The organism is Rhodococcus yananensis (genome assembly GCF_020515525.1).
Classification (GTDB): Bacteria; Actinomycetota; Actinomycetes; order Mycobacteriales; family Mycobacteriaceae; genus Rhodococcus; species Rhodococcus yananensis.
Genome location: NZ_JAIYEP010000012.1, coordinates 1 through 57,671 on the forward strand (window position 1 = coordinate 1; position 57,671 = coordinate 57,671).

49 protein-coding genes and 1 pseudogene (1 of these 50 running past the window's edge) are annotated in these 57,671 nt (G+C 68.9%); 17 read left to right on the forward strand and 33 right to left on the reverse strand.

The annotated features are described in order from the left end of the window. Window positions 1–1,706, reverse strand: a 1,706-nt coding sequence (locus LDQ05_RS04980; protein WP_226435789.1) for an ABC-F family ATP-binding cassette domain-containing protein, incomplete at its 3' end; no start/stop codon positions are given. Between the two features lie 215 nt (window positions 1,707–1,921). Next, window positions 1,922–2,668 carry an oxygen-binding di-iron domain-containing protein gene (locus LDQ05_RS04985; RefSeq protein ID WP_226435790.1) on the reverse strand — a complete coding sequence of 249 codons (747 nt, stop codon included), beginning with the start codon at window positions 2,666–2,668 and terminating at the stop codon, window positions 1,922–1,924. Between the two features lie 127 nt (window positions 2,669–2,795). Here LDQ05_RS04985 and LDQ05_RS04990 point away from each other — a divergent pair, with 127 nt between their 5' ends. Together LDQ05_RS04990 and ygiD are read left to right on the forward strand one after the other, a co-directional pair. Further along, window positions 2,796–3,635, forward strand: coding sequence for an alpha/beta hydrolase (locus LDQ05_RS04990; protein ID WP_226435791.1), 840 nt, complete (start codon window positions 2,796–2,798; stop codon window positions 3,633–3,635). Window positions 3,636–3,660: 25 nt separating this feature from the next. Then, a complete protein-coding gene (ygiD, locus tag LDQ05_RS04995; protein WP_226435850.1) occupies window positions 3,661–4,506 on the forward strand; it encodes a 4,5-DOPA-extradiol-dioxygenase in 846 nt (281 codons plus the stop codon). A gap of 1 nt (window position 4,507) precedes the next feature. On the opposite strand, the gene LDQ05_RS05000 is transcribed toward ygiD, so the two are convergent. Both LDQ05_RS05000 and LDQ05_RS05005 read right to left on the reverse strand, forming a co-directional pair. Then, entirely contained in the window at window positions 4,508–5,485 is a 978-nt protein-coding gene (locus LDQ05_RS05000) for an alpha/beta hydrolase (RefSeq protein WP_226435792.1), read from the reverse strand. A 51-nt stretch (window positions 5,486–5,536) separates the two neighbouring features. Next, on the reverse strand, window positions 5,537–6,673 hold the full coding sequence (locus tag LDQ05_RS05005) for an alkaline phosphatase family protein (RefSeq protein ID WP_226435793.1): 1,137 nt from the start codon (window positions 6,671–6,673) through the stop codon (window positions 5,537–5,539). 246 nt (window positions 6,674–6,919) lie between these two features. Between LDQ05_RS05005 and LDQ05_RS05010 the strand changes: the two genes are divergently transcribed. Further along, window positions 6,920–8,299 (forward strand): FAD-binding oxidoreductase, encoded by a 1,380-nt coding sequence (locus LDQ05_RS05010; protein WP_226435794.1) that lies wholly within the window; start codon window positions 6,920–6,922, stop codon window positions 8,297–8,299. Window positions 8,300–8,420: 121 nt separating this feature from the next. Here the strand turns inward: LDQ05_RS05010 and LDQ05_RS05015 are convergent, their stop codons facing one another. Next, the gene (locus tag LDQ05_RS05015) at window positions 8,421–9,032 is read right to left on the reverse strand and encodes a DUF305 domain-containing protein (protein ID WP_226435795.1); all 612 of its coding nucleotides are present in this window, start codon (window positions 9,030–9,032) and stop codon (window positions 8,421–8,423) included. 245 nt (window positions 9,033–9,277) lie between these two features. Here LDQ05_RS05015 and LDQ05_RS05020 point away from each other — a divergent pair, with 245 nt between their 5' ends. Beyond that, window positions 9,278–9,967 (forward strand): winged helix-turn-helix domain-containing protein, encoded by a 690-nt coding sequence (locus tag LDQ05_RS05020; protein ID WP_226435851.1) that lies wholly within the window; start codon window positions 9,278–9,280, stop codon window positions 9,965–9,967. Next, window positions 9,964–11,109, forward strand: a complete 1,146-nt coding sequence (locus LDQ05_RS05025) for a sensor histidine kinase (protein ID WP_226435796.1) — start codon at window positions 9,964–9,966, stop codon at window positions 11,107–11,109. The genes LDQ05_RS05020 and LDQ05_RS05025 overlap by 4 nt, the downstream gene beginning before the upstream one ends. A gap of 21 nt (window positions 11,110–11,130) precedes the next feature. On the opposite strand, the pseudogene LDQ05_RS05030 reads toward LDQ05_RS05025, so the two are convergent. Continuing rightward, window positions 11,131–11,421 (reverse strand): annotated as a pseudogene (locus LDQ05_RS05030) (2-oxo acid dehydrogenase subunit E2); the annotation flags it as partial. Between the two features lie 58 nt (window positions 11,422–11,479). Here LDQ05_RS05030 and LDQ05_RS05035 point away from each other — a divergent pair. Next, entirely contained in the window at window positions 11,480–11,776 is a 297-nt protein-coding gene (locus LDQ05_RS05035; RefSeq protein WP_226435797.1) for a hypothetical protein, read from the forward strand. Here the strand turns inward: LDQ05_RS05035 and catC are convergent. From catC to catA, 3 genes are all read right to left on the reverse strand, one after another. After that, complete coding sequence (catC, locus tag LDQ05_RS05040) at window positions 11,769–12,050, reverse strand: muconolactone Delta-isomerase (RefSeq protein ID WP_226435798.1); 282 nt, start codon at window positions 12,048–12,050, stop codon at window positions 11,769–11,771. The genes LDQ05_RS05035 and catC overlap by 8 nt on opposite strands. Before the next feature lie 24 nt (window positions 12,051–12,074). Then, window positions 12,075–13,202, reverse strand: coding sequence for a muconate/chloromuconate family cycloisomerase (locus LDQ05_RS05045; RefSeq protein WP_226435799.1), 1,128 nt, complete (start codon window positions 13,200–13,202; stop codon window positions 12,075–12,077). Between the two features lie 127 nt (window positions 13,203–13,329). Beyond that, on the reverse strand, window positions 13,330–14,181 hold the full coding sequence (gene catA, locus LDQ05_RS05050; protein WP_226435800.1) for a catechol 1,2-dioxygenase: 852 nt from the start codon (window positions 14,179–14,181) through the stop codon (window positions 13,330–13,332). Window positions 14,182–14,373: 192 nt separating this feature from the next. On the opposite strand from catA, the gene LDQ05_RS05055 reads away from it, so the two are divergent. Further along, window positions 14,374–15,171 (forward strand): IclR family transcriptional regulator domain-containing protein, encoded by a 798-nt coding sequence (locus LDQ05_RS05055; RefSeq protein ID WP_226435801.1) that lies wholly within the window; start codon window positions 14,374–14,376, stop codon window positions 15,169–15,171. A gap of 100 nt (window positions 15,172–15,271) precedes the next feature. Here the strand turns inward: LDQ05_RS05055 and LDQ05_RS05060 are convergent, their stop codons facing one another. The 14 genes from LDQ05_RS05060 to LDQ05_RS05125 form a co-directional block, all read right to left on the reverse strand. Further along, a complete protein-coding gene (locus tag LDQ05_RS05060; protein WP_226435802.1) occupies window positions 15,272–16,813 on the reverse strand; it encodes an acyl-CoA carboxylase subunit beta in 1,542 nt (513 codons plus the stop codon). 9 nt (window positions 16,814–16,822) lie between these two features. Next, a complete protein-coding gene (gene pks13, locus LDQ05_RS05065; RefSeq protein WP_308013163.1) occupies window positions 16,823–21,739 on the reverse strand; it encodes a polyketide synthase Pks13 in 4,917 nt (1,638 codons plus the stop codon). A gap of 50 nt (window positions 21,740–21,789) precedes the next feature. Continuing rightward, window positions 21,790–23,682: a long-chain-fatty-acid--AMP ligase FadD32 gene (gene fadD32 / locus LDQ05_RS05070; protein WP_226435804.1), complete on the reverse strand. Its 1,893-nt coding sequence runs from the start codon at window positions 23,680–23,682 to the stop codon at window positions 21,790–21,792. Window positions 23,683–24,310: 628 nt separating this feature from the next. Further along, a complete protein-coding gene (locus LDQ05_RS05075) occupies window positions 24,311–25,273 on the reverse strand; it encodes a cutinase family protein (protein ID WP_226435805.1) in 963 nt (320 codons plus the stop codon). A 45-nt stretch (window positions 25,274–25,318) separates the two neighbouring features. Next, window positions 25,319–25,879 carry a DUF732 domain-containing protein gene (locus tag LDQ05_RS05080; protein ID WP_226435806.1) on the reverse strand — a complete coding sequence of 187 codons (561 nt, stop codon included), beginning with the start codon at window positions 25,877–25,879 and terminating at the stop codon, window positions 25,319–25,321. Between the two features lie 118 nt (window positions 25,880–25,997). Further along, a complete protein-coding gene (locus LDQ05_RS05085; RefSeq protein WP_226435807.1) occupies window positions 25,998–27,905 on the reverse strand; it encodes an alpha/beta hydrolase-fold protein in 1,908 nt (635 codons plus the stop codon). Window positions 27,906–28,125: 220 nt separating this feature from the next. After that, on the reverse strand, window positions 28,126–29,136 hold the full coding sequence (locus LDQ05_RS05090; RefSeq protein ID WP_226435808.1) for an alpha/beta hydrolase: 1,011 nt from the start codon (window positions 29,134–29,136) through the stop codon (window positions 28,126–28,128). A 346-nt stretch (window positions 29,137–29,482) separates the two neighbouring features. Beyond that, window positions 29,483–31,456, reverse strand: a complete 1,974-nt coding sequence (locus LDQ05_RS05095; RefSeq protein WP_372461036.1) for an arabinofuranosyltransferase AftB family protein — start codon at window positions 31,454–31,456, stop codon at window positions 29,483–29,485. Between the two features lie 4 nt (window positions 31,457–31,460). After that, window positions 31,461–32,366, reverse strand: a complete 906-nt coding sequence (locus LDQ05_RS05100; protein ID WP_226435809.1) for a decaprenyl-phosphate phosphoribosyltransferase — start codon at window positions 32,364–32,366, stop codon at window positions 31,461–31,463. Continuing rightward, entirely contained in the window at window positions 32,363–32,854 is a 492-nt protein-coding gene (locus tag LDQ05_RS05105) for a phosphatase PAP2 family protein (RefSeq protein WP_226435853.1), read from the reverse strand. Before LDQ05_RS05105 ends, LDQ05_RS05100 begins: the two co-directional genes overlap by 4 nt. A gap of 64 nt (window positions 32,855–32,918) precedes the next feature. Continuing rightward, a complete protein-coding gene (locus LDQ05_RS05110) occupies window positions 32,919–34,832 on the reverse strand; it encodes a glycosyltransferase (protein WP_226435854.1) in 1,914 nt (637 codons plus the stop codon). A gap of 2 nt (window positions 34,833–34,834) precedes the next feature. Next, window positions 34,835–36,055, reverse strand: coding sequence for a UDP-galactopyranose mutase (gene glf, locus LDQ05_RS05115; protein ID WP_226435810.1), 1,221 nt, complete (start codon window positions 36,053–36,055; stop codon window positions 34,835–34,837). A 72-nt stretch (window positions 36,056–36,127) separates the two neighbouring features. Then, window positions 36,128–36,886: a MerR family transcriptional regulator gene (locus LDQ05_RS05120; protein ID WP_226435811.1), complete on the reverse strand. Its 759-nt coding sequence runs from the start codon at window positions 36,884–36,886 to the stop codon at window positions 36,128–36,130. A 121-nt stretch (window positions 36,887–37,007) separates the two neighbouring features. Next, window positions 37,008–38,669 carry a SpoIID/LytB domain-containing protein gene (locus tag LDQ05_RS05125; RefSeq protein ID WP_226435812.1) on the reverse strand — a complete coding sequence of 554 codons (1,662 nt, stop codon included), beginning with the start codon at window positions 38,667–38,669 and terminating at the stop codon, window positions 37,008–37,010. A gap of 295 nt (window positions 38,670–38,964) precedes the next feature. Between LDQ05_RS05125 and LDQ05_RS05130 the strand changes: the two genes are divergently transcribed. Then, on the forward strand, window positions 38,965–41,100 hold the full coding sequence (locus LDQ05_RS05130; protein ID WP_226435813.1) for an N-acetylmuramoyl-L-alanine amidase: 2,136 nt from the start codon (window positions 38,965–38,967) through the stop codon (window positions 41,098–41,100). A gap of 21 nt (window positions 41,101–41,121) precedes the next feature. Here LDQ05_RS05130 and LDQ05_RS05135 read toward each other — a convergent pair whose 3' ends face one another. Further along, a complete protein-coding gene (locus LDQ05_RS05135) occupies window positions 41,122–41,943 on the reverse strand; it encodes an HAD family hydrolase (protein ID WP_226435814.1) in 822 nt (273 codons plus the stop codon). 4 nt (window positions 41,944–41,947) lie between these two features. Next, the gene (locus LDQ05_RS05140) at window positions 41,948–42,760 is read right to left on the reverse strand and encodes a lysophospholipid acyltransferase family protein (RefSeq protein ID WP_226435815.1); all 813 of its coding nucleotides are present in this window, start codon (window positions 42,758–42,760) and stop codon (window positions 41,948–41,950) included. Between the two features lie 78 nt (window positions 42,761–42,838). On the opposite strand from LDQ05_RS05140, the gene LDQ05_RS05145 reads away from it, so the two are divergent. The 4 genes from LDQ05_RS05145 to LDQ05_RS05160 all read left to right on the forward strand — a co-directional run bounded on the left by LDQ05_RS05145 (window position 42,839) and on the right by LDQ05_RS05160 (window position 47,548). Further along, window positions 42,839–43,669 carry a hypothetical protein gene (locus LDQ05_RS05145; protein WP_226435816.1) on the forward strand — a complete coding sequence of 277 codons (831 nt, stop codon included), beginning with the start codon at window positions 42,839–42,841 and terminating at the stop codon, window positions 43,667–43,669. Between the two features lie 55 nt (window positions 43,670–43,724). Continuing rightward, window positions 43,725–45,308, forward strand: a complete 1,584-nt coding sequence (locus tag LDQ05_RS05150; RefSeq protein ID WP_226435817.1) for a Rieske 2Fe-2S domain-containing protein — start codon at window positions 43,725–43,727, stop codon at window positions 45,306–45,308. A 75-nt stretch (window positions 45,309–45,383) separates the two neighbouring features. Next, window positions 45,384–46,379, forward strand: coding sequence for an ABC transporter substrate-binding protein (locus LDQ05_RS05155; RefSeq protein WP_226435818.1), 996 nt, complete (start codon window positions 45,384–45,386; stop codon window positions 46,377–46,379). A gap of 116 nt (window positions 46,380–46,495) precedes the next feature. Beyond that, entirely contained in the window at window positions 46,496–47,548 is a 1,053-nt protein-coding gene (locus LDQ05_RS05160; RefSeq protein WP_226435819.1) for an alpha/beta hydrolase-fold protein, read from the forward strand. Here LDQ05_RS05160 and LDQ05_RS05165 read toward each other — a convergent pair. After that, on the reverse strand, window positions 47,520–48,467 hold the full coding sequence (locus tag LDQ05_RS05165) for a hypothetical protein (protein ID WP_226435820.1): 948 nt from the start codon (window positions 48,465–48,467) through the stop codon (window positions 47,520–47,522). The two genes, LDQ05_RS05160 and LDQ05_RS05165, sit on opposite strands and share 29 nt — an antisense overlap. A 15-nt stretch (window positions 48,468–48,482) precedes the next feature. Continuing rightward, window positions 48,483–49,712 (reverse strand): MFS transporter, encoded by a 1,230-nt coding sequence (locus LDQ05_RS05170; protein ID WP_226435855.1) that lies wholly within the window; start codon window positions 49,710–49,712, stop codon window positions 48,483–48,485. 183 nt (window positions 49,713–49,895) lie between these two features. Here LDQ05_RS05170 and LDQ05_RS05175 point away from each other — a divergent pair, with 183 nt between their 5' ends. Next, complete coding sequence (locus tag LDQ05_RS05175) at window positions 49,896–50,312, forward strand: PaaI family thioesterase (RefSeq protein WP_264184471.1); 417 nt, start codon at window positions 49,896–49,898, stop codon at window positions 50,310–50,312. Between the two features lie 106 nt (window positions 50,313–50,418). Here LDQ05_RS05175 and serS read toward each other — a convergent pair whose 3' ends face one another. Both serS and LDQ05_RS05185 read right to left on the reverse strand, forming a co-directional pair. Further along, the gene (serS, locus tag LDQ05_RS05180) at window positions 50,419–51,681 is read right to left on the reverse strand and encodes a serine--tRNA ligase (RefSeq protein WP_226435822.1); all 1,263 of its coding nucleotides are present in this window, start codon (window positions 51,679–51,681) and stop codon (window positions 50,419–50,421) included. A gap of 11 nt (window positions 51,682–51,692) precedes the next feature. Then, window positions 51,693–52,103 carry an ankyrin repeat domain-containing protein gene (locus tag LDQ05_RS05185; protein ID WP_226435823.1) on the reverse strand — a complete coding sequence of 137 codons (411 nt, stop codon included), beginning with the start codon at window positions 52,101–52,103 and terminating at the stop codon, window positions 51,693–51,695. Between the two features lie 47 nt (window positions 52,104–52,150). Between LDQ05_RS05185 and LDQ05_RS05190 the strand changes: the two genes are divergently transcribed. Together LDQ05_RS05190 and LDQ05_RS05195 are read left to right on the forward strand one after the other, a co-directional pair. Continuing rightward, window positions 52,151–53,194, forward strand: a complete 1,044-nt coding sequence (locus tag LDQ05_RS05190) for a septum formation family protein (protein WP_226435824.1) — start codon at window positions 52,151–52,153, stop codon at window positions 53,192–53,194. Between the two features lie 13 nt (window positions 53,195–53,207). Next, window positions 53,208–53,546, forward strand: coding sequence for a metallopeptidase family protein (locus LDQ05_RS05195; RefSeq protein ID WP_264184472.1), 339 nt, complete (start codon window positions 53,208–53,210; stop codon window positions 53,544–53,546). A 58-nt stretch (window positions 53,547–53,604) separates the two neighbouring features. Here LDQ05_RS05195 and LDQ05_RS05200 read toward each other — a convergent pair whose 3' ends face one another. Further along, on the reverse strand, window positions 53,605–53,766 hold the full coding sequence (locus LDQ05_RS05200; protein ID WP_226435826.1) for a hypothetical protein: 162 nt from the start codon (window positions 53,764–53,766) through the stop codon (window positions 53,605–53,607). A gap of 176 nt (window positions 53,767–53,942) precedes the next feature. Here LDQ05_RS05200 and LDQ05_RS05205 point away from each other — a divergent pair, with 176 nt between their 5' ends. Further along, window positions 53,943–54,905 carry an NAD(P)H-dependent flavin oxidoreductase gene (locus LDQ05_RS05205; protein ID WP_226435827.1) on the forward strand — a complete coding sequence of 321 codons (963 nt, stop codon included), beginning with the start codon at window positions 53,943–53,945 and terminating at the stop codon, window positions 54,903–54,905. Window positions 54,906–54,948: 43 nt separating this feature from the next. Here the strand turns inward: LDQ05_RS05205 and LDQ05_RS05210 are convergent, their stop codons facing one another. The 3 genes from LDQ05_RS05210 to LDQ05_RS05220 all read right to left on the reverse strand — a co-directional run bounded on the left by LDQ05_RS05210 (window position 54,949) and on the right by LDQ05_RS05220 (window position 57,260). Beyond that, window positions 54,949–55,602: a TetR/AcrR family transcriptional regulator gene (locus LDQ05_RS05210; protein ID WP_226435828.1), complete on the reverse strand. Its 654-nt coding sequence runs from the start codon at window positions 55,600–55,602 to the stop codon at window positions 54,949–54,951. A 29-nt stretch (window positions 55,603–55,631) separates the two neighbouring features. Next, a complete protein-coding gene (locus tag LDQ05_RS05215; RefSeq protein WP_226435829.1) occupies window positions 55,632–56,393 on the reverse strand; it encodes a 3-hydroxyacyl-CoA dehydrogenase in 762 nt (253 codons plus the stop codon). A gap of 69 nt (window positions 56,394–56,462) precedes the next feature. Next, window positions 56,463–57,260 (reverse strand): crotonase/enoyl-CoA hydratase family protein, encoded by a 798-nt coding sequence (locus LDQ05_RS05220; RefSeq protein ID WP_226435856.1) that lies wholly within the window; start codon window positions 57,258–57,260, stop codon window positions 56,463–56,465. Window positions 57,261–57,422: 162 nt separating this feature from the next. On the opposite strand from LDQ05_RS05220, the gene LDQ05_RS05225 reads away from it, so the two are divergent. Then, window positions 57,423–57,671, forward strand: partial view of an NADPH:quinone oxidoreductase family protein gene (locus tag LDQ05_RS05225; RefSeq protein ID WP_226435830.1) — the 5' end (the start) only. 723 nt of this gene lie beyond the right edge of the window; 249 of the gene's 972 nt are visible here — the first part of the coding sequence; it begins with the start codon at window positions 57,423–57,425; its stop codon lies off the right edge, out of view.

Below are 57,671 nucleotides of genomic sequence, written 5' to 3' on the forward strand. Positions count from 1 at the left end.
CGTCTCCCTCGTCTCACCGACCCTGGTCCTGGAGTCGTTCGCGCTCGAGATGTGGCTCGGATGGCGACGCTACCTCGCAGGTGCGGCCATTCCGCGACATCGCGTCGCAGCTGCCGGTCGTGGGTGGCGAGCACCACCACGGCGTCGGTGGTGGCGAACGCATCGGTCAGCTCGTCCACCAGCGTGATCGACAGGTGGTTGGTGGGCTCGTCCAGCAGCAACACGTGCGGGCGTGCGGCCAGCACCATCGCCAGGTCCAGTCGCCGCTGCTGCCCCATCGACAGTTCGCTCACCCGCTGCTCGAGGTCGTATCCGGTGAACAGTCCGAGTTCGTCGAGGTCGACCGATTCGTCGTCGGGCACCGTCCCGGAGGCGGCCAGTTCCCCGACGTGCGTGTCGTACACCTCCCGCACCCGCCGCGACGACGGCGCCGGAGACTCCTGCGCGAGCCACCCGACCCGCACCGGCGGTGCGACGTACAGCGTTCCGGACGTCGGTGTCGCGCGACCACCGAGTACGGCAAGGAAGGTGGACTTGCCGGCCCCGTTCGGCCCGGTCACCGCGAGCCGGGCACCCGCCCCCAACGACAACGACACCCGGGTGACGAGCCGTCCCGCGACCGCCACGTCGTCGGCACGGACGAGTGGTTCGTCGGGTTCGATGTCGTCGAGCACCGCACCGAGCGCGGGCATCGAGAACCGCAGGGGCGGTGGTGGTGTGGTGACCGCATGCTCGTCGAGAGCCTCCTGCCGACGACGCACCGACCGCACCAGCGCGGGCGCGCGGGTGGCCCGCTGGTGTTTCCCGGTGCCCTTGTCGGGCCGCCATCCGGTGACGAGGCGTTCCCGTGCGGCATCGAGATCGGATTCGAGGCGGGCGAGTTCGGCCTGTTGCCGGTCGTATTCGTCGACCCAGCGACCGTATTCGGCGGCGCGTCCCTCCCGGTATCCGGTGTAGCCGCCGCCGTGGAGGCGCGGTCGCCCGTCGCGACTGGGATCGAGGTCGAGGATCGACGTGACGACGTCAGCGAGCAGCGCGCGGTCGTGACTGACCAGCACGACCCCGCTGCGGGTGGCCCGCAGCTGTTCGGTGAGGTAGTCGAGACCGGCCGCATCGAGGTGGTTGGTGGGCTCGTCGAGGAGCAGGAAGTCATGCTCGGCGCCCAGCAGACACGCGAGCCGCACCCGGTAGCGTTGACCGACGGACATCTCGGCGAGCGGACGCGACCGGTCGGTTTCGGCGCCGAGCGCGGCGAGCGCGGTGTCGACGCGCCGGTCGGCGTCCCACGCGTCGAGTCGTTCGGCGACGTCGAGGGCGTGCGCGTAGGCGTCGGCGGCACCGGGATGCTCGTCGGTGAGCGCCTCGAGCGCGTCGTCGAATGCGCGGAGCGCGGCCCGCACGTGCGCGAGTTCGAGGTCGACGAGATCGCCGACGGTGCGGCCTTCGGCGACGGTCATCTCCTGCTCGGCGAGGCCGAGGGTGCCGTGACGACGCACCTGCCCGCTGTCGGGTGCGAGGGTTCCGGCGAGCACGTGCAGCAGGGTGGATTTGCCGCGGCCGTTCTCGCCGACGACACCGAGCCGCGCGCCGGGTGTGACGGTGACGTCGACTCCCTGCAGGACGGCGCGACCGCCGCGGGCGAGGTGGACATCGGTGACGCCGAGTTGGGCGCCGGCACGTCGAGGTTCGGTGAGGGTGGTGGTCATGGTTCCTCCGGACGGAGGCACACGGATCCCGTGGATCCTCTACGAGGGGTGTTCTCCGGGATGGGTGTGCGCTTCTTGCGTACGGCCGCAGAGTCGGCCGTCGGACACGAGTCGGGACGCCCCGTCGGCGGTGGCCGACGGAAGCGGATCGGTGTCGTCAGTGGAAGAGAAGCGCTTGGATCACGTCGTCCAGGGTACCGGTCCGGGCGACGGCGTCAATCGGATTGTGTGCGGCCGCCGGCCGCTTCCTCGACCGCGGCCGCGAAACGTGTGGCGTAGGCGTCGGCGAGATCGTCCAGCGCGGTGCCGCAGTCACCGTCGTACGCCGACGCGTGCATCGGTGCGAGCGTGCGCGGTTTCAGGTCCGCGAGCGCCCGGATGGTCGGGGCCAGTACGGGTGTCAGCCCGGTCGGGTGGCCGAGGTCCTCGGCGGCCAGCGCCGGGCCCACGAGGTCGTCGCTCGTGGTCGCGGGCATCTTCCCGAACGCGGTGAACAGGTCGCCGCACAGCAACGTCGACGTGGTCTCCTCGAACATCAGGCAGGCATCCCACGCGTGCGGGACGTGGGGCGTGTCGATGTGCCGCAGCCGCCTGCTGCCCGTCTCCAGCACCTCACCGTCCTGCAGGGGCCGCGGTGGCCGGTCGGCGAGGTCGGCGACCTGCACGAAGCACGCGATCGCACCGTGCGCGACCTCGGCCGACGGCGCCACTTCCAGCCACGAGTTCATCGATCCGCATTCGTCGGCCTCGACGTGACCGAACGTGATCCACCGCAGACGATCCAGCGGGATGACTCGCGCGAGTGCGTCCGACACGGACGGGAACAGTGCGCGGTACCCGGTGTGGAACAACAGGGGTTCGTCGCCGTCGACGAGGAACTGGTTCATCGTCAGATTCGCCTCGTCGACGAAGGTGGAGAGTCGGTAGATGTCCGGGGCGATCTCGGTGACCACGGTGTCCATCGCGAATCCTCTCGTCGATGACCCCCTCCTCGACGCTCCTCCGGTCGGCGCCCGTCCACAAGACCCGGACGGATACTCGTGCAAGGATGCGTAGACACCCGTCGACCCACCCGGCAGGAGACGCTCGATGCAGCACACCGACTCATCGTTCACCGGCACCCACGGCACCCGGATCGTGTACGACAGGTGGTCGCCCGACGGCGATCCCACGGCCGTGGTGCTGCTCGCCCACGGTTTCGGCGAGCATGCCCGCCGCTACGACCACGTGGTCGAGAAACTGACCGGCGAGGGTTTCGTGGTGTACACACCGGATCACCGCGGCCACGGCCGGTCGGGCGGCAAACGGGTGCATCTGCGGGAACTCTCGGAGTTCACCGACGACATCGACACGCTGATGGACATCGCACAATCGGAGAATCCGGATCTGCCGACGGTGCTGATCGGCCATTCGATGGGTGGCGCGATCTCCCTCGCGTACGCCCTCGACCACCAGGATCGTCTGTCGGCGCTGGTGCTGTCGGGGACGGCCGTGGTGGTCAGCAGCGGCACACCGAAGGTGGTGGTGGAACTCGGGAAGCTGATCGGCCGCTACCTTCCGGACGTACCCGTTCAGAAACTCGACAGCAAATCCGTCTCCCGCGATCCCTCGGTGGTCGCGGCGTACGACCACGACCCGCTCGTGCACCACGGTCTGGTTCCGGCGGGCATCGCGCGGGTACTCGTCCTCAACGAGGAGTCGGTGCCGAACCGGCTGCCCGGGCTGATGCTGCCGGTGTTGATCCTGCACGGCAGCGACGACGCGCTCGCCGACCCGTCGGGGGCCCGCATCATCGCCGATCGGGCGGGCTCCGACGACGTGACGTTGAAACTGTACGACGGGTTGTTCCACGAGGTGTTCAACGAACCGGAGAAGGATCAGGTCCTCGACGATCTCGTCGCGTGGTTGCGGCCCCGCGTCGGGTCGTGAGGTCGGGGTCGTCGTGCCGGCACGGATGCCCGTCGCGTTCATCGGGCACGGCAGCCCACTCAACGCACTCGCATCGAACCGATACACGAGGGAGTGGGCCGGGTTCGGGCAGTGCATACCGAAACCCCGTGCAATCCTGTCGATCTCGGCGCACTGGTTCATCAATGCGACCGCATTGACGGCGATGACGGCGCCGCGCACCATCCACGATTTCTACGGGTTCCCGCAGGAACTGTTCGACGTCGAGTACCCGGCGGCGGGGTCACCCGAACTCACCTGTGAGGTCGCGGATCTGGTCCACCCCACGTGGGTCGGCAGCGACATCGATTCGTGGGGCATCGACCACGGCACGTGGTCGGTGCTCACCCACATGTTCCCCGCCGCGGACATCCCCGTCGTGCAACTGAGCCTGAACGCGTACAAGCCGCCGGCCTACCACGTCGAGTTGGGCGCGAAGCTCGCCGCGCTGCGGGAATCGGGTGTGCTGATCATCGGGAGCGGCAACGTCGTCCACAACCTGCGGGCGATGGATCCGCGCCGCCCCGGGGAGGGGTTCGCCTGGGCGCGACGGTTCGACGACGCGGCAGCCGACATCCTGCGCGACCGCCCCGGCGACATCGCCGCGCTGAGCGAACACCCGGACTACGAGGCGGCGGTACCGACCCCGGATCATTTCCTGCCGCTGCTGTACGTCGCGGGGTTGCTCGCCGAATCCGGCGAACACCCGGACGTGCTCGTCGACGGGGTGGAGTACGGGTCGCTGTCGATGACCGCGCACATCGCGGGCGCACCGCGTCCTCCCGTGCGTCCCTGCGACGAGCACAGCGCCGACCTGCCGATGTCGACGGACCTGCCCGACACGAACCTCTGATTCAGGCGGTCCGATCGTCGTCCGCTGCGACGACGGCCCGCCGCGCGAACCTCGTGCTCAGCCCGATCAGTTCCATCGCCTCGGGCAGGGTGCGTGCCAGAACCGGCCAGGCGTGGATCTGTCCACGCCACAGGTGGGTCTCCACGTGGCGGCCGGCCTCGGCGAGGCGATCCGTCATGATCTCGACGTCCGGCCTGGTCAGCTCGTATTCGGCGGCGCACAGGAAGGTCGGGGGGAACAGGTCGGGATCGGCGTCGACCGGATTCGGCTCTCCCTCGATCGCCTCCTGTCCGGCGAACCAGCGGGGCCGCAGCTTGTCGAGGGCCTTGATCGGCAGGTACGCGTCCTTCGCCATGTACGCCGGGTCGTGTTCGTCGAGATCCAGGTTGAGCAGCGGCGAGTATCCGATGACGGCGGCCGGTCGCTGGATGCCGCGGCGCGCCGCCAGTTCGGCGACCTTCGCCGCCAGATATCCGCCCGCGGAATCACCCGCGACGATGATGCGGGTGGGGTCGTCGGCGACGTCGAGCAGCGCGGTGTAGGCGCGCATCGCGTCCTGCACCGACCCGGCGATGGGCACGGCGGGTACCTGCTGGTAGTCCATCGAGTACACGGGCGCACCCGAGTCGAGGGCCAGCTGGGTGCACAGCTGACGGTGGGTGGGTGGCCCGCAGAAGATGAATCCCCCGCCGTGGAAGTACAGGATCGTGGCGTCGTCGAGGGGGTCGTCGACGGGTTTCGGCGAGATGATCCGTTCGCCCGGCACGCCGCCGAGTTCGGTGGGCGTCACGTGCACGGTGCGCGGCGTGGGGGTGATCAGGTCGACCAGCCACGACAGGCGACCGAGCACGGCGATGCCGAAGTCGTTGCTCGGCCACAGGCTCAGGATGGGTTTGAACAGGATCCGCACGACCCACAGGAGGATCAGCGCGACCGTGCTGGTGCGTTCGTGCCACGTGGTGGAAGACCCGGAAGCCATGTGCACACATTATGCGACAAATCGGTGCGGCGGCACAGGATCCTGATCACCTCACCGCACCTGCAGTAACGGAACCAACAGTTCGTCGTCGGTGAGTGCACCGTGCTGACCGGGGAGCCGCGCCATCACCCATTCTCCGTCGGTGCGGACCACCGTCGACTCCCCCCGACCGATCGCGACGACGTCCCCGATTCGGCTCGCGTGCGCCGTCGGCGGCATCGGACCGAACAGTCCGGCGGCGAGCACGTCGTCGCGGGTACCCACCCACGCGTCGTCGCCGAGCTCGTTGCGCCACCGCTCCAGCACCCGATCCGGGTGGTCGGTGTGGATGTGTCGGCAGCGTGGTTCACCGGCGATGACGGCGACGTCCTCCCCGAGCCCCGGGGTGTGATCGAAGTCGATACGGCGCCCGCGGGACGCATCGACCATGCCGTGATCGGCCGTGACCAGCATCCGCGCATCGGACGGCAACGCCGCCGCGAGCTGTTCGACGAACCGGTCGACGATCGTGAGCTGCGCGAGCCACGCCGTCGACTCCGGGCCGTACACGTGCCCGAGGGTGTCGACCTCGCCGAGATAGCAGTACACGAGGCTTCGCTCGTCGGCGTGGATCGCGTCCACGACCTGCGCGAACAGGTCGCCGTACGCCGACACCCCCGCGAACCGGCCGCCGCGCAGAACAGCACGGGTCAGGCCGCTGCCGTCGAACTGTCGCGGCACCACGGTGGTCACCGCCAGGCCCGCGTCGACGCCGCGTTCGAACACGGTCGGGGTGGGCTGCACCTCCTCGGGAACCAGCTCGTCGCGCCGGTCGAGCGCCGTGCCCGCCAACGTCCACCGCAGCCAGTTGACGGGCCCTTCGATCTCCTCGACGTACGACTGGTAGCCGGTGATGCCGTGGGCACCCGACGGCAGCCCCGTCCCCAACGACGCGATGCTGACCGCCGTGGTGGTGGGAAACCCCGCGCGGATCGGGCGGCCCTGCGACTGCGTGAGGAAAGGTGCCGCGGCACTGTTGCGTTGCAGCAGATTCCATCCCATCCCGTCGACGAGCAACACGACGGTGCGCGTGCAGTCGGCGAGGCCGAGACGGTTGTTCTCCCCCACCACCCCCGCGGAGGCCAGCACCGACGGCAACAGATCGGCGAGGGTCGGCTCGGCGTAGACGTCGCGCAGCGGCACACTCATACCCCGAGTATGCCTTCTCCCCGACCCCCTCCGTCCCCGGTTCCCCCTCCGCCCGCGGCCGGGGTTCCGCCTCCGGCCGGGGTTCCGCCTCCGGCGGGGCGAGCGAACGTATCGTCGGCTCGATCGATTCGATCGAACGGTACACTCGCTCACCGGGGAGGGGCAGTTCTAGGCTGGGGCGGCAAGGTCGGCCACCGACACCCCCGGTGCCCGACGAACACCCGACCCACCGGTAGGAGCACACCGATGACGGCGAACACCGTCGAACCCACACCTGAATTCCTGCGTGTCACAGCCGAACTCCCCGATGACATCGTCATCACCGATCCCGACATCGTCATCGGGTACCGCCGCGACGAGTCGCGCCTGACCGACGCCGGCACCCCCGTCGCCGTGCTCGCGCCACGGACCACAGAGGAGGTCTCGGCCTGCCTGCGCGCATGTCATGCCGCGTCGCTCCCCGTGTCGACACGCGGCGCCGGCAGCGGCCTGAGCGGCGGCGCCAATGCCGCCGACGGCGGCGTGGTGCTGTCGCTGCACCGAATGAGCAGAATCATCGACATCGACCCGGTCGAACGGCTCGCCGTCACGCAACCCGGAGTCATCACCGGGGAATTGCGCGCAGCCGTCGCCGCACAGGGACTGCTGTACCCCCCGGACCCGGGTTCGGTGGCGATGTGCTCGATCGGCGGCAACGTCGCGACCAACGCGGGCGGAATGTGCTGCGTCAAGTACGGTGTGACATCCGATTTCGTCGAAGCGCTCGAGGTGGTGCTCGCCGACGGTCGCGTGATGCGCACCGGCACCCGAACCGTGAAAGGTGTTGCCGGATACGATCTCACGGGCCTGTTCGTCGGCTCCGAGGGAACGCTCGGTGTGGTCACCGAGATCACCGTGCGACTCGTACCGGCCCCCGCGCCGCCGTTGACTCTGGCCGCGTCGTTCGCCGACCTCACGTCGGCCGGCACCGCGGTCGCGGCGATCGCCGAAGCCGGACTGTCCTGCTCGGCGGTGGAGATCCTCGACAACACGACGCTGCGCGCCGTCGACGAGGTCGCGAAGATGGGGCTCGGCGACGCCGCAGCGATGCTGCTGGTCCAGGCCGATTCCGAGGACGCCGACACGATCCTCGCGAAGGTCGAGGCGCTCTGCACGGCTGCGGGCGCGGAGGTGGGACGTGCCGACGACGTCGAGGAATCGACGATGCTCATGGAGGCCCGTCGCCTCGCCCTGCCGGCGCTCGAACGTCTCGGCGACTGGCTGCTCGACGACGTGTGCGTCCCCCGCGCGAAGGTCGTGGAGTTGATCGAGATCATCGAGGAGATCGCCGGCGACGTCGGCCTGACCATCGGTGTGTTCGGGCACGCGGGTGACGGCAACCTGCATCCGACGATCATCTTCGACCAGTCCGACGCCGACTCGTTGGCCGCGGCGCACACCGCGTTCGACAAGATCACCGCTGCCGCCCTGGAACTCGGCGGCACCATCACCGGCGAACACGGCGTCGGCCGCCTCAAGGCGGGCTGGCTGTCGCGGGAGTTGGACGAGGTCAACGCGGAGATGCAACGCGCGGTGCGGAAGGTGTTCGATCCGCGGGAGATCCTCAACCGCGGCGTCGCACTCTGATCTCGCGGCGCCGATTCTCCCTCCACGGCTTCCCGCGGACCTTCCCTGTTCCCGCGTCCGCAACTGCAGACGCGGGAAGCGAAAGCGTCCTCGGGAAGCGAGGGCGCACCCGCGCGGCTCGCTACAGTTCCGTCAGCATCCGGTGCATCGTGTCGATCTCCTGCTGCTGTGTGTCGACGATGACGTGGGCCATCGCGACCGCGTCGGGGAACCGCCCTTCGTCGATCTGCGTCTGCGCCATCACGACCGCGCCCTCGTGGTGGACGATCATCTGTTCGAGGAACATCCGGGCCGCCTCGGTCCCCTCCGCGTCCGCAAGTGCCTGCAACTCGTCGTCGCTCAGCATGCCGGCCATGCCCGCGGAGTCGGGCATGTCGTGGTGCCCGGCGGACGTGTCGACGGGTACGTCCCACCTTCCGAGCCAGTCCTCGAGCTGAGCGATCTCGGGGCCCTGCGCGGCCTTGATCTGCTCGGCGAGATCCCGCACCTCCGCGGGAACGCCGTCGTCGGCGAGGATGAGGTCGCTCATCTCGAGCGCCTGGACGTGGTGCGGGAGCATCATCTGCGCAAACATCACATCGGCGTCGTTGTGGGCCGCCTCCGTGGTGACGTCGGCCTCCGAGGTGACCGTCGACGTCGCGACGGTCGCGTCGGTCTCGGAGTCGCCGCAGGCCGTCGCGGTGAACATCACCGCCAGTGCGGTCGCGCCGACAGCGAGAGCCCTGATGTTCATCCGATGATCCCTTCTCGAACGGTCTGCACCCCGACATCCGTGTGGGGGTGCCGTGCCGACCAGCGTCGGGCACGCACCCCCGGGTTCGTGTGGAGGGCGTATGAAGATCTGCTCAAGAAGATCTCCGCGGCGGCGACCCGCGCAGTACGCAGGCGATGATGGATTCCATGGTCTCTTCCGATCCCACGGCCGCGCCGAACGCCGAACCCGCCAGCCCGCAGCGTCCACCGACCGGTCTGCGGGCGATGGTGGTCGAGGACGAACTGCCGCTCGCAGCTCTGGTGGGTTCCTATCTCGAGCGCGACGGATTCGATGTCACGATCACCGGAGACGGGGCGGACGCCGTCGCCTGCGCCCGCGAGGTGGACCCCGACGTCGTCGTCCTGGATCTCGGGCTGCCGGGGCTGGACGGAGTGGAGGTGTGTCGGCAGCTGCGGACGTTCTCCGACGCATACGTCGTGATGCTCACCGCACGCACCGAAGAGATCGACACACTGATCGGGTTGTCCGTCGGCGCGGACGACTACCTGACCAAACCGTTCAGCCCACGCGAACTCATGGCGCGGATCCAGGCGATGCTGCGTCGCCCCCGCACCCTCCCCGGGCCCGGCCGGTCGCCGGCCGCGAGCCGCACCGTCATGTTCGGCGATCTGGGCCTCGACGTCGACGGTCGCGAGGTGACCGTCGCCGGCAGACCGATCGCGCTGACCCGCACCGAGTTCGACGTCCTGGCCGCGCTGGCACGCGATCCGGGTGTGGTGGTCGGCCGCGCCCAGTTGATCGAGGCGGTGTGGGGACAGCGCTGGATCGGTGACGAACACCTGGTCGACGTGCACATCGGTCATCTGCGCCGCAAACTCGGCGACGACGCCGGACGCGGGCGCTACGTGCGCACCGTCCGCGGCGTCGGGTACCGGATGGGCACCGGAACATGAACCCCCGATTCCCTTCTCGACGTGGCGCGCGGCACCGCATCTTCACCGGATCCAGTTTCGGCACACGCCTGTTCGTCGCGTTGACGGCGGTGGTGATCGGGTGCGCCGTCAGCGCCTGGGTGGTCGCGTCGGCCCTCGCCCCCGGGATCTTCCACGACCACCTCGCGCAGGCCGGTATCGACCACACGTCCAGTCAGGCCGCTCACGTCGAGGAAGCGTTCACGTGGGCGATCGTTCTCGCGTGGGGCCTGGCGGTCGGCATCGCGGTGCTGCTCGCCCTGGCGGTGAGCTGGTATCTCACCCGGCGGGTGCAACGCTCGCTCACCGAGGTCACGGCCTCGACCGCCCGGATCGCCGGGGGACACTACGATGCGCGTCTGCGCAGTCCGGGGCTCGGTCGCGAATTCGATGCGCTCACCGTCACCGTCAACGAACTCGCGCGCCGACTCGACGCCACCGAATCCACCCGACGCCGGATGCTGGCCGATCTCGGGCATGAAATGCGCACCCCGATAGCGACTCTCGACTCCTATCTCGAGGCCGTCGACGACGGCATCCGCACCTTCGACGAGGACACACGCCAGGTGCTCCGTGCGGCGACCCACCGGCTCTCCCGTCTCGCCCGGGACGTCACGGCCGTCTCGCGCGCCGAGGAACATCTCACCCGCATCCGCCCCGTTCCCGTCGCCACGGGCACGCTGGTCGCCACGGCCGTCGACGCGATGCGGGAGCGGTACGAGGCCGACGGCGTCGCGCTGCGCGGGACGGTCGAGGACTCGATGGTCGTGATGGTCGACCCCGACCGGTTCGGTCAGGTACTGGGCAACCTGCTCGACAATGCGCTGCGCCACACCCCCGCGGGTGGCACCGTCACCGTCCGGAGTCGCCGCGTGAACAGCGATCACGTCGAGATCGGTGTCACCGACACGGGTGACGGTATCGCCCCGGAGCACCTCGACCACATCTTCGACCGGTTCTACCGCGTCGACACCGCCCGCGACCGCGGACACGGCGGCAGCGGCATCGGTCTGACCATCGCCCACGCCCTCGTCGAAGCCCACCGCGGCCGGATCCGCGCGTACAGCGACGGACCCGGACACGGAGCGTGTTTCACCGTGCTGTTGCCCGCGGTCGTGCTGTGACCCGCGAGCCACCGGTGACGGTCACATCAGCTGCGCCGCATCGACCTCCGTCTCCAACCGGTGTCGCACGGCGGTGAGATACCGTGCGGCGTCTGCGCCGTCGACGATGCGGTGATCGTACGACAGCGACAGGTACGCCATCGAGCGGGCGGTGATCCTCAGCGAGCCGAGTTCGTCGCGGACGGGCACGACACGTTCGACGACCGACCCGATGCCGAGGATCGCCGATTGCGGTTGGTTGATGATCGGGGTGTCGAAGAGCGCGCCCCGACTACCGGTGTTGGTGATGGTGAACGTGCCGCCCGCACTGTCCAACCGGACCAGCCCCACCGCGCGCTCCGCCCGCCTTCCACCACACGCGAAGAACGCGATGCGCATCGCCGCCGGACTCGAAGCGTGCGTCATAGACAACGGTGTCCTGACCATCACCGCCCTCGACCCGGACGACGTCCGGGCCCACAAGATGTTCGGCGAGGCGTCCGCGATCGGTGCCGTCATGGCAGGCGAAGCCGAGGAATGCATCGGCAACCCCACCCAGGTCTCGATCAACTTCTTCCTATCACAGCTGTCTCGCCGTCTCCCGCGGACCCGATTGCTTCGCGCGGCTGAAATTGCAGCGGAGCGAAGCAATTCGATCCGCGCGAACGCACGTTATGCGGCTACTTGACGTCGGAGCCGTGCCTCGTCAGCGGCAGGATCTCGATGTCCATGTAGGGGAACAGCGGAAGGTTCCACAGGATCTCGTGTAGCTCGTCGGCGGAGTCGACGTCGAAGATCGAGATGTTGCTGTACTGGCCGACGATGCGCCAGATCTCGGGCCACTTACCACTGCGCTGCAGTTGCTGACTGTAGGCCTTCTCCTTCGCGATGGTCTCGTCCCGGACCTGGGGGTCGAGGTCGCGGGGGATGTGCACGTCCATGCGGACATGGAACAACGCCATGGTCGGTCTCCTTCTCGTGGTGGGTCAGTCGCGGGTGCACTTCTTGACGACGTCCATGTCGAGGTCCACGCCGAGGCCCGGTCCGTGCGGCAGGTGGACCTGGCCCTCGGAGTAGTCGAGCGGTGCCTGCAGAAGCTCGACAGCGAAGAGCTGAGGCCCGAACAGTTCGGTGCCGTAGTTGATTCCGGGTTCGGCGCACGCGAAGTGGACGGAGGCTGCGGTGCCGATGGGGCCCTCGATGGAGGTGGCACCGTGGCAGCGCAGGCCGGCTGCCTTCGCGACCGCGACGACTTCCTTGCTGCGTTGCAGCCCACCACACTTGGTGGTCTTGAGCGCGATGACGTCGGCGGCGGCGAGTTTGGCGACCTGGTAGGCGTCGTGCGGGGTCTGCACCGATTCGTCGGCCATCACCGGCGCCGACACGCGTCGGTTGATCTCGGCGAGCACGTCGAGTTGGTCGGCGGGGGTGGGTTGCTCGATGAGCTCCACCCCACCGTCGACGAGTTCCGGCACATGACGCAACGCGGTGAAGCGATCCCACCGGGCGTTTACGTCGATGCTGAATCCGACGTCGCCGCCGAATGCCTCGACGACCTTGACGACACGGTCGGTGTCGACGGTCGGGTCGAGCGCACCCATCTTCAGTTTGAACGCGAAGTTCAGGCGTTGCTCCATCTTGTGGGTGACCTCCTCGACGATCTCCTCGAGGGGTGCCGCGCCGAGCGCCCAGCGCACGTCGACACCGGTGCGGAAGGCACCGCCGAGCAGCGACGCGACGGGAACGCCGAGCGCCCGACCCCACGCGTCGTGCATGGCTACGTCGACGGCGGCCTTCGCGAAACGCGCGTTCGCGACGATGCGTTCGATGTCGAGCATGACGCCGCTGATCTCGTCGACACCGCGGCCGATGATGTACGGGCCGATGTAGCGGTCGATGATCTGCTTCATCGTCTCGACGGATTCGCCACCCCACCAGGGTCCGCCCGGGACGACGCCCTCGCCGTATCCGGTGACCCCGCCGGCGGTGGTGACGGCGACGAACAGGATGGGCTGCGCTTCCGATGTGGTGGTCGCGAACTTGTGCGGCCGGATCAGCGGGACGTCGACGATCGTCGTGTCGACGGAGACGATCAACAGGTCGGGATCGGACATCGGAGGTCAGCTCACAATCGGTTCTGGGTGTGACGGGCGGAACACGGGGTCTTTCTTCACGGCGAATGCCGGTGCCCTTGGGGGACACCGGCATTCGTCATCAGATCTGCTTCCTACCGGAGACGGATCAGGCTTCGGGATCGAGCGCGAAGTTGTAGGTCACCTCGGCGACACCGTCGGCGTTCGGCTGCGGATCCAGGATCAGCTCGGGCTTGGTCGCGGTGGCGACGTCGTTGTCGACCCAATCGCCGCCCTGGAAGTACAGCTGGGTGGTGACGGAGTTCCTGCCCGGCGCCGACACCATCAGGTGCAGGTGGGCGGGACGCCACGGGTGACCACCGTAGGACTTGATGAACCAGCCGGTCGGGCCGTCGTTGGGGATCTGGTAGGGGGCGGGCTTCAGCGTGGTGATCTCGAAGTTGCCGTCCTCGTCGGTGACGATGGTGCCGCGCAGGTTCCACTCCGGGATTCCGGGAGCGAACTGCGAGTAGAAGCCGTCCTCGTCGGCGTGCCACAGTTCGACGGTGGCGCCTCCGAGCCCGTTACCGTCGAGATCGGTGACCTGGCCCTTGAAGATCAGCGGTGCGGCCGCAACGTCCTTCTCCCGCATCGGCATGGTGCACTCGGCCGGCAGCTTCGGGGCGTTCGGCACGTAGTAGGGGCCCTCGATGGAGCCCTTGGTGCCGCTGAAATGCTTGCGGCTGTAGTGAACTTCCTCCACCTCGTGCTCGACGAACACGTCCAGCCACAGCGGCCACTCACCGTACTCACCGACGTCGATCATCCACTGCTTGAGCACGCGGTACTCGTCGTAGGTGACCTCGTGCTTGTGGATGATGTCCTTGAAAGCCGAGAGGACGTCCTTGTAGATGGCCGCCGCGCGCTCGACCGAGGTGTCGGCGGTGACGCGCTCGGACTTGAACTTGTCGGTGGCGGCGTTGCCGGAGCCGTGAGCGGTCGGGTTCTCGATGGTGGTCATGGACTCTCCTGGGGCTGAGAAGAACAGTGTGGAAAGTGGGTGCCGGGTCGGCTCGGGGGCTGCGCGCGACCGGTGCTGTACGCTGTGCGTACTTGCGGATCGCATTGCGTACACACATACTGTGCGTGGTGTCACACAGCTTGTCAACACCGGATGCGGGACCATCGTGAAGAACTGCAGGTAGGAGATGACATGCCGAGTACCGACCTAGGCAACACCCGGGGTAACGAGCGCGATTTCATCCAGAGCATCGAGCGCGGATTCGCGGTGCTGCACGCCTTCGACGACAAGGACCCGAACCCGTCGCTCGCGGACATCGCCACCAAGACCGACCTGTCGCGCCCCGCGGTACGGCGCATCCTGCTCACCCTGCAGAGGCTCGGTTACGTCACTTCGCACGGGTCCCGCTGGTCGCTGACACCGCGGGTGCTCAGCATCGGGCAGCACTACACATCCTCGCACGCACTCGTCGACTCCGCACTCCCGAAACTCGTCGAGATCGCCGAGCACACACACGAATCCGCGTCCCTCGGTGTGCTCGACGGCAACGAGGTCGTCTATGCCGCGCGGGTACCGGTGCGACGGATCATGAGCATCAACGTCTCCGTCGGCACCCGCGTGCCCGCCTACGCGACGTCGATGGGCCGGGCACTGCTCGCGTGGGCGCCGCACGAACGGGTGGAGGCCGTCATCGCCGACACGAACTTCGAGCGGCTGACGTCCCTGACCATCGACAACGCCGACAGTTTCCGCGACGAACTGGCTCAGGTCCGCGGCCGGGGCTACGCGATGGCGGCGGCCGAACTCGAGGAAGGGCTCATCTCGATCGCCGCTCCCGTGTTCGAGCCCGGCGGGACAGCGGCGGGCGTGCTCGCATGTTCGACGTCGACGGGTCGCCACACTCTCGAGTCCTTCCGCGACCTGGCCGCGAAACAGGTCGTGGCCTGCGCGGAGAGGCTCAGCGAGGAACTCGGCTATCGCATGCGTTGACGTTCACCCGCGCCCCGACGAGTGTGCAGTTATCAGCGGTTTCCGTGTCGGATCGCGTCGACAACTGCACACTCGCGGAGGCTTCGGCTACGGGACGTAGCTACAGAGGAAGGAGGTGGTGCTTGCGCGGGTTCTTGAACACCTTCTTGTCGCGCAACAGGTTCAGCGCCTTACGGATCTCCAGACGCGTCGCCGACGGCTCGATCACCGCGTCGACGTAGCCGCGTTCTGCCGCGATGTACGGCGTGGCGACGTGCTCGTTGTAGAAGTTGATGAGCTGCTGCCGGACCGCCGGTGCGTTCTCCCCGGCCGCCTCGATCTGGCGGCGACCGATCACCGCGACCGCCGACTCGGCACCCATCACCGCGATGCGGGCCGTGGGCCACGCGAAGTTGATGTCGGCGCCGAGTTGCTTCGACCCCATCACCGCGTACCCGCCGCCGTACGACTTGCGCACCACCACGGTCACCTTCGGCACCGACGCCTCGACGTACGAGAAGAGGAAGCGACCGCCACGTTTGATCACGCCGATCTTCTCCTGATCGACGCCCGGCAGGAAGCCGGGGGTGTCGACGACGAACACGAGCGGGATGTCGTAGGCGTCGCACACCCGCACGAAGTGCGCGGCCTTGTCCGCGGCGTCCGCGTCGAGCGCACCCGACAGGTACATCGGCTGGTTCGCCACCACACCGACGGGACGGCCGTCGACGCGGGCGTACCCGGTGATGACGTTGTGCGCGACCTGGCCGCGCACCTCGAAGAAGTCGCCGTCGTCGAAGATCTTCAGCAGGATGTCATGCATGTCGTAGCCGGAGTTGTCGGCGTCGGGCATGAACGTGTCCAGCTCGAGATCGTCGGGAGTGATCTCGGGTTCGAGGCCCGGGTTGATGACCGGGGGCTTCTCCTGTGCGTTCGACGGCATGTAGCTCAGGTACTGGCGCACCCACTCGAACGCGGCCTTCTCGTCGGCCGCGACATGGTGCACGTTGCCGTACTCGGCCTGCTTGCGGGCGCTACCGAGTTCTTCGAGGCTGACCTCTTCACCGGTGACGGCCTTGATGACGTCCGGGCCGGTGACGAACATGTATGCCTCTTCGGTGGCGACCACGACGTCGGTGTTGATGGGGGCGTACACGGCGCCGCCGGCGCACTTGCCGACGATCACCGAGATCTGCGGGACCAGCCCGGACAGCGGCTCGGTGCGCCTGCCGATCTCGCCGTACCACGCGAGGGAGGTCACGGCGTCCTGGACGCGGGCGCCGCCGGAGTCGTTGATGCCGACGACGGGGCAACCGACCTTGAGGGCGTGCTCGAGCACCGCGGAGACCTTGCGGCCGAACATCTCACCGACGCTGCCGCCGAGGACGGTCTGGTCGTGGGAGAACACGGCGACCGGCCGCCCGTCGACGAGTCCGTGTCCGACGACGACTGCGTCGCCGTAGAAGGCATCCGGGTTGCCGGGGGTGCGCATGAGCGCGCCGATCTCGACGAAGGTGCCCTTGTCGAGCAGCATGTCGATGCGTTCGCGGGCGCTGGGGATCCCCTTCGCGGCGCGCTTGGCGATCGCGGCCTCACCGGCCGGTTCGTTCGCGATCTCCAGTTTCGCGCGCAGTTCGGCGAGCTTTTCTGCCGTGGTGGTCATGTACTTGGCTCAGCTCCTCGAGGCCTCGATGTCGGCCAGCTTCCGGGTCAGGTGTTCCCCCACCTTCGAGATGTACGGCTCGTCGACGATCTGGATGTGGTCTCCACCGATGTGGACGATCTCCAGGTTGTCGACGACGTCACCCCATCCCCCGTCCGGCGCCCGCGTCGCGAACGCCGGTTCGAGATCGATCGCGTCGTCCTGGTACTTGTCCGCCATGTACAGCACGACGTCGCCGCCGTACGGGCGCAACTCGGCGGTCTGGATGGCGCGGTTGTCGAGCCACGACGTGCGCTGGTGCTCGATGATCCCGCCGGGGATCTGTGCGCCGCTGAGTTCGAGCAGCCCCATCAGGATGCCGATCTGTTCTTCGTCGCTGCCCGCCTCGGCGAGCAGGTCGTAGGGCAGCGGGGCGTCGATCCCGTACGTCTTCTTCGCGAACGCCGAGTACCGCTGCCAACGCTTACGGATCTCGTCGGGGGTGTCCTCGATCTTCTCCCCGGCCATGACGGTGTCGAGGAGACCGACGACGCGGACGTCCTTGCCGTTCTCCCGCAGCAGCCGGGCCACCGCGTACGCGAGCACACCACCGAGCGACCAGCCGTACAGCACGTACGGTCCGTCGCCCTGGATCTCCTCGAGGAGCGGCAGATACACCTTCGCCCGCTCGTCGATGGGGCCCTCGGTGCGTTCGAACCCGTACATGGGGGTGCCGGCGGGAAGACGGCGCAGCAGCGGCTCGTACGCGACCGTGGAGCCACCGGCCGGATGGAACACGAACACCGGCACGGCGTCGGATCCTTCGGGACGCGGTCGCAGTGCGCGGACGAGACCATCGATGCGGTCGGAGGATTCGAGGTGCTGACGCACCGATTCGGACAGCTGCTCGATGGTGGACGCGGCGACGACGTCGTCGACGGTGACCTCACCACCGGAGCGTTCCGTGAGCCGCTCCGCGAGACGCGCCGCGGTGGCACCGTCGAGCGTCGGTAGCGGGTTGAAGATGCCCTTCGCGGACCTGCCGGTGATCACGGCCCAGGACGCGAACGTCAGGCGTTCGGCGGCGTCACGCGGCGGCACATCCACCCCGTCCGACGATGCACTGCCCTCGGGTTCGGTTGTGGCAGGAGCGGGTTCGGTGGAATCGAGGATGTGTTCCGCCTCGGCGACCACCCCGGTGTCCTCGGATCCGGGGAGTTCGTCCTCGGCTGCCGTCGCGGCGTCCTTCTCCGCGGCCTGCTGCGCGGCGAGCGCCGCGACCTCCTCGCGGTTCTCGACCGCGTACCGCAGGTACTTCGCGACGTCCTGGAGGCTCGCGTCCTTGACGGCCGACAGTTGCAGTTGCGGGATGTCGAACTCGTACTCGACGCGGTTCTTGATGCGCACCGCCATCAGGGAATCCAATCCCAGTTCCAGCAGCGGGATCTCGGCGGGGAGATCCTCCGGGGCGTACCCCATGGATTCGGCGACGATCAGCGTCAGCCGCTCCTCGAGGGGCTGGGTGCCCTCGGGATCCCACCGGTCGCCGAACGTCACCTCGACGGTGTCGGCCTCGGCGGGTTCGTCCTCGCGGACGACCGCAGCGACGACCGGCGCGGGCAGCGCCTCACCCGACGACACGACGGCCTCGTGGACGAGCGCGAACCCGTCCTCGCCGCGGGCGTGCACCTGCACGGATGCACCGCCCGGATGCGGTGTCAGCGTGGTCGTGAGGGTACCGACGACGGGCACCCCCGCGCGCGGGATGGACGCGGTGAGCACGACGTCGGCGAGCACCTGCGACGCCGCGGCGACGACGAGCGCGGCCGGGTCGGTGACGGCCGAGGCCTGCACCTCCCACACGTACCGTCCGTCGGGCAACGCGACGCGGGCACCCGGTGCGCGACCGTTTCCGCGCCCACCGATGTTGACGTCGAGCCAGAACGGCTTGCGCAGGAACGCCGTTCGTGGCAGCTCCGCGTAGGGGCCGTCCGGCAGGAGGCTGCGCAGGTCGACGGTGTGCCCGTGCACGTACAGCTGCGCGAGTGCCGTGAGCACCCCGAGCGATTCGTCTTCCTTGCGCTTGAGGGTCTGGATGAACTGACCGTCCTGCACCCCGGCGTCGAACGCGGTGGCGGCCACCGACATCAGTGTCGCGGGGTTGGCGTTGAGTTCGACGAAGGTGGTGTGTCCGTCACCGAGCGCCTGCCGGATCGCCTGCGTGAAGTACACGCTGTGACGCATGCCCTTGGTCCAGTACTCGACGGGGTGGATGCCCTCGTGACCGGCCTTGTAGAGCGTCTCCCGATCGACCGACGAGTACACGTCGACCTTCAGGTGGTGCGGTTCGATGCCGGCGAGTTCGGCGGCGAGCTCACCGAGGATCGGATCGACCTGCGAGGTGTGGCTCGCACCCTTCGTCTGCAGGACCCGAGCGAACTTCTCCTCGGCCTCCGCGCGCGCGACGATCGCGTCGACCTGTTCCTGCGGGCCACCGATCACGGTGTGGGTGGGCGCCGCGTAGACACACACCTCGAGCTGCGGGAAATCGGGCAGCACGTCGGTGATCTCGGCGGCGGTGTACTCGACGAGAGCCATCAGACGGATGTCGTCGCCCTCGAGACCGGCCTCGGCCTCACCCATCAGGCGGGAGCGGGCACAGATCACGCGGACGGCGTCCTCGAGCGACAGCCCACCGGAGATGTAGGCACCGGCGGCCTCACCCATGGAGTGCCCGACGATCGCGGCGGGTTCGGCGCCGTGGTGACGCAGCACCGCGGCCAGACCGATCTGGACGGTGAAGATGCCGACCTGCGCGGTCTCGACGTCGTAGTCCTGCCCGTCGTCGAGGAACTTCTCGGTCATCGACCAGCCGGACTCGTCCTGGATCAGCACGTCCACCTCGTCGACGGCCGCCGCGAACACCGGGTTCTCGAGGTACAGCTGCTTGGCCATCTTGCGGTGCTGCGCACCGAAACCGGACAGCACCCACACCGGACCCTTCGCAGCGGGCGCATCCGAGGTGAACACGCCCTGCGCGGGTTTGCCCGTGGCGACGGCGCGCAACCCGGCGATGGCCTCGGCACGGTCGGCGGCGATCACCACGGCGCGGGAACGACCGTGGTTGCGCCGCGACAGGGTGCGGGCGACGTCGGCGAGGTCGGTGGTGCTGCCCGCCTCCGTCTCGAGCCAGTCGGCGAGATCCGCGGCGGCGCGACGGCGACGCGACGGCATCGGTGCGGACACCGCGAGCAGCACCGGCAGCGCCCGCGCCTCCGACTGCGCGTCCGTGGGCGCAGTCGCGGTCGCGGTGATCTCGGCGGTCTCCGGCAGGATCTCGGCTTCTGCTTCCGAATCGGCCTGCCCCTCCGGACCGGTGTACTCGCGCACCACCACGTGCGCGTTGGTGCCACCGAACCCGAAACCGGACACACCGGCGACGGCGCGGCCGGTGTACCGCGGCCAGTCGGCGCCGTCCGGGATCACCCGCAGGTGCGCCTGCTCGAACGGGATGTACGGGTTGGGTGCCGAATAGTTCAAGGTGGCGGGCAGACGATCCTCGCGCATCGCGAGCACCACCTTGATCAGGCCTGCCGCGCCGGCCGCGGACTCGAGGTGACCGAAGTTCGTCTTCGCCGAGCCCAGCAGCGCCGGCTTGTCGTCGTCACGTCCACGACCCACCACGCGACCGAGCGCGTCGGCCTCGATGGGGTCGCCGAGGACGGTGCCGGTGCCGTGCGCCTCGATGTAGTCGACACCCGACGGCAGGATCTGGGCGTCACGGTAGGCGCGACGCAGCACGTCGACCTGCGCTTCGGGGTTCGGCGCGACCAGCCCGTTGGACCGTCCGTCCTGGTTGACGGCGGATCCGGCGATGACGGCGAGGATGTCGTCGCCGTCGCGTTCGGCGTCCTCGAGCCGTTTGAGGACGACGAGGCCGCCGCCCTCGGAGCGGACGATGCCGTTCGCGTCGGCGGAGAACGCCTTGATCTTCCCGTCGGCGGTGAGCATCCCGGTCTCGTCGAAACCGAGGGTTCCGGCGGGGGCGAGCAGCATGTTGATACCACCGGCGAGGGCCACGTCGGCTTCACCGCCGCGCAGGGCACGCACCGCCTGGTGCACCGCGACCAGCGACGACGAACACGCGGTGTCGATGCTGACGGACGGGCCGTGGAAGTCGAAGAAGTACGAGACGCGGTTCGCGACGATCGACGTGGACGTGCCGGTGATCGCGTACGGGTCGGCCGCGGACGGATCGGCGACCGCGAGCAGCTGGTAGTCGTTCGCGGAGCTGCCGATGAACACACCGACCGAACCGCCTTTGAGGTCGCTCGCCGGGATGTGCGCGTGCTCGAGCGCCTCCCAGGCCAGCTCCAACGCGAGGCGCTGCTGCGGGTCGACCATCTTGACCTCGCGCGGCGACATCGCGAAGAACTCGGCGTCGAAACCCTTCACGTCGTCGAGGTAGCCGCCGCGGGTGTTGGCGGACCGGATGGCCTCGGCCACCTCGGGGTCGCCGTCGAACTCCGACCAGCGTCCCTCCGGCAGTTCGGTGATGCCGTCGCGGCCCGCCGCGAGCAGCTCCCACATCTGCGCCGGGGTGTCCACGTGCCCGGGCAGGCGTGTCGACATGCCGACGATCGCGATGTCCTTGGCGCCGACCGGACCCCCGAACGAGAAGTAGGCGGCGTCGGCGTCGGCGGACACCTCGGGTTCGCCCTCGATGATCCGGGTGGCCAGCGACGCGATCGTCGGATGCTGGTAGGCGATGGTCGCCGTGAGGGTGACACCGAGCAGTTCCTCGATCTCGCCGCTGAGCGCGACCGCGTCCCGGGACGAGAGCCCGAACTCCTCCATCGGACGGTCGTCCGAGATCTGCGTGACCGGCTGCCCGGTCGTGTCGGCGATCCAGTTGCGCAACCACTCACGCAGCTGCGCAACGGTCATTTCAGTGTCAGACATCAACCCACCACGCTACCCGGGACGAAGGAAAATGGTTACACGCTGTCGGGGAACGCCTGCTGACGGTACCCACCGCGCAGCGTCCCCTCGATGTATGCGGCCTTGCAGGCGCGCCGCGCAATCTTCCCGCTCGACGTGCGGGGAATCGACCCGGCGGGGACGAGCAGCACGTCGCGGGCGGTGACGCCGTGTCGCGCCGAGATCGCAGCGCGGACCGCGTCGGCGATCGGCTGCGGATCGGCCTTCCCGGCTCCGGGTGCGCGCTCGGCGACGACGACGAGCTGCTCCGAGGCGTCGTCGGCGTCGAACTCGAGTTCCGACGCGGAGTTCTCGAACACCGCGGTGGGGAGCTGGTTCGCGGGCACCGCGAACGCGGCGACGAAACCGGGACGCAGCGCGGTGCTGGCCTCCTGCGCCGAGAATTCGAGATCCTGCGGGTAGTGGTTGCGTCCGTCGACGATCACGAGGTCCTTGACGCGGCCCGTGATGTAGAGCTCGCCGTCGATGTAGACGCCGTAGTCGCCGGTACGCAGCCAGTTCGCGTCGTCGGCGACGCCGGTGGCGTGGCTGCCGTCGGCGATGCGCGACGTGATGCGGTTGCGGAACGTCTTGTCGGTCTCGTCCTTGCGTCCCCAGTAGCCGACGCCGATGTTCTCGCCGTGCAACCAGATCTCGCCGACGTGCTCGTCGGGCTGTTCGGCTCCGCTCTCGGCGTCGACGATCGCGGCCCACTGGCTGCGGGCGACGTAACCGCACGACACCTGCGGGATCGCGTTCGGTGCGTCCCGATCGACCCGCACGACACGACCGGCGTTGAGTTCGGTGCGGTCGACGTGGATGACCTTGGCCTCGTCGCTGTTGCGGGTGGACGAGACGAACAGCGTGGCCTCGGCCATGCCGTAGGACGGCTTGATCGCGGTCTTCGGGAGGCCGAACGGCGCGAACGCCTCGTTGAACTTGCGCATCGACGACGTGGTGACGGGCTCGCTGCCGTTGATCAGGCCGATGACGTTGCTCAGGTCGAGTTCTTCGCCGTTCTTCGGCAGGCCGCGGGCGGCGGCGTGCTCGAACGCGAAGTTCGGGGCGGCCGCGAACGTGCCGGCGCCGTCGGACACGGCGGCGAGCTCACGGATCCAGCGTCCGGGCCGCTGCACGAACGCCTTCGGGCTCATGATCGTGATGTATTTGCCGCCGATCGCGGGCAGGATGACGGTGAGCAGGCCCATGTCGTGGAACAGCGGCAGCCACGTCACGCCGCGCGAGGTCTCGTTCAACTCCATCGAGTCGGCCATCTGCACGACGTTCGTGAGGACCGACCGGTGGGTGATCTCCACACCGGCGGGGACCCGCGTCGAGCCGGAGGTGTACTGCAGGTACGCGATGTCGTCGGGGGACGCGTCGGGACGCTTCCAGGTGTCGGCGACGGTGTCGGGGATCGCGTCCACCGCGATGACGCGGGGGCGCTGTGCGGCGGGGAGGGGCCGGAAGAACTGGCGGACCCCGGCCGCGGACGACGTGGCGGTGAGGATCGCGCTGGGGGTGCAGTCACCGAGGACCGCGTGGAGACGGTCGGTGTGGCCCGGCTCGTCCGGGTCGAACAGCGGAACGGCGATGACGCCGGCGTAGATGGCGGCGAAGAAGGACACCACGTAGTCGAGGCCCTGCGGTGCCAGGATGGCGACCCGATCGCCCGGGGCGGTGACCTGCTGCAGACGCGCGGCGATCGCCCGCATCCGCACGCCGAACTGGGCCCAGGTCAGCTCGTGGACCTCGCCGTCACGTTCACGGGAGTAATCGATGTACCGGTAGGCCAACTCGTCCCCGTTGGAGGCCGTGTGCTGCTCGAGGTGATCGAGCAGTGTGTCGCGATCCTCCGGCAGAGCGATCTGCCCGTTGTCATCGATGAACTCTTCGAACCCGACGCTCAATTCCTTCTCCCTGTCGAAGCGATCCACAACCACTCGACATGGTTGCGCCCCCTTTTTTCCCGTTTGTGCTCGTGGACCGTCGCGCCCGGGCAGCGACGACAGCTTCCGACCCACCAACCTGTCGATTCTGTCCATCGGCCCGAGGTCACGGTTATGTTACAGATCCACGTGGTCGAAGTCCTGCGCTGCACTTCCACGAGGCAGACCACGTTCGTGAGCACCCCAGAAGAACTCAAGATACGGCACCACCACATCCGCCTGCGAAGCGCGGTCCCACCCCCCGGGGAAACCCGCGCGAAGTGGTTGCGCGGTTGGACGATTCACGAATCGGCCGCGGTGTTCCGCCGCCGTCACCCACCGCCGCGGCAGCGCGGATCCAGAGGCCCGGCGAGCGGGTGGCCCCTCCGGTTCCACCGCGTGGTGACGTGGAACATCGCGGGCCGCGCGCTGCTCACGAGCGCGTATGCCGGTGACGGCACTCATCCGACCCTTTCTCCCTGTGGCCATGATCGAACGCCACACCCCGGACCCTGCGGATGCAGCCGAGGGACGAGTTTAAGGGCGAGCGTTTGTCGATTGTACCGGGTGGTGAGATCCGACACTACCGCCCGGTAGCTGTCGGGAGGCCTCACTCTTCGGGAGGGTACGGGGCCGTCTCGATCTTCTCCCGCGCCCACTGCGTCACCCACTGCGTCGCGGTCGTCCCCGCATCGTCCACCACGTACGTGTTGTACATCGCGTGGATCGGGTTGTTGAAGTATTCGAGCAGACGCGGCGCCGCGGAGGCCCAGTTCGTCGGATTGAGCGCGTCGGCGGGCGCATCGCAGATGCTGTCCGAGGGCGCGCAGATCTGCCACGTGCGGTCGTTCAACTCGCCGAATCCGCCCTCGCGGGCACCCGTCATGGTGATACCCGGAAGCCGCAGTCCCGCGAGGGACAGCTCGGCACCCACGCCGATCGGCACCGGCCCGACGGGGATCCCCGACACGCCGTCCCGGCGGCCGTCGGCGATGAGCGCGACCCCGAGCACACGGTCGGCGGGCACCGGACCGTTGCCCGCACCGATCTGCGCGGCGACGTCACCGGTGATGACGGCGCCCTGGGAGAACCCGGTGAGCACGTACGTGGTCAGCGGGCACTCCGCGTGCCGATCGGCGAGGAACTGCGTCATCGCCGCCGTTCCCTCACTGCGACTGTTGTTGTACGACTGCTGGCCGTCCGGAGGGAGCGCCACCGGATTCGAGAACTGCGCGACGTACGGCACCGTGTAGACGTCCGCGCGCTGCGCATCGAACCGGTCCTGCAGCGGACGCGTCACGTTCAGCATCAGGGACGCGGGGTTGGCCGTCGGGTTGTACGGGTCGTCGCCCCGCGCCGACTCCCACGTTCCCGGGACCGCGACGACCTGCACGTCCGGGCAGGACGCGGGCTGCGCCTGCGGTTCCTCCGGTGACGGCGGTGTCGGCGCGGGCCCCGGCAGATCGAGGCGGCCCGCCAGCACGTACCAGAACACCAACACGAGGACGAGCAGGAGCAGCGTCCCGACGATCACGAACGTCCGCCCGCGGCGACGCTGCTTCCTGGCGCCCATCGATGTGGAGTTCCTTCCTGTCCGCGATGTCCGGTGGCCGAGCGATCAGCTGCAGTACGACGCGCCGGCCACGCTGATGTAGGTGTCGGCGGCGGCCGCCGCCTCCTCCTCGCTGATCTCGGCACCCGAGGCCACGGAACTGCTGCCGATGAGTGCCGTGACCATCGTCTTCACGTCGCTGTCCGGGCCACCCTGCGCCTGGGCGTTGCACACGTACTCGGCGATGCTGATGGCGGTGGCGTCGTCGTACGGTTCGACACCCTCCTCACGCAGCGCCGACAGGAAGGTCGCGCCGCGATCGTCGACGGCCGGCACCGATTCCTGCGGCGGCGCGGTCGCGGCCTCGCCGGGGCTCGTCACCGGAGCGTCGCCGGCACCGGGCTCGCCGGGGGACGTCGCGTCGGTGGTCGTGTCGTCGGTCGTCTCCTCACCGGCGCTCGCCGTGGCGCTGCCCGTCGCCGACGCGGACGTGGTCGTCGTCGCCGACGGGGTGCTGGTCGCGGTGGAGTCGTCGCTGCCGCACGCGGCCAGAACGGCAGCGGAGGCGACGGCCGCGACGAGCGCACCGAGGACGCGGGTGGAACGCGAACGGGTCCGTGCAGGCATGTGGTGGTGTCCTCACATCAGGTTTGTCGAGTCGATCGTGCACTGATGCGGTCCAGGCTACAGAGCACGATCGGGGCCGATCGGGCAGCATCGCCCGTCGGCCCCGATTCGTGGCGTGTCAGGGATGGACGGTCACGGCATCACCGACGACCGTGACGTATCCGGTCTGGAAGTTCTGTTGCACACCACCGTCGACGGGGAACTCCTCGCTGATCGGGTAGCCGAGCCGGCCGTTCTCCGCGCCCTCGGCGGCCCACTTCTCGAGGATCGTCCCGCGGACGGGCCACGCACCGGTGAGCGGGCTCCAGTAGATGTTCCCGTGCTCGAACTCGGAGAATCGACCGTCGCCGGTGATGATGTGCTCGCTGGACTTCGGGTATCCGAGGACGCCGGTCTCGTAGCCCATCTGCGCGTACTTGTCGAGGATCATGCCCTGCACGGCGGCGGCGCCGGTCTGCTCGGTCCAGTACATCGCGCCGATCTCGAAGGCCTGCACTCGTCCGCGTTGATCGGGGGTACCCACCTCGTCGGCCACCGGGTATCCGAGGGGACCGGCCTCCCAGCCCTGCCGCTTCCATTCCTCGAGGATCTCGCCGCGGATCGACCGGGCGCCGTGCTCGGGTGTCCAGTAGACGACGCCGTGCTCGAAGTGGTTGTACCGGCCGCGCCCGTCCGGCGCGACACGCTCCTCGGTGATCGGGTGGCCGAGCACGCCTGCCGGGCCGCCCGCAGCCTGGTAGGCACCACCGATCGCACCGGCCACCGGGTGCGCCGCCCCTCCCGCGGAGAACACCCGGCCCGAACGGAAGTCCTGCGCGACACCCGCACCCGCCGGGTATTCGGGGGTCAGGCAGTCACCGAGCCACGGATTCGCCGCCGCCACGTCACCGACCGGCCCGGCGGTACCGCAATCCGGTTTCGTCACCTCGACGCCGAGCGTGTTCGCGAGCTGCGGCCACAGTTGGTGCAGTTCGAATTCCCAGTACGGCCACGAGTGGGTGCCCGAGGGTCGGTACACGATCTGCGCGGGGATCCCGAGCTTGTTCAGTTTCGTCGCGAAGGCCTGGGACGTCAGGCGCGACAGGATCTCGAGGCCCATCCCCGCGTAGTTGGTGCTCACACCGGGGATACCGGACGGCTGATCGTAGGGTCCGGTGCTCCCGCTACCGCTCGACACGTACAGGCTCACGCCGCGCAACCGGTCGGCGAGCAGGTACGGATCGTGGGATTCCCACTCGTTGCTGCCCGGTGGCCCCCACATCGCGTCGACGTCGAACCCGCCGGCGTCGTTCATCGCGTACCGGATGGCTTCGGGCATGCCGAGGGTGGTCGTCGTGAGGATCCCGGACAACGACGCCGCGAAGTCGAAGAATCCCTCGTTGCGGGCGGCGAGGAACATCGCGGCGGTTCCGCCCATCGACAACCCGACGACACCGCGGGTGTCGGTGGTCCGCCACTGGCCTTCCAGGATCGGGGGCAGCTCCTGCGTCAGGAACGTCTCCCACTTGTAGTTCTGCCCGTTGTTCTGATCGACCCAGTCGGAGTAGAAGCTGGACTGGCCACCCACCGGCAGCACGACGTTGACGTTCTTGTCGGCGAAGAACTGCTCGGCGTCCGTCTCGAGCGTCCAGCCGTTCTCGTCGTCGCGGGCCCGTAGCCCGTCGAGCATGAACACGGCCGGGAACCGCGCGTCGGGTGCCCGGTTCCAGTCGCGCGCGAGGAGCAGTTGCACCTGGATCGGCACACCCATCGACGGCGACTGGATCCACAGTGCGACCCGGCGGTCGGTGAGCCAGTCGACCCGCGTCACCGCCGCACCCGGCGCCTGTGTGGCCCCGGGTTGCGAGAACTGCGCCGGCGCCGCCGGGTGAGCGGTCGCGACCGGTGTGGCGGTCAGCCCGAGCGCGACGGGCACCGCGAGGGACGCGGCGACCAAGGCGAGGGTGCGTCTCCGCAATCCGGTGGATCGCGGCGTGGTCGTCTCGAGGTCCGGCCCTCCCCGATGGCCGCCCGGCACAGTTCGCATCTGCTCTGCTCGCTTCCCGCGTCGCCCGGTGCGGCTCCACCCGTCGGGATCGCCGCGTCGCCGTGTGCTTCCGAGACTCGTTTGTACACGGTCGGAGCCCAGGATCGGGGGAGCCGCGCTGTGACCGGTGGGAAAATTGATGTCCGGAGGGACGAATTCCGCCCGGCCGCTCCTCGGGAGCGACCGGGCGGAATCCCGGGTCGTGCAGTGCGGTCCGGAATCAGTGCGCGTTCAGCGCGTCCAGGATCTGCGGACGTGCCTTCCAGAGCTGGTCCTCCCAGTACTTCCACGCGTGGACGCCGCGCGCCGGGAAGTCGAAGGTCGCGTCGACGCCGAGGGCGGCGAGCTTGACCTGGAAGGAACGGGTCTGGATCAGCGACAGCGCCTCGAGCGCCATGGCGTTGCCCGTGTTGTAGAAGTCGGTGAGGGTCTGCGGGTTGGTGTGCTCACCGGGCAGGCCGCTCGCCGCCGAGATGTACATCGACAGGCCCTCGAGCTTCGGCGCGAACACGAACGGGTCGTTGCGCAACCACGCCGGGCTCCACGGCGGTCCCCACATCGCGTCGACGTTGAAGCGACCGGCGTCGAGCATCGCGATGCGGATGGCCTCGCGCATGCCCGGTGCCGACAGGTTCAGGTAACCCGACAGCGAGGACGCGAACTTGAACTGGTCGCGGTGGTACGCGGCCAGGGTCAGGGCGGCGGAACCACCCATCGACAGGCCGAGGATGCCGTTGTTGCTCCGCGACACGCCGCGCGTCTCGAGGTAGTCCGGGAGCTGCTCGGTCAGGAACGTCTCCCACTTGTAGGTGATGTCCTGGCCGTTGAAGTTGCTGGGCGCGTACCAGTCGGTGTAGAAGCTGGCCTGGCCGCCGACCGGCATGATCAGGCTGACGTTGTCGTTCGCGAACTGCTGGAGCGCGTTGGTCTCGAACGACCAGGCGTTCGCGTCGTCGCGGGCACGCAGGCCGTCGAGCATGTAGAGGGCGGCGTCACCGCCGCGCGCGGCCCACTGGATCTGGACCTTGATCGGACCCATGTCCGAATCGACGAAGACCTCCTCGAAGCCCCCGGCCGGCGCACGATGCGAGATCGGTGCGGCCTGGGCGGGTGCAGCCAGGGCGGAGGTGGTTCCGGCGACGCCCGCAGCGACTGGCAGGACGAGCGCTGCTGCGGCGGTACCGAGCAGGCGCCTGCGAAGGCCCTGCGACAACCTAGGGACAAAACGCATGAACAATGCTCACTTTCTCGATCTGCGGCGTCGGCGTTCGCGTCCCCCGACGGATTCCGGAGTGGGGGTGGCCATCGGGAGACCACCTCGAGTCACACTGCGGTCAAGACTGTAAAGGACGGCGTTACCTGAGACAAACCCCGGTCCCAACTGGTCGTAGGCCCACAGTGGCCCGTCACAATGAATCCGACATTCGGTGATGTTACGAATTCGTTATCGGGCGTGATCCTAGCGAGACCGTGATCGGGCCGCCAGCGGGAAGCCCTCGAAACCTGGGTGTCGCGCGTCACACCGACGCCCGGATCGTCCCCGATGTCGGGATGATCCGGGCGGCCTCGGCGAGGGATCACTCGGGGGGCAGTTCCAGTCCGCACCGCTGGATCTCGTATTCCGGCACCCGGTCGATCCGGTAGCCGGCGTACTCGAACGCGTTGCGCAGGTTCCGTTTGAACAGCGGCCACGTCAGCGGCGCGCTCGACGACGCCAACAACTCCTGGGTGTCCGGGCACGTCAACGCGACGTGGGCCTCCGCGACCCATTCCTCGTCCAGGTACGGCGGCAGCCAGGGATGCACGTCGACCATCCCCGAGTCGGCGACCGCCCAGTCGGGGAACAGCGCCTTGTCGTGCCCGATACGGCCGTCCTCGAGCCGCTCGGTGTGCGCGGCCAGCGGGTACGCCAGACCCATCTGATCGATCACCCGCACGTCGAGGCCGACGTTCATGCTCGTCATCCCCAGATTCAGGAAGAACACCGTGTGTCCGGCCCCGCCCTCCGGAATCGGTTCGGGGGGCGGAACGACATCCCACACGTCGAACGCGCCCGTCGGCAGCAGCAGACCACCGTTCGGGGTGTCCTCGATCGCCTCGACCATCGCGCGCATCCGCGGATAGTCCAGATAGTCCTGGGCCAGGATCGGATGCTCGTGACCGGTGTTGAGTGCGTAGAAGGCACGCTCGTCGACGATCCCCGACCGCCCGACCACCGCGCCCTCGGGCATCCCGGTCGTGCCCGCGGCGAAGAACGCCCACACCACCGTGCCCGACCACATCAACCCCGCCGCGATCGCGGTCGCGACCGTTCGGCGGTCCTGCCGTTCCGACCTGTCCGGAACACGCAGCGGCACCACGGCCACCGGAAGCAGCAGGCAGAACAGCGCCGGGAGCAGCACCCGACCGTGCATGAAGTCGCCGCCGACACGCACCGAGTACACCGCCAGCAGGAGCCCCGATCCGACGATGAACACCACGGTCGCCGTCGGGGTACGCAGGGCACGCCGACCGCGCAGCAGCAGCGCCTTCGCCGCCGCGGCGTCACGCGGCACCGGGAACCGCGCGGTGCCCGGGCCCGTCGGCATCGTCGGCACGACGCGGGAGGTGTACAGCACGATGCCCGCGACGATCGCGAGGAACACCCCGGGCAACCACAGCAGATACGGGCCCACGAGGTTGGCGAGATAATCGAGGCCCTGCGCCCACTTCGCTCCACCCGCGTCCTTCGACACCGCGGTGTTGGGGTAGGGCAGCCCGTAGTAGCCCATCCGCCAGATCTGATAGGCGACGGGCACGACCCCCGCGACCGCGACCATCGCGACCCGCACCCGCGGGGTGAGGCCCGGCGCGAGGAACAGCATCGCCAGGGCGATCGCCGCGAGGACGGCCAGCTCGGGGCGCACCAGCGGCCCCAGCCCGGCGACGAACGCGGTGCCGAGGATGTAGGGGGTGCCCGGCAGCGACGCTCCGGGATCCCCCGCGTCGGCATCCGGGTCGGGGGTGGCCCACCGCACCAGCAGCAGCCACAGCAACGCGATCCAGAAGATCACCAGGCACGATTCCAGCCCGGACGTCGCGAAGTCACGCGCCGGGGGCACCGCGATGTACACCAGGACACCCGCCGGCAACAGCAACACGGTGCCCGCCGCACCGCGCATCCGCCACCGGTACAGGCGGGCCGCACCGAACGCGGCGAGCACCACCGCGCCCGTCGACAGGATCAACGCGAGTCCGAGCACCACGTACTCGAGGCGGATCTGTGTCACCCACGCCGCCGCGGTGACCAGATACGTCCACAGGGTGGAGGTGTTCGCCTCCACCCGCTCCCCCACGTTGAACACCGGACCGTTCCCGGCGAGCAGGTTGCGGACGGTGCGCAGCACGATCAGACCGTCGTCGGCGATCCAACGGCGCTCCCACGCACCCCAGAACATGAGGACCGCCGCGACGACGACGCCCCCGGCGAACACTCCCGTCGACAGACGGCGCGACCGGGTGGACAGGTCGGTGCCCGACCTGCCCACCGCCGAGTCGTCGACGCCGTCCACGACGTCAGAAGAGGTAGACAGCACCGCCGACCACCACGATCCAGATCACGGCGAGCAGCTGCAGGACCCGGTCGCCGAGAGCGATCTCCTCCGGCTCCCCGGCGTCTCCCCCGTCGACGTCCACCGCGTACCGCAGGATCGCGACGACGAACGGGATCATCGAGATCGCGTACCAGTTCGATTCGGCGACGACGTCCTGCTCGAACGCCCACAGGCCGTAGCAGATCACGACCGCGGTCGCCGCGAGCGTCCACACGAACCGCAGGTAGGTCTCGGTGTAGTACTCGAGCGACCTACGGATCTTCGCGCCGGTACGGTTCGCGAGCCGCAGCTCCGCGTACCGCTTCCCGGCCGCCATGAACAGCGAACCGAACGCCATGATCAGCAGGAACCACTGCGACAGCGGGATCTCGGCGGCCACACCCCCGGCGATCGCGCGGATCAGGAACCCGGACGAGACGATGCAGATGTCGAGCACGGCCTGGTGTTTGAGCCCGAAGCAGTACGCCAGCTGAATACCGATGTACACGGCCATCACGACCGCGAGCTGCCAGTTCGCGACGAACGACAACGCGATCGAGCCGACGAGCAGCACCACCGCCATCACGTACGCGAGCCGCACCGGCAGCACACCCGCCGCGATCGGGCGGAACCGCTTGGTGGGATGCGCGCGGTCGGCCTCGACATCCATCGCGTCGTTGACGAGATAGATGCCCGACGCCGCCATGCAGAACACCACGAACGCCAGCGCCACCGGCAACAGCACGTCGGCGTCGGTGACCGAGCCCGCCGCCATCGGTGCCGCCAGCACCAGGACGTTCTTCACCCACTGCCGCGGACGGACCGCCTTGACGATCCCCGCGGCCAGACTCTTCGGGGCTTCCGAAACGACGGTCGGTTCCTCGCTCATCGCTCTCCAAACTTCTTCTCTGCCTGCACCACCACGGCGGCCGACGCCGCGCCCAGTGCCGCACCGGCCAGGACGTCGGTCGGATAGTGCACACCGAGAACGAGACGCGACAGCAACATCGGCGGCACCAGCACCGCGGGAAAGGGTAGTCCGGTGGCCCGCGCCATCAGCACGGCCGCCGCTGTCGTGGACGTCGCATGGGACGACGGGAAACTCAACCGGCTCGGTGTCGACACGTTGACCTGCACCGACGGGTGGGAGGGTCGGCGACGACGCACCACACGTTTGATCACGATCGACGCGGCGTGCGCGCCGACGGCGCCGACCGCGACGGCCGCCCACTCGCGGCGGCGCGGACGGTCGACGAGCGCGCCGACGCCACCGATCGCCATCCACCCGAGAGCGTGCTCACCGAAATGCGACAGGCCCCGCGCCACCGACGTCGCGGCGGGCGCACGCCCGACGGTGCCCTGCACCGCCTGCAACATCCGCACCTCGAGGGACGCCGGGCGGGGTTCCGCCCCGGCGTCGACGTCGACCGGGGACGCGGCGTCAGCCGTCGATACCGAAGACACGTTCCCACTCCTCCTTGCTGGTCAGTGCGGGAACCGCATCCCGGTACCGCTGCTCGAGCTCCGGGAATCGTCGTGCCAGTTCGCGCCGCAACCGCAGCGCCTCACTGAGCAACGCCTGCGCCTGCGCGCGGTCGCGCTTACGGTAGACGACGCCGCGCCCGTCCGCGGTGGTGACGGTCACACCGTCGACCTGCGACAACAGGAACCAGCGTGCGTCGATCGTCGGTACGTTCAGCTGCGGCCGGTCGTGGTGTCCGCGGTTCTCGGGGCGCAGGTTGTGCACCACCCCCTTGGCGAGCCGCTTGACCTTCGCGAGCGCACCGGCGGGCTCACCGACCGCGCCGACACCCGCACCGGACGGCAACGGAAGGTCCGTCGACGACGCCAGCACCCGCGCGTCGGAGAAGTTCTTCCGCAGCGCGTGCACGTCGCCGAGCGCCTTGGGCAGCAACTCGAACAGATGCTCGGGGCCGGCGAGGAAATCCTCGATCGCCTTGTTCTGGATCGCGACCGTCGAGTACTCGAGGCACACCAGGTGCTTGACGGTGGCCTTGACGGTGTCGAGGACCATCGGCTTCGCGTCGCCGTGCTTGTGCAGGGCCGCGACGACGAGACGATTGCGCAGGTGGAAGTACGCCTGCCAGTCGATCGCGTCGTCCTTGTCGCTCCACGCCATGTGCCAGATCGCGGCACCGGGCATCGTCACCGTCGGGTAACCGGCGGCGCGGGCACGCAGCCCGTACTCGGCGTCGTCCCATTTGATGAACAGCGGCAGCGGCTGACCGATCTCCTCCGCAACGACGCGCGGGATCATGCACATCCACCAGCCGTTGAAGTCGACGTCGATGCGGCGGTGCAGCAGCTTCGAGTTCTCGCGGTCGCGCAGCGGCTTCGTCGCGAAATCGTGGTCGTACTCGACGTTCGGCGCGGCCGACCACATGAACACGTTGCGGTCGACGACCTCGCCCATCGTGTGCAGGTGGCTGCGTTCCTGCAGGTTGAGCATCTGCCCGCCGACGAGCATCGGGGACTTCGCGAACCGCGAGAACGCGAGGGCCCGCAGCACCGAGTCGGGTTCGATCTCGATGTCGTCGTCCATGAACAGGATGTACGGGCAGGACGTCGTCTTCAACGCCTCGTACATGATGCGGCTGTAGCCACCGGAACCACCGAGGTTCGCCTGGTCGTGGATGGCGAGACGATCACCGAACGGCGCGGCGGCCTCGGCGAAACCGTCCTGGTCGCGAACCTTGCGGGTGCCCTGGTCGGGGATGATCACGGCGTCGACGACGTCCATGACCAGCGGATCCGACGCCAGCGCCCGCAACGCGGCGACGCAGTCGGCGGGCCGGTTGAAGGTGGGGATACCGACGGCGACGGAGGCCTCACCCGGCGCATCGACCGGCGCGTACCACCCGGCGGAGTGCACGGTGACGTCGGTGTCGGTGGTGACGTCGAACCAGATCCAGCCGCCGTCCTCGAACGGTCCCAGATCCGTCTCCAACTCGACGACCACCTGCTCGCCGCGGAACTCGCGGCCCTGCACGTGGATGCGGCTCGAGTCGGCCTTGCTGCGGTAGATGTCGATGCGGCCGTGGCCGGTGAGTTCGAGCCGCAGCACCACCGAACCGAGAACGGTCCAGCGCCGCCAGTAGCTGGCGGGGAAGGCGTTGAAGTAGGTGCACAGCGACACCTCGGACTCGGCGCCGATGTTCAACGTCGTGCGGGTCGTCGCGTGCGCGCGCCGCGCGTTGGTCGGCGACTCCTCCAGGTAGAGGGTGCGCACATCCAGCGGCTCACCCGGCCTGGGCAGAATGATCCGCTGCAGCAGCGACCTGCCGAGCGCCGGACCGGTCGCGGTGCTCACGGTGTTCTCCTCGAGTTCTCCCACGCTCACGACGCATCCCCCGCCACCGGCACACCGGATTCGAAGAACGGGACGAGGGTGTTGTCGAACATGCTCAACGCACTCGCGATGGCCATGTGCATGTCCAGGTACTGGTAGGTGCCGAGGCGACCACCGAACAGGACGTGGTTCTGCGCGGCCTCCTGCTTGGCGCGGTCACGGTAGGCGGTGAGCTTCGCGCGGTCCTCGGGGGTGTTGATGGGGTAGTACGGCTCGTCGTCGTCACCGGCGAACCGGGAGAACTCGCGCATGATGACCGTCTTGTCGGACGGATACGTGTCGCGTTCGGGGTGGAAGTGCCGGAACTCGTGGATGCGGGTGTACGGCACGTCGGCGTCGTTGTAGTTCATGACGGGAGTGCCCTGGAAATCGCCGGTGGGCAGCACCTCGGTCTCGAAGTCCAGGGTGCGCCAGCCGAGCTTGCCGTCGGCGTAGTCGAAGTACCGGTCGAGGGGGCCGGTGTAGACGACGGGTGCGTCGGGGCTGGCGGCGCGGACACCGTCGCGGACCTCGAACCAGTCCGTGTTCAACCGGACCTCGATCCTCTCGTCCTTCGCCATGTTCTCGAGCCACGCCGTGTAGCCGTCGACGGGCAGGCCCTCGTAGGTGTCGTTGAAGTACCGGTTGTCGAAGGTGTAGCGGACGGGCAGGCGGGCGATGTTGCCGGCGGGCAGTTCCTTCGGGTCGGTCTGCCACTGCTTGGCGGTGTAGTCGCGGACGAACGCCTCGTAGAGGGGCCGGCCGATCAGGGAGATCGCCTTCTCCTCGAGGTTCTGTGCCTCGGACGTCGCGATCTCGGCGGCCTGCTCCTTGATCAGCGCGCGGGCCTCGTCCGGCGTGAAGTACCGGCCGAAGAACTGCGAGACCAGCCCCAGCCCCATCGGGAACTGGTAGGCCTGACCGTCGTGCATCGCGAACACGCGGTGCTGGTACCCGGTGAAGTCCGTGAAGAGGTTGACGTAGTCCCACACACGCTTGTTGGACGTGTGGAAGAGGTGCGCACCGTACTTGTGCACCTCGATACCGGTTTCGGGTTCCGGCTCGGAGTAGGCGTTGCCACCGAGATGGTGTCGACGCTCGACGACGAGGACCCGTTTTCCGAGCTGCGTGGCCGCGCGCTCGGCGATCGTCAGTCCGAAGAATCCGGAGCCGACGACGATCAGGTCGTACTCACCGGTGGAGGGCTGGGGCGCTGATGCAGCAGTCACGAAAGACCAGGGTAGGCGAACCCCGTAGCCGTGCGCGTTTCTGGTAGCCCCAGCTACCGGAAACGCGCACGATCACCGCAGGTGGATGCGGAGAACGGTACGGACGAACTCGGCGCCCTCGGTGCCCCCGTAGTTCGCGGCGAACCGGTCGTCGGCGACGTACATGTCCGCGAGACCGAGCACGTACTCGCGCGGACTGCCCTCGGCGGTTCCGTACCCGGGGGTGCCCGGCACCGACGCCAACCACTCGATGTGCCGTCGCGCGAGATCCTGGGCCTCGGGCCCGGCCGGGTCGAGACCGGCGCGGGCCGCGTCCGCCCACTCGCGCGACAACTGCGCGACCCGGCCCTGCCAATCGGTCCGCTGCGCATCGGTCATGCCGCGCCACCAGCGGTCGCCGGTGTCGTAGGCGTCGGCACCCCACCGTTCGACCACCTCGTCCCGGTACCGGGTGTGATCGAATCCGTCGAAGACTTCGTGTGCCATGAGTGCTTCCCCTCTCCGTGTTCGGTCGATGGTGGTGCGCACCGCCTCGATGCGGCGGTCGAGGAGTTCCCGCTCGTGACGGAGCAGGTCCAGGTGGGTGCGCAGCGCAACGACGGTGTCGCGGTTCCCCTCGAGCACCTGCCGGATCGCGGGCAACCCCAGTCCGAGGTCACGCAGCAGCAGGATCCGTTGGAGCCGCACGAGTGCGTCCGCGTCGTAGAACCGCATACCGTTCGCGCCCGTGCGACTCGGTTCGAGGACTCCGACGTCGCCGTAGTGACGCAGGGTCCTGCTGGTGACACCGGCCGCGCGGGCCAGCTCCTGGATGGACCATTCGGATCGCATGCCGCACCTTCCGTCGCGCCGACTCCAGCCTGCAGCTTGACGTCGCGTCAATGTCAACGGGTGCACACGGAACACCGGGCGGGCGTCCCGGTGGGGACGACCGCCCGGTGGTGGGCGTGCGCTATTCGGTGGTGTCCGGATCCGTGGTCGCCGGTTCGGTCACCTGGGGTTCGACCACCTGGGGCTCGACCACTTCCGGTTCGACGACCTCCGGCTCACCGGCCGAGTCGGCGCTACCGCTGCCGGGGAACCAGTCGCGCAGGAAGCTCACGTCGATGACCTGTGCGCCCAGTTCGGGGGTCCACACGATGGCCCCGCCGGTGAAGATCCGGAACTTGCCGGTCTCGTCCGGAAGGGTCAGCTCCGGCCCGACGGCGGGACCGAGGGTGCTCTCGACGCCTCCGAGTTCGAAGTACTTCGCTTCGATGGCGGATCCGCCATCGGTCGTCCCGAGCGGATCGGTGGTCACCTCGGGGCCGACCTCGGGTGCCGGTGTGATCGGCGGAACGTCCGAACCCATGCCCTCCTGCACCGTGAACCAGTCGGAGCGCAGACCGAGCTTGGCGCGCGCCTCGGCGCCGGTGGTCTCGATGGTGCGGTCGGACCCGACGACCCGGACCTGGGTGACACGACCGCCATCGGCACCGAGGTTGTTGCGGGCGAGCACATCGAACGACTGCAACTCGCCGACACCGAACGCGGAGCCGATCTCACCGGCGGTGATGGTCTTGGCCCACTGCTGGTTGGGGGCGGCCGCGTCGCCGAGGTCCTCGACGGCAGGGAAGGTGCCGCCGGCCGAGTACCCGCCGGTGGAGGCGGAGAACTCGCTGCGGATGATCTGCCCGTCCTTCATCAGCACGACGCCGCGGGTGGTGCGCACGGCATCGTCGGTGCGCGGATCCTCGACGCTCGATCCGCCGTACACCTGGCAGCTGACGGTGTCGCAGGTCTGCCACAGTTCGCTGCGCTTCTCGGCGAGCGCGTACGAGCGGGCGGCGATGGCCTGCGCCCGGAGCGCCTCGGCGCCGCCGGAGTCCGCCCAACCGGGCAGCGATTCGGCCGGAACGACACTGCGCAGGTAGTCCTCGACGGGCAGACGGTTGACGGTGCGCGCGGCGTCGCCGTCGAGGACGACACCAAGGGCCCCGCGGTAGGGGGTGTCGCCGGCGCACATCCTGAGGTGCTCCTCGGCGGGCCGGTCCTCGCCGAGGTCGACGGGATCGACCCACGGCAGGTCGGTGGCCCCCTGCCACACCACGTCGCCGCTGCATCCGGCGGTGACGACGACGTTCGCTCCGCCACCGGGAACCGGGGTCAGGTGCGCGGCCTGCCCGGGTTCGGTCCGCCGACCGGCGACGACGAGTCCGGTCTCGGAGTAGACGTCGAGGCCTTCGTCGTCGTGGTCCGTCAGCCGGACCGCGATCATGCTGTTGTCGACGGTGCCGAGCGTGGTGCCGCCGTAGTAGTGGGCGACGATCCGTTCGGCCGTCCAGCCCTGTTGCGCGTAGCCGTAGGCCCCCCACTGCCCCATGCCGCGGCCGTGTCCGTGTCCGAATCCGGTGAACGTGATGGGGGTGTCGGCGGACACCGCACGGGTGACGTCGGTGTCGTCGCCGCGGTTGCCCACGACGGCTCCGACGACCGCTCCGGCGAGGAGCGCCGGGGCGAGTCCGAGTGCGGCGGCGCGGGTGGCGGACGGACGCCACCCCCCGCGCATCGGGCGGCCGAGCACGACACGCCGCCTGCGGATCCTTCCCCTGTTTCCGATGGGCCGTCGTGTCATGTGGCGCGCTCCTTGTTCTCGCAGTTCCGGGTACTCGCACGTGACCCACGCGCGGATCGGACATTCGAGACCGATGCTTCGACACCGATGCTAAAGCTCAGGTTGAGGGTTATGGTTTTCTGCGACTAGTGTGACAAGAGTGACCGAGTAGCGCAACAGAAGTCACATCAGTAACAAGGGCATCACAACTTGTCGGTCACCGGTGCCGTTTCCACACGGGAAGCCGGTCGACGTCGAAGGATTCGCCCCTGAGAGGACCACCGAGACCACGCCAACGAACAGGGAGAAGCACACAGTGCCGCATCGCCGCCCCAAGCCGTCGATCGTCCTGGCTGCCGTCGCCGCCCTGGCCGCCGCAACACCGTTCGCGGTGTCCGGTCTCTCCGGCACCGACAGCGCCGACATCCGACCGGCGAACGACACCGTCGACGCGATCGCCCCGGTCATCGCCGAGGTCGTGCTCGCGTCGGTACCCGACATCGTCATCCCGATCGAGGAACTGACCGGGCTCAACCTTCCCGACCTGAGCCTGAAGGAACTCGCCCGCGGGATACCGCAGATCACGACGGCCCCCGACCCGGGTGGCGGCCCCGTCGACCGGATCGGCGCGGTCGTCAAGGAACTGACACGCGACGCCCCGTTCAGCATGATCGCGCTGGCCGCGAGCGACGTCGCCGACACCGACGCCCTGATCCGCGCGCAGAACGACGACGGCACCTGGGGTCCGTGGAGCGCGACGGAACCCATCGAGACCGCCCGCAACGACACCTCGACCGACGTGCGACACGGCACCGAACCGATCTTCGTCGGTGCGACGAAGGCCGTGCAGGTCCTGCTCACGCCGCGCCCGGGTCCGGAACCCACGCTGGCCGGCGCCGAAGCTCCCCCCGAGGAACGGGAGCCCGCCCCAGACCCCGAAGCGCCGGCCGAGGCACCCGCACCGGCGGAGGCGCCGTCAGAGGCACCCGCACCGGTCGACGAAGGCCCCGTGCCCGTCGCCGCACCCGCCGCCGACACACCCGAACTCGGGTACGTGCCCGCGTCGTCGTCGCGACCCCTGCGTTCGGAGGACCCTGCCCGCGCGATCGCCGACAGCGTCAGCGCCGTGCTCATCGACCCGGGGACGGGCCCCATGGACGGGCAGCTCTCCGACATCGCCGAGCCCGTCTCGAGCGGACTGAAGGTCATCTCCCGCTCACTGTGGGGCGCCGACGAGTCGCTGCGCTGCGACGACCCGACCTACGACGACTCGCTGGGCGGCGCCACCGTGCACCACACCGCCGGCAGCAACGACTACTCCAAGGCCGAATCCGCCGGGATCGTGCGCGCGATCTACGCGTACCACGCGCAGACCCTGAACTGGTGCGATGTCGGATACAACGTGCTCGTCGACAAGTACGGGCAGATCTTCGAAGGCCGCGCAGGTGGCCTCGACCGCAACGTGCAGGGCGCCCACGCCGGTGGCTTCAACGAGAACACCATGGGCATCGCGATGATGGGCGACTACACGTCGGTCGCACCGAGCGACGCGACCGTCGAGGCGGTCGGGAAGTTCCTCGGCTGGCGGCTCGCCAAGGCGGGACTCGATCCGCTCGGCCACACCACGATGTACTCCGAGGGCACCTCGTTCACGGCGTACCCGCAGGGCGCATCCGTGGACCTGCCGATCATCTTCGCTCACCGCGACGTCGGGCTGACCAGTTGCCCCGGCGACGCCGGCTACGCGCAGATGGACCGCATCCGCCAGATCGCCGCGTCCACGGCGAAGGGCACGAGCCCCTCACCGGCGACTGGTCCGCAGACGCGCGATTCGGTCCCCGACACGTCGGCGGGAGCTCCCGCCGCCACCGGATCGTCGGAGACCGTGCAGAACGTGCAGGACCTCGTCCAGGAACTGCTGCGGCTCGCCGACAACAACCCGCTCGCCCAGAAGTGGGTCGCCGAGGGCGGTGAGACGGGTCGGCTCGGTGCCGCGACGACGGGGATCCTTCCCGCCAAGGGCGGGTTCGAACACGCCGACTTCGTCAACGGCGCGATCTACACCTCACCGAACGGGGGCGTGTGGACCGTGCTCGGCAAGATCTACGAGGCCTGGCAGAAGAGCGGACTCGATGCTGGTGAGCTGGGGTTGCCCACCAGCGACGAGTACCGGGTACCGGACGGTTGGCGGTCGGACTTCGAGTTCGGATCGTTGATCTTCAACGAGGTGACGGGTGTCGTCACGAAGGTGCTGCGCGCCTACAACGACGCCTACGAGGATTCGATGCAGGAACAGCCCGCCGCTGCGACGCACGTCGCCCCGGAGGCTGCACCGGTACCGGAGGGCGCCCCCGCACCAGCCCCGGAGGCTGCACCGGCACCCGCACCCGAGGCCGCACCTGCACCGGCTCCCGACGCCGCGCCGGCACCCGAACCGGTACCCGCGGGCTGACCCGCGACCACCGGAAACGAGTCACTGCCACCAACGTTCGAGCACGCGGGCGACCCCGTCCTCGACGTTGGTGGCAGTGACTTCGTCCGCGGCGGTCTTCGCGTCCGGATGCGCGTTCTCCATCGCCACCCCGTGACGCGCCAACGACAGCATCGGAATGTCGTTGGGCATGTCTCCGAACGCCGCGAGCCGCTCCACCGACACCCCCAGGTGTCGGGCGGCCTCCCGCAGACCGGACGCCTTCGTCACGCCGGCCGCCGAGATCTCGATCAGCCCGTTGTCGGTCGAATACGTCAGGTCGACGAGGCCGTGCAGTTTCGGCAGCAGTGCCTCGGCCATGTCGCGGCTCGACGCGCCCGGCAGCCGGATCAACAGTTTGATCGCCGGTTCCGCGATCACGTCGTGCGTCGCCAGTTCCGTCGTCTCCGGATTCAGCCACGCGTGCTCGTAGCCGGGTGAGCTCACGAACTGGGGGGTCGCGGCGTCGTGCGCACTCTCCCCGATCCGTTCGGCGGCCAACCCGCATCCGGGCAGCACCGTCGACGCGACCTCCTCGAGCCACGCCAACTCGTCGGGAACGAGCACCGCGGCGCTGAGCACCCGATCGGATGCGCTGTCGTAGAGGACCGCGCCGTTGGCGCACACCGCCAGCGGCGCGTACTGCAACCCTTCGACGACGGGGGCGATCCATCGCGGTGGGCGTCCCGTCGCCAGAACGAACGGGGTCCCCGAGTCGACCACCGCGTGGACGGCGGCGCGGGTCCGCGCCGACACCCGCTCGGTGTCGTCGATCAGGGTGCCGTCGACATCGGATGCGACGAGGTCGGGACGCTGAGGGCTCACCCGGTCATTGTGCCGAACCGCCGGTGCCGGTGTCGCCGGGCCGACCCCCGCGCTCGAGACGTTCCTTCTCCTGACGTGCCTGTTCCTTGCGGGCGCGACGCTCCGCCGCGACCCGCTCGTCCTCGGCGTTCGCCTCCTCGAGGCTCGGGGCCGAGCCGCCGAGCCGCTGCGGCACCCAGTGGGCGCCCGGCTCGTGGGTGTAGCCCTGCTGCACCTCGTGGAGCATCTTCTCCATCACGGTGTGCAGTTCGGCGGTCATGTCCGCGGCCGGTTCGTACGGCGCGATCGGGGCGCCCACCTTGATGGTGATGGGGGTGTTGGTCCGTCCGAGACGCTTGGGATGCCCCTTCGTCCACACCCGCTGCGATCCCCACAGCACCATCGGGATCACCGGGACACCCGCTTCCAGCGCCATGCGCGCGGCACCCGAGCGGAACGCCTTCAGTTCGAAGCTGCGGCTGATGGTTTCCTCGGGGAACACACCGACGAGTTCGCCGGCGCGCAACGCCTGCACCGCGAGCCGGTAGGAGTCGCCGGCGTCACCGCGATCGACGGGGATGTGCCGCATCGTGCGCATCATCGGTCCGGAGATCTTGTTGTCGAAGACCTCCTTCTTCGCCATGAACCGGATGTAGCGTTTGGTGGCGCGCGCGGGAATCCCCGCGTACGTGAAGTCCATGTAGCCCGTGTGATTCATCGCGATGACCGCGCCCCCCGTCGCCGGGATGTGTTCTTCCCCGGTGATCGTGAATTTCAGGCCCTGAGCCGCGAAGAGTGTTCGAGCCACTCCGATGATGGTCCGGTAGAAGGGTTCCACGTCGGCTAGCGTAGCCGGGTCGGTCGATCCGAGCCGACCCTGTGCACCCACCCGTACATCCAGAGGGGGAACCTCCGTATGGCCGCGACGACCCGCACGACCCGACGACTCGCCCTGTGCGGCCTCGCCGTCGCGGTGACACTGTCCGTCGCGGGCTGCGAGGGCGACGGACAGTCGGGCATCCCCACCGACCCTCCGCCCACGACGACGGCGGCCGCCGACACCACCGACCCGGAGGGCAGCGCCGCCGCCGACACCACCGGAGCGGTGCGGGTCGGTGATGTGCCGGGAAACGCCGCGGCCACCGCCGCGCTGCAGTCGTGGGTGGACGACCTCGTCGCCGGGAACGACGTCGCGGCGCGCTGCTGGACGATCGCACCCGAACGCGCCGCACAGATGTACGACGACGTCGATGCGATCACCGCGGCCGTGACGCGCCCCGGCTCCGACGGGCAGTACACGGCCACGTGGTCCTCCCCGGACGGTGTCGCCGTGTCGGTGCTGCGCAGCGAGATCGCCTCCGGGTACGCGTGCCCGTACATCCATCACGACGGCGAGGACATCTACACCGGCGCGGACGCGATCCACGCCGTGACGCGCTTCCTCGGGCGCGTCACCGGCGACCCGGTATCGCCGCAGGACGCCGAGGAGAACTACCCCCTGGTGTGCGAGGCACGCGCGATCTGGGATCCCTGGGGCAGCGGATACCCGGATGTTCCGCCGATGTCCGCCGACCCGAGCGTGCTGGATGCCGTCACGACCTTCGACGCCGAATCCGCGACCTTCACGCCTCTGGACGACGTGTACGGCAGTGTGACGATTCCGGTGATCGAGGCAGAAACGTCCCGCAACCTGGACGTCTACGTCACCACCGGGTCGAACGGGTACTGCCTGGGCGCAGTGGACTGATCGGCGCCGCCTACCCTGGTAGGCACGTCGGTCAGCAGTTCAGGGAGGCTACGAAGTGCAGATCACCAGCGTCGGACACGCCGGGTTCCACATCCAGACCGAAGCGGGATCGATCCTGTGCGACCCGTGGGTGACACCCGCGTACTTCGCGTCGTGGGTTCCGTTCCCCGACAACACCGGCCTCGACTGGGACACCCTCGGGAACGTCGACTACCTGTACGTCTCGCACCTGCACAAGGACCATTTCGATCCGGACACGCTGCGCGATCACGTCCGCAAGGACGCGACGGTGCTGTTGCCGGACTATCCGGTGCCGGACCTGCGCCGCGAGCTCGAGTCGCTCGGGTTCACCAAGTTCGTGGAGACCACCGACTCGGTCAAACACCGGGTCCGCGCCGGTGAACTCGTCGCCGGGGACGACGCGCCTCTGGGCCCGGGCGAACTCGACATCATGATCATCGCGTTGCGGGCGCCCGCCGACGGCCCGATCGGCGACTCGGGTCTGGTGGTGGCCGACGGCACCACGACGGTGTTCAACATGAACGACGCGCGGCCGATCGACATGGATCCGATGCTCGACGCGTTCGGTCACATCGACATCCACCTGCTGCAGTACTCGGGTGCGATCTGGTACCCGATGGTGTACGACATCCCGAAGAGGACGAAGGCCAACTTCGGCAAGCAGAAGCGGCAGCGCGGCATGGACCGCTGCCGCAGCTACATCGAGCAGGTCGGGGCGACGTGGATCGTGCCGTCCGCCGGTCCGCCGGTGTTCCTCGACGACGATCTGCGTGATCTCAACGACGATCACGGCGACGAGGGCAACATCTTCCCCGACCAGATCGTGTTCCTCGAGCAGTTGCGCATCCACGGCCGCGACGGCGGGCTGCTGATGATCCCCGGATCGACGGTGGACCTGACGGGCAGCGACACGATGACCCTCACCCATCCGGTCCCCGACGAGCAGGTCGACGCGATCTTCACCGACAAGGCCGCGTACATCGAGGACATGGCACAGCGTTTCGCGCCGGTCATCGCTGCGCAGAAGGCGAAGTGGGCGCCCGCCGACGGCGAGCCGCTGCTGCCCGGACTGAAGGCGAAGTTCGAGCCGATCATGGCGCAGTCCGATCTGATCTGCGATGGCATCGGCTACCCGGTGGGTCTGGTGATGGGCGACGAGACCGTCGTCCTGGACTTTCCGAAGCGGATCGTGCGTGAGCCGATCGACGGTGAGGGCAAGTACCGCTACGGGTTCCGGATCGCGCCGGAACTGGTGCGCACCGTGCTGCGCGACGACGAACCCGACTGGGTGAACACGATCTTCCTGTCCACCCGGTTCACGGCCTGGCGGATCGGCGGCTACAACGAGTTCCTCTACACGTTCTTCAAGTGCCTCACGGACGAGCGCATCGCGTACGCCGACGGCTGGTTCGCCGAGGCCCACGACGATTCGGCGTCGATCGAACTGGGCGGCTACGAGATCCAGCGGCGGTGCCCGCACCTCAAGGCGGACCTGTCGAAGTTCGGTGTCGTGGACGGAACCACGCTGACCTGCAACCTGCACGGCTGGCAGTGGGATCTGGAGACGGGCCGGTGCAAGACGTCGAAGGGCCACGAGTTGCGCTGCAGCAAGATGTGACGACGACCTCCACGGATCGTGCGGTTCAGGCAGGTTAGGCTGACCTCCGTTGATTTCTCGACGAGAGGTCCGTTCGTGAAGCTCACCCGCCTGACGGCATCGCTGATTGCGGTCCCGCTGCTGTTCACCGCCGCGTGTTCCGGGTCGTCCGACTCGGACACATCGGCCGACTCCGCGTCCCCGGAGAACACCTCCGTCACCGTCGAGGACCAGTTCGGCGAGGTCACCGTCGAGGGCACCCCGGAGCGTGTCGTGACGCTGTCGGTCTCCGACAACGACGCGGCGCTCGCCGTGGGCGTCGTTCCCGTCGCGATGGCCCAGTCCGTCGTCAAGCCGGTCATGCCGTGGACGGAAGCCGCGATCGACGACCTCGGCGGCGAGGTACCCCCGCTGCTCGACTTCACCACCGACGTTCCCGTCGAGGAGATCGCCTCCTACGACCCCGATCTGATCCTCGCGACCGGGCTCGCCGTGGATGCGGGCCTGCACGAGCAGCTCGCCGCGATCGCGCCGACCCTGACCGCCGCGTCCGCGGACAGCGAGGACTCGTGGTCGCAGCAGGCGCAGCGCGTCGCCGACCTGTTCGGTGCGCGCGACGAGATCGACGCGCGGATCGACGCCGTCCAGAGCAACCTGGAGGCGGCTGCGCAGGAGCACCCGGAACTGCAGGGCGCGACGTACGTGGTGTCGCTGCTGCACTCCCCCGATCAGGCGGGCCTGCTGACCGGTCCGGATTCGGCGACCGCGCAGCTCCTCGCCGGTCTCGGGCTCGTTCCGTCCGAACCCACCGAGCAGTACGTCGCCGCGGGCAACGACAGCCAGCTCAGTCCCGAGAACTTCAACCTGCTCGAGGCGGACGTCCTCGTCGGATACTTCCCGAACGCCGCGCTCGCCGACGCGTACGCCGCGATGCCGGTGTTCACGTCGCTGAACGTCGTGCAGGGCGGCCATCACTACCTGCCCACCGACGAGGAGTGGCGGGCGTTCCGTTCCACGAGCCTGCTCAGCATGACGTGGCTCGGTGAGCAGCTCCCCGAGAAGATCGCGGCCGCCGTCCGCGGCGAGGCCTGAGCCGGGTGTCCGGGAACGCGGCGTCATCGAACACGGCGTCCTCGAGCACGGTGTCCGGTAACGCGGTCGCGCCGACGCCGTCGCCACGCGCGCGGAAGCCGGCACCCCACCTGTCGGTGCCCGTCCCCGCCGCGGCCGCCGCGGTGTCGCTCGCCGAGCGTTCCGCCGGACCCGTGTTCACCCGCGACGGTGACGGCTGGATCGCGACGTTCACCGCGCGCGACGACGAACTACCCCCGGCCACCACCGCCGTGTTCCTCGACGTCAACTGCGTCACCGACCGCAGCCTCCTCGACGAGGGCATGATGCGACGCGACACGGACGGGGGCGCGTGGATCGGATCGGTGCGGGTGCCCGCCGGGTGGCGCGGCGCCTACACGTTCGTCCCGACGGACACCCCCGTCACCGGCCCGGCCGACGGTGAGGACGCACGCGAATGGTGGATCGGGTTCCGTCGCAACGCGCTCGGCGACCGCGAGGGAGCCGCACCGGACGCACCCGAACAGCGGCTGTGCACCGGGCGGTCCCCCGAGGGTGTGCTGACGTCGGAAACCGTGGTGCTCGACGGCACCCCGCGGCGCGTCGGCACCTACGTGCCGCCACGGCCCGGTCGCGGGACCGTCCTGTTGTTCGACGGCGACCAGGTGCGCAAGCACCGCGTGCTCGCCGCGTTCGACGAGGTGGAGAACCCGCCCGCGCGGGTGGTCGTGGTCGATCACGTGTCCGCGGACGGGCACGACCGGAACGTGCGGGCGACGGACCTGACCGCGAATCCTCGGTTCCGTGACGAACTGCTCGCGTTCGTCGGCGGGCCGGTCGTCGTGTCGGGCTGTTCGTACGGCGGTCTGGCCTCGTTGTTCTTCGCACTGACCCGACCCGACGTGGTCGAGGGCGCCGCCTGCCTGTCGCCGTCCGTGTGGTGGCACGACGAGCAGGAGCGCGGTGTGCTGGACCTCGGCGACGCCGACGCGGGCGGTGAGGTGCCGCTGCTCGTGGAGGTCGGGGATCTCGAATGGATGATGGTCGCCGAGGTCACCGAGGCCTGCGAACGCCTGGGCGCGGCCGGGCATCCGGTGCAGTGCGGGACGTTCGCCGGTGGTCACGACTGGGTGCAGTGGCGGGAACGGGTCCCCGCATCGATCAGCCGTTTGCGGTCACGAGGGGCCTGATCGCGGGGACGACGAGCACGACGGCGCCGAGCGCGATCAGCGCGTAGGGCCAGGCGCTGCGGTCGACGGGGGCGTCCGCCGCCTGCGTCGCCTGTTCGTCCTGCCCACCGGATTGCGGAAGTGCATCGGTGGCGGTCCGCACGTTCTCGGTGATCGTCCTGACGACGTTGTCGACGGGACCGACTCCGTCGACGAGTTGGCCGGTGCCGTCGGTGAGGGCGCGACCACCGTCGTCGAGGAGAACCAGGCCGTCGAGGAGCTGCCTCGAGCCCTCGGCTGCCTGACTCATTCCGGCGACGAACTGGGCTTCGGGGTCGGTGAGTTCCCACGCGAGTTGCCGGGCGCCGTCGCGGAGCAGTTCCAGTTGGGCGAGGGTGTCCGGTCCGAGGCCCTCGGTGTTCAGGGTTTCGACGAGGCCGCCGATCGTGGCGGCGGCCTGCTGGGACACGGGGTCCGGCGAGAGCGCGAGGGTGCCGGCGACCGAGGTGAGCTGCCCGGTGACGTTGCCCTGCATCTCCCCGAAGCCGGTGAGCCGGGTGACGACCTCGTCGACGCCGCCGCTGACCTGCGAGGCACCGTCGCCGAGCAGGGCGACTCCACCGTCGAGCTGCCCGAGTCCGTCGGCGAGTTGCTGTCCACCTTCGCGGGCCTGCCCGAGCCCGTCGGACAGCTGTTGGGCACCGTCGTCGAGTTGTCGGCTGCCGTCGGTGAGTTGCCCCACACCGCCACCCAGAACGGACAACGGCAGGCTCGCCTGCTGCAGGCTGCTGCGGGCGTCACCGACGCCGTCACCGTCGGTGTCCTGCTGCGTCGCCACGACCTCCGTGACGGGTTCGTCGAGGTACGCGAAGGTCGCGCCGGTCGTGACGAGAGCGAGACCGGACACGGCGGTGAGCAGGGGAATCAGACGTGCACGCATGGCTGCCCACGCTAATCAATGCGACTGAGAATCCACTGAGGGGCAACGCGTCGAACCGGCGGTCGCGGGCAGCCACCGCACCGCCACGATTCCCACACCGAGCAGCAACACCGCGGTCGCGACCATCGACGCCCACAACGGAAACCACACCGACCCGAACGCGAACCCGGCATACACCGTGACCGACACCACCTCGCTGACGAGACCCACCAGGGAGGCGACGGTCGCGCGGGCCCGCCCCGACATCGTCTCCTGCACCCGCGCCTCCGCCACGATCGCCGCGTTGTGCAGTGCGCCGTAACCCACACCGATCGCGACGAACCCGAGCACCCCGGTCACCCCGACGGCGGTGACCCCACCGAGCACAGACCCCGCGGCGAGCGCGACCGCCCCCGTCACCACCACGCCACCGGCGGCCGCGCCTCCCATCGAGGCCGTCAGGCCCGCGGTCGCCGCACCGACCACCTGTCCGACGACCGTCAACGCGACGAGCAACGGCACGTGCTCGGTGGCGGCACCCCCCTCCCGTGCGAGCAGACCGAAGTACTCGTCCAACGCGAGGAACGCGAGGAGCGCAGCGGCGAGCAGCACCGCGCGACGCACCACCCGGTCGGTGCGCACCTCCCCGGTACCGGCGCGCACCGTCGCGACGTAGCGGGACACGAACGACCGCTCACCCGCGAACTCGTCGGCGTCCGCGGTACGCGGAGCCGACGGCAACGTCGCCACCAGCGCGGTGTTGGCGACGATCAGTGCGACCGATACCCATCCCACCAGCGCATAGCCACCGATGTCGTACAGCGGCGCCGCCGTCGTCGTCGCCACGAACACGCACACCATCTCGCCGGCGTTCGCGTACCCCATCGTCGCGGTGTAGCGATGTTCGGCGCCGAGCGCGGCGAGTTCGTCGTACACGAGCGCCTCGAACGTCCCCGACTTCAGTGATTCACCGACGCCCCACAGCGCGAATCCGGCGGCGAAACCCCAGTAGGTGGGCCACAGGATCCACAGCGCGAACGCGACGGCGACCAGAGCGCCGCTGCCGAACAGCAGCCCGCGACGCGACACCGTGTCGGCCCACGCGCCCGACGGAACCTCCGACACGAACGCGACGACCGACCAGATGACGAAGAGCGAGGAGATCGCGCCGGTGCTCAGCCCGTGGTCGGCGAACAGCAGCGCGTAGAGCCCGTAGAGCGGAACGAACTCACGGGTCGACGAATAGGCGACCGCGCGGGCGGTCAGCGAAGCGGCGGGGGACGATCAACATCGACGCATGTGTCCAGGTTCGCACACCGAAGTGTCGCGTGTCACGTGGTGGGCCTCGGTCCGATACGGTTGCGCTCTGTGAGCGAGCACAGCATTCCCGATCGGCAGCGCACCTACACCTGGGACGATCCGGCTCCGACGTCGGCGGCGAACCGCGACATGCGGGGCGTGGACTTCCTGCGCGGACTGATCGACGGCACCATCCCCCACCACCCCACGTCACGCACGCTCGGGTTCACCGTCACCGACGCCCGCGAAGGACTCGTGGAGGTGACGATGGAGGCCCGGGAATTCCACGCCAACGCCGTCGGCAGCGTGCACGGTGGTGTCCTCGCGACGATGTTCGACACGGCCATGGGTTTCGCGGTGGCGAGCACACTCGAACCGGGTGTCGGATATACGACGCTGGATCTGCAGGTGCGATACCTGCGACCGGTGCAACCCGGTCATCGCGTGCGGGTGCAGGGATTCTGCGAACACGCGGGTCGACGTACGGCCACGGCGCGGGGCGAGGCCCGCGACGACGAGGGCCGGCTGATCGCCACCGGCTCCACGACGTGCATGATCCTGCGCTGACCCCTCCGCTCGCTGTTTCGCGCTCCGCGCGACCGAGCGAATGTATCGCTCACTCGACTCGATGGAGCAAGCGGTACATTCGCTCGACCGGAGGCGGAGCCGACCGTCAGCCGACGGGCTCGAGCACCTCGCGGCCCACGAACGGGACGAGCGCCTCGGGCACCTTCACGGTGCCGTCGGCCTGCTGGTGGTTCTCGAGCAACGCGACGAGCCAGCGGGTGGTGGCGAGGGTGCCGTTGAGGGTCGCGGCGGTCTGCGGCTTGCCGTTCTCGTCGCGGAAGCGGACACCGAGGCGACGGGCCTGGAAGGTCGTGCAGTTCGATGTGGACGTCAACTCGCGGTAGCGCTGCTGGGTGGGCACCCAGGCTTCGCAGTCGAACTTGCGGGCCGCGGACGAACCGAGGTCGCCGCCGGCGACGTCGATGACGCGGTACGGCACGTCGATGGCGGCGAGCATCTCACGTTCCCACGCCAGCAGTCGCTGGTGCTCGGCCGCGGCGTCCTCCGGCTTGCAGTAGACGAACATCTCGACCTTGTCGAACTGGTGCACACGGATAATGCCGCGGGTGTCCTTGCCGTAGCTGCCGGCCTCGCGACGGAAGCACGACGACCAGCCCGCGTACCGCTTCGGGCCCTTCGACAGGTCGAGGATCTCACCCGAGTGGTATCCGGCGAGCGGTACCTCCGAGGTCCCCACGAGATACAGGTCGTCCTCCTCGAGCCGGTACACCTCGTCGGCGTGCTGACCGAGGAAGCCGGTGCCCTGCATGACCTCGGGGCGCACGAGGACCGGCGGGATCATCATGGTGAAGCCGTTGGCGGTGGCCTTCTGCGCCGCGAGCTGCAGCAGGCCGAGTTGCAGCAGCGCACCGTAGCCGGTGAGGAAGTAGAACCGGGCGCCCGACACCTTCGCGCCGCGCTCCATGTCGATCAGTCCGAGCGATTCACCGAGCGCGAGGTGGTCCTGCGGCTCGAAATCGAAGGTGGGCAGGTCGCCGACGGTGTCGAGGGTGACGAAGTCGTCCTCGCCGCCGGCGGGAGCACCGTCCTGCACGACATTGGAGATCGCCAGATGGGCGCGCTCGAGGGCGTCCTGCGCGGCGTTCTGCTCGGCCTCGAGTTCCTTCACCTTCGCGGCGAGTTCCTTCGCCCCGTCGAGCAGCGCGGGCCGCTCTTCCGGGGACGCCTTGCCGACCTTCTTGCCCAGTGCCTTCTGCTCGGCGCGGGCGTTGTCGCCGGCGAGCACCGCGGCGCGACGCGCGGCGTCCGCGTCGAGCAGTGCGTCGACGAGGCCGGGGTCTTCACCTCGGGTGCGCTGCGAGGCGCGAACGGTGTCGGGGTTCTCGCGGAGGAACTTGAGGTCGATCACGGAATCGAAGCCTACCGCTGCCAGAGTTGCAGGTAGTCGTCACGCCCGAACATGACGGCCGCGTCGGCCGCGGTGGGGTGTCCGCGCCGGGGGTCGGCGCCCGCGCCACTGAGGATCCGCACGACCTCTTCCTCGCCCTTGAAGACGGCGCCCGCGAGCGGCGACTGGCCGCGATCGTTGAGTCGGTCGACGTCCGCGCCGTGGTCGACGAGGACCTGCACCGCGACCGGATGCCCGTGGTAGGCGGCGAGCATGACGAGGGTGTCGCCGGTACCGTTCGTGAGGTTCACCGGAACCCCGGCGTCGAGGTACGCGGCGAGGGTGTCGGCGTCGCCCGCGCGGGCGGCGTCGAACACGCGCTGGGCGATGTCCTGGATGCGCGGATCGATCCCGGTGCCGGGATCGCTCGGGTCGTCGGCCATGAACCGACGTTACCGTGCACGCGCCGGGCCGGGCATGATGGACAGCGATGGTCGAAGAGAAGAAGCAGCATCCGAAACGCCGCCCCCCGTCGGCGCGACTGACTCGCCGGTCGTTGGCGTTCGTCGCCGCGGGCGCGGTCCTCGCCGCGGTGGCGACGTTCGTCGTCGCCGGATTCCAGGGCGCCGACGACAACGGCGGCGGCGCGGGCAGCGTCGTCACGACGGGTGCGGTGGCCGGGGAGGCATTCGGCACGGCGACCGGCGGCGACTGCCTGACGTGGACGGCGCTCGACGCGAGTGATCTCGCGAAGGTGGACTGCGAGCAGAGCCACCTGTTCGAGGTGGTGGCCGACATCGATCTGAGCGTGTTCCCCGGTGCGGAGTGGGGACCGGGAACGCGATTCCCGTCGGTGTCGCGGTTCACGCAGTTGCGCGACGAGCAGTGCGCGCCGGCGGCGATGGACTATCTGGGCGGTCGGTTCGATCCGCACGGCAAGTTCAGCGTGGGCCTGATCAATCCGGGTGAGGCGGGATGGGCGGCCGGTGAACGTACCCTGCGGTGCGGGCTGCAGTTCTCGTCGACCACCGGAAATCTGCTGCCCATCGAGGGGCGGGTCGCCGATCAGGATCAGTCGCGGGCGTGGGATCCGGGTGTGTGCATCGGCATCAACAACGGGGTGCCCGCCGATCCGGTGGACTGCGCGAAACCGCACGCGTTCGAGGTGGCGGCGGTGGTGGACCTGTCGGAACGGTTCCCCGATGCGCTGCCGAGCATCGAGGATCAGGACGCTTTCCTCGAGGAGACGTGCACGGCGCGGGTCGACGAGTTCCTCGGTGATCCGGAGGCGCTGCGCAACAAGACGTTGACGCTGTTCTGGGACAATCTGAACTTCGACAGCTGGTTGGCGGGTAGTCGCAAGGTGAACTGTTCGATCGGCACGCAGGTCGAAGGTGGTGGTTTCGCCGCGATCACCGGCAGCGCCAAGGGCGACATCCTCATCGACGGTCAGCCGCCGGTGCCGCCGCCGGACGACAACGGCCGGCTGTTGCCGACGCCGCTGCCGGGTGCCGCTCCCCTGCCCGGAGGCTGATGTGGCCGTGTCGATGGGAGAGGACCGTTTCGACGAACTCGTGATGGATGCGCTCGATTCGATTCCGCCACAGCTGGCACGGGCGATCGACAATGTGGTGGTGCTCGTCGAACCGCGGCACGAGGAGGAACCCGATCTGCTGGGCCTCTACCAGGGGATCGCGTTGACCGAGCGCGACAGCCACTATGCGGGGTCGTTGCCGGACACCATCACGATCTACCGGGACGCGATCCTCGACATCTGTGACACCGACGACGACGTGGTGCACGAGGTGGCGGTCACCGTGGTGCACGAGATCGCGCACTATTTCGGCATCGAAGAGGAGCGCCTGCACCAGCTGGGCTGGGGCTAGGCGCTCCGTCGCTGCACCCGCCGTGAGCGGGCCGAGGTGCGTGGTATCGGTCGGGGTGCTACGAGCGGGTCGGGGTGTTGCGCTCGACCTCGGTCTCCTTCGAGCCGCCGAACTGCAGGAAGTGCGGGGCGAAGGTCGACACGACCACGAGCAGCAGGCAGCCGATGGTGACCATCGCGACGGTGAGCCACACGACGATGACGCCGAACAGTTCCAACATTTCCCGTTACCTCCGTGGTCGACGCGGCGCCGCACCGGCACCCCGCCAACCTTAACCGGACGATGCGCCGTGAAGCCCGCCACCCCCGGCTGGGTTTACAAAATGAAGCCAGGGATCGTAGGCTCGGCATCAGTAGGGAACCCGCATCCGTCCACCCCAGACCACCGGGAGAATCCATGAGCCTGCCCCCCGCCTTGAAGGACCGCCTGCGTCTGCCGCTCGTGGCATCGCCGATGTTCATCGTCTCGAATCCCGACCTCGTCATCGCCCAGTGCACGTCGGGGATCGTCGGATCGTTCCCGTCGCTCAACGCCCGACCACACGCGCAACTGCGGGACTGGCTGACCCAGATCACCGAAGCGCTCGCCAAGCACGACGCGAACAACCCGGATTCCCCGTCGGCGCCGTACGCGGTGAACCTGATCGTGCATCGTTCCAACGACCGACTCGAAGCCGACCTCGCGACCGTCGTCGAGTTCGAGGTGCCGATCGTCATCACGTCGCTCGGCGCCCGCACCGACGTGTACGAGGCGGTCCACTCGTACGGCGGGATCGTGCTGCACGACATCGTCGACGACCGGTTCGCGCGCAAGGCGATCGAGAAGGGCGCCGACGGACTGATCGCGGTCGCGGCGGGCGCCGGTGGTCACGCCGGTACCCAGTCGCCGTTCGCGCTGCTGCAGGAGATCCGCACCTGGTTCGACGGCCCGCTGCTGCTGTCCGGGTCCATCGCGACGGGCGACGCCGTGCTCGCCGCGCAGGCGGCCGGCGCCGATCTCGCGTACGCGGGTTCGGTGTTCATCGCCACCGACGAGGCCAACGCCGACGACCGCTACAAGCAGATGATCGTCGACTCGACCGCGTCGGACATCGTGTACTCGAACCTGTTCACCGGCGTCCACGGCAACTACCTGCGCGGCAGCATCGTCGCGGCGGGGCTGGACCCCGACGATCTCGCCGAGTCCGATCCGTCGGCGATGAACTTCGGTTCGAACCGCGACTCCTCCGCGAAGGCGTGGCGCGACATCTGGGGCGCCGGCCAGGGCGTCGGTGCGGTCGACGCCGTCGTACCGGCGAAGGACGTCGTCGCGCGCCTGGCGGCCGAGTACGCGGCCGCGCGGGAGCGACTGTCGCTGTGATCGGCGGTGGGCCGGTCACCGCCCGTTGCGGACGGTGACCGGCTCACTCGCTCCGGCTCCCCACGGTCGGCCGTGGTGCGTGAGCTCCGTATCCGACCACCCGCAGCGCGATGTCGACGTACCGCTCGGCGACCGACGCGGGCGTCAACGGACCGTCGCGCTGATACCAGCGGGCGATGGACTGCAGCATCCCGAGCAGGGCGCGAACACTCTCGTCGACATCGTCGACGTCGAACACGCCGTGCTCGACCCCGTCGCGGACGAGATCGAGCATGATCAGTTCGAGCCGTTTGCGGTTGGCGACGTACGTCGCGCGGTTCTCCGGCGAGACGTGCCGCAGTTCGGAATCCAGACCCGAGCGCTTGGCCCGGTGCGTCATGTTGAGCACGATCGCCTCGACCGCATTGCCGAATCGGGCAACGGGGTCGGCGCCGCCGTCCGTGACCGCCGCGAGAACGCGGTCGATCAGGTCGAGGACGGCGGCGTCGAGCAGCGTGACGAGAACGGCTTCCTTGTTCTCGTAGTGGTAGTACAGCGCCGGCACCGTCACGCCCACCCGGCGCGCCAGGTCGCGGACGCTGGTGCCGTGGAATCCGTTCTCGCTGAACGCTTCCAGGGCCTGCTCGAGGATGGGGTCGTACCGCAGCGGCGCGAACACCCGCCAGTCGCCGGGCGCGGCGTCGGCACGCGCGGTCATCGCCCCTCCTCTCCCCGCACCGATGTCGGTCAGCGCGGTGCCATGCGGATCGCGCCGTCGAGACGGATCACCTCGCCGTTGAGCATCGGGTTGGACACGATGTGTGCGGCGAGTGCGCCGTACTCGGCCGGATCACCGAGGCGCGAGGGGTGCGGAACCTGCCCACCGAGGGACTTCTGCGCTTCCTCCGGCAGCGATCCGAGCAGCGGGGTCTTGAACAGGCCGGGCGCGATGGTCACGACGCGGATCAGCAGCGACGCGAGGTCGCGGGCGATCGGCAGGGTCATGCCGACGACACCGCCCTTGGAGGCCGAGTACGCGGCCTGGCCGATCTGACCGTCGAACGCCGCCACCGAGGCGGTGTTGATGATGACGCCGCGCTCACCGTCGATCGGCTCGGTCTTCGCGATGCGCTCGGCGGCGAGGCGGATGACGTTGAACGTGCCGAACAGGTTGACGTTCACGACCTTCTTGAAGTCGTCGAACGGGAATGCGCCCTTCTTGCTGACGGTCTTGACGGCGTTGCCGATGCCCGCGCAGTTCACGGCGACGCGCAGCGGGCCCAGGGATTCGGCGAGATCGAGCGCCTCGGTGACGGCCGCCTCGTCGGTGACGTCGGCGGCCGCGAACCGCACGCGATCGCCGAGTTCCTTGGCGATCGTCTCACCGTTCGAGGACGGCAGGTCGATGATGACGACGGTGGCGCCGTCGTCCACGAGAGCCTTGACGGTGGCCAGGCCCAGACCGGAGGCGCCTCCGGTGACGACGGCGACGCTGTCGTTGACGATCATGAATGTTCCCTTCGGATCACGGTGTGTATCGGATTGTGTCGGCGGCGGATACCGCACGGCCGGAGTGTCTCAGCGGCCCTTCCAGACCGGTTCGCGCTTCTCGGCGAAGGCGCGGGGTCCTTCCATCGCGTCTTCGCTTCCGAAGACGACCTTCAACGCCTCGGCGTTGTCGGCCCACGGCGCGTCGTCCCACGCCGACGAGTTCGCGGTGCGGTGGATCATCGCCTTCGAATGCCGCACGGACAGCGGAGCATTGGCGGCGATCGTCTCGGCGAGTTCGAGTGCGACGTCGAGTGCCGTCCCGGCGGGGGCGACGCGGTTGACCAGACCCAGCTCCTTGCCCTGCGCGGCGGAGAGGGGTTCGCCGGTGAGCGCGATCTCGAGGGCGACCTTGAGTGGAACCTGCTGCTGGATGCGGATGACGCCGCCGGCAGCGGCGAAGAGTCCGCGCTTGACCTCGGGCAGACCGAGTTTCGCCTCCTCGTCGACGACCGCGAGGTCGCTGGCGAGCACGATCTCGGTTCCGCCACCGAGCGCGAAGCCGTTGACCGCGGCGATCGTCGGCTTGCCGACCCAGTGCCGGACGTATCCGGCGAAGCCCCATTCCGGATGCCCCTGGGCGGAGGTGTCCTCCCCCGCCGCGATGGCCTTGAGGTCGGCGCCGGCGCAGAATGCGCGTCCGGTGCCGGTGAGCACGACGACCCTCACCTCGTCGTCGTTCTCGGCCTGCTCGAGGTGGTTGCCGAGCGCGGTCGAGAGCGCACCGTTGACGGCGTTGAGCGCCTTCGGCCGGTTGAGGGTGATGATCGCAACGCCGCCGCGCTTCTCGTACAGTGCGGCAGGTTCTACAGTCGTCTCGTCGGCCATGGTGCCCCTCACGGTGTGTCCGTCGTTACTTATCGATCGCTAAAGGACTACCAGAGAACCGGGGCACGGTCAACGGTCTCCGACGGTGGCGTCCATTCCGTTTCGTCTGGTAAGGATTTTCATACGATTTCGACACCGCCGACGTTTCGGTCCAGGAGAGTCATGCAGGCAGCGCAACTGATGGAGAACACGGGCCCCGACGGCGTGCGCGCCACCGAGATCCCCGAACCGGAATCCGACGGCACCGGCGTCGTCGTCGACCTCGACGCCGCCGGGGTGTCGTTCCCCGACCTCCTGCAGACCACCGGCGCCTACCAGGTGGTGCGCTCCCTGCCGTGCGTTCTCGGCACCGAAGGTGCCGGAATCGTCCGCTCCGCACCCGACGGCAGCGGTGTCGCAGCCGGACAACGC

Coding starts and splice junctions, on each gene's coding strand:
- LDQ05_RS04985 (WP_226435790.1), bottom strand. CDS start 2,668: ATGGACACCGTGGTCACCGAGATCGCCCCGGACATCTACCGACTCTCC.
- LDQ05_RS04990 (WP_226435791.1), top strand. CDS start 2,796: ATGCAGCACACCGACTCATCGTTCACCGGCACCCACGGCACCCGGATC.
- ygiD (WP_226435850.1), top strand. CDS start 3,661: ATGCCCGTCGCGTTCATCGGGCACGGCAGCCCACTCAACGCACTCGCA.
- LDQ05_RS05000 (WP_226435792.1), bottom strand. CDS start 5,485: ATGGCTTCCGGGTCTTCCACCACGTGGCACGAACGCACCAGCACGGTC.
- LDQ05_RS05005 (WP_226435793.1), bottom strand. CDS start 6,673: ATGAGTGTGCCGCTGCGCGACGTCTACGCCGAGCCGACCCTCGCCGAT.
- LDQ05_RS05010 (WP_226435794.1), top strand. CDS start 6,920: ATGACGGCGAACACCGTCGAACCCACACCTGAATTCCTGCGTGTCACA.
- LDQ05_RS05015 (WP_226435795.1), bottom strand. CDS start 9,032: ATGAACATCAGGGCTCTCGCTGTCGGCGCGACCGCACTGGCGGTGATG.
- LDQ05_RS05020 (WP_226435851.1), top strand. CDS start 9,278: ATGGTGGTCGAGGACGAACTGCCGCTCGCAGCTCTGGTGGGTTCCTAT.
- LDQ05_RS05025 (WP_226435796.1), top strand. CDS start 9,964: ATGAACCCCCGATTCCCTTCTCGACGTGGCGCGCGGCACCGCATCTTC.
- LDQ05_RS05035 (WP_226435797.1), top strand. CDS start 11,480: ATGCGCATCGCCGCCGGACTCGAAGCGTGCGTCATAGACAACGGTGTC.
- catC (WP_226435798.1), bottom strand. CDS start 12,050: ATGGCGTTGTTCCATGTCCGCATGGACGTGCACATCCCCCGCGACCTC.
- LDQ05_RS05045 (WP_226435799.1), bottom strand. CDS start 13,202: ATGTCCGATCCCGACCTGTTGATCGTCTCCGTCGACACGACGATCGTC.
- catA (WP_226435800.1), bottom strand. CDS start 14,181: ATGACCACCATCGAGAACCCGACCGCTCACGGCTCCGGCAACGCCGCC.
- LDQ05_RS05055 (WP_226435801.1), top strand. CDS start 14,374: ATGCCGAGTACCGACCTAGGCAACACCCGGGGTAACGAGCGCGATTTC.
- LDQ05_RS05060 (WP_226435802.1), bottom strand. CDS start 16,813: ATGACCACCACGGCAGAAAAGCTCGCCGAACTGCGCGCGAAACTGGAG.
- pks13 (WP_308013163.1), bottom strand. CDS start 21,739: ATGACCGTTGCGCAGCTGCGTGAGTGGTTGCGCAACTGGATCGCCGAC.
- LDQ05_RS05075 (WP_226435805.1), bottom strand. CDS start 25,273: ATGGGCGCCAGGAAGCAGCGTCGCCGCGGGCGGACGTTCGTGATCGTC.
- LDQ05_RS05080 (WP_226435806.1), bottom strand. CDS start 25,879: ATGCCTGCACGGACCCGTTCGCGTTCCACCCGCGTCCTCGGTGCGCTC.
- LDQ05_RS05085 (WP_226435807.1), bottom strand. CDS start 27,905: ATGCGAACTGTGCCGGGCGGCCATCGGGGAGGGCCGGACCTCGAGACG.
- LDQ05_RS05090 (WP_226435808.1), bottom strand. CDS start 29,136: ATGCGTTTTGTCCCTAGGTTGTCGCAGGGCCTTCGCAGGCGCCTGCTC.
- LDQ05_RS05100 (WP_226435809.1), bottom strand. CDS start 32,366: ATGAGCGAGGAACCGACCGTCGTTTCGGAAGCCCCGAAGAGTCTGGCC.
- LDQ05_RS05105 (WP_226435853.1), bottom strand. CDS start 32,854: ATGTTGCAGGCGGTGCAGGGCACCGTCGGGCGTGCGCCCGCCGCGACG.
- LDQ05_RS05120 (WP_226435811.1), bottom strand. CDS start 36,886: ATGCGATCCGAATGGTCCATCCAGGAGCTGGCCCGCGCGGCCGGTGTC.
- LDQ05_RS05125 (WP_226435812.1), bottom strand. CDS start 38,669: ATGACACGACGGCCCATCGGAAACAGGGGAAGGATCCGCAGGCGGCGT.
- LDQ05_RS05145 (WP_226435816.1), top strand. CDS start 42,839: ATGGCCGCGACGACCCGCACGACCCGACGACTCGCCCTGTGCGGCCTC.
- LDQ05_RS05165 (WP_226435820.1), bottom strand. CDS start 48,467: ATGCGTGCACGTCTGATTCCCCTGCTCACCGCCGTGTCCGGTCTCGCT.
- LDQ05_RS05175 (WP_264184471.1), top strand. CDS start 49,896: ATGCGGGGCGTGGACTTCCTGCGCGGACTGATCGACGGCACCATCCCC.
- LDQ05_RS05185 (WP_226435823.1), bottom strand. CDS start 52,103: ATGGCCGACGACCCGAGCGATCCCGGCACCGGGATCGATCCGCGCATC.
- LDQ05_RS05190 (WP_226435824.1), top strand. CDS start 52,151: ATGGTCGAAGAGAAGAAGCAGCATCCGAAACGCCGCCCCCCGTCGGCG.
- LDQ05_RS05195 (WP_264184472.1), top strand. CDS start 53,208: ATGGGAGAGGACCGTTTCGACGAACTCGTGATGGATGCGCTCGATTCG.
- LDQ05_RS05200 (WP_226435826.1), bottom strand. CDS start 53,766: ATGTTGGAACTGTTCGGCGTCATCGTCGTGTGGCTCACCGTCGCGATG.
- LDQ05_RS05205 (WP_226435827.1), top strand. CDS start 53,943: ATGAGCCTGCCCCCCGCCTTGAAGGACCGCCTGCGTCTGCCGCTCGTG.
- LDQ05_RS05210 (WP_226435828.1), bottom strand. CDS start 55,602: ATGACCGCGCGTGCCGACGCCGCGCCCGGCGACTGGCGGGTGTTCGCG.
- LDQ05_RS05215 (WP_226435829.1), bottom strand. CDS start 56,393: ATGATCGTCAACGACAGCGTCGCCGTCGTCACCGGAGGCGCCTCCGGT.
- LDQ05_RS05220 (WP_226435856.1), bottom strand. CDS start 57,260: ATGGCCGACGAGACGACTGTAGAACCTGCCGCACTGTACGAGAAGCGC.